This window comes from Kitasatospora sp. NPDC034533 (genome assembly GCF_055575155.1).
Genome location: NZ_JBVITE010000051.1, coordinates 1 through 53,586, shown reverse-complemented (window position 1 = coordinate 53,586; position 53,586 = coordinate 1). Strand labels below are relative to the sequence as shown.

47 protein-coding genes, 6 tRNA genes and 1 pseudogene are annotated in these 53,586 nt (G+C 74.0%); 36 read left to right on the top strand and 18 right to left on the bottom strand.

Annotation, left to right across the window (positions count from 1 at the left end):
* Positions 1 to 245: 245 nt before the first annotated feature.
* The 3 genes from ACZ55U_RS28745 to ACZ55U_RS28735 all read right to left on the bottom strand — a co-directional run bounded on the left by ACZ55U_RS28745 (position 246) and on the right by ACZ55U_RS28735 (position 3,098).
* On the bottom strand, positions 246 to 1,160 hold the full coding sequence (locus tag ACZ55U_RS28745) for a lytic polysaccharide monooxygenase auxiliary activity family 9 protein (protein WP_465530518.1): 915 nt from the start codon (positions 1,158 to 1,160) through the stop codon (positions 246 to 248).
* A 241-nt stretch (positions 1,161 to 1,401) separates the two neighbouring features.
* Complete coding sequence (locus ACZ55U_RS28740) at positions 1,402 to 1,812, bottom strand: hypothetical protein (protein WP_465530516.1); 411 nt, start codon at positions 1,810 to 1,812, stop codon at positions 1,402 to 1,404.
* Between the two features lie 62 nt (positions 1,813 to 1,874).
* Entirely contained in the window at positions 1,875 to 3,098 is a 1,224-nt protein-coding gene (locus ACZ55U_RS28735; protein ID WP_465530514.1) for an amino acid deaminase/aldolase, read from the bottom strand.
* Between the two features lie 144 nt (positions 3,099 to 3,242).
* Between ACZ55U_RS28735 and ACZ55U_RS28730 the strand changes: the two genes are divergently transcribed.
* Positions 3,243 to 4,016, top strand: coding sequence for an SseB family protein (locus ACZ55U_RS28730; RefSeq protein WP_465530512.1), 774 nt, complete (start codon positions 3,243 to 3,245; stop codon positions 4,014 to 4,016).
* A gap of 47 nt (positions 4,017 to 4,063) precedes the next feature.
* Here the strand turns inward: ACZ55U_RS28730 and ACZ55U_RS28725 are convergent, their stop codons facing one another.
* Positions 4,064 to 4,441: a DUF1844 domain-containing protein gene (locus ACZ55U_RS28725; RefSeq protein WP_360264565.1), complete on the bottom strand. Its 378-nt coding sequence runs from the start codon at positions 4,439 to 4,441 to the stop codon at positions 4,064 to 4,066.
* Positions 4,442 to 4,919: 478 nt separating this feature from the next.
* Here ACZ55U_RS28725 and infC point away from each other — a divergent pair, with 478 nt between their 5' ends.
* The 9 genes from infC (at position 4,920) to ACZ55U_RS28680 (ending at position 14,001) form a co-directional block, all read left to right on the top strand.
* Positions 4,920 to 5,630, top strand: coding sequence for a translation initiation factor IF-3 (gene infC / locus ACZ55U_RS28720; protein WP_465530546.1), 711 nt, complete (start codon positions 4,920 to 4,922; stop codon positions 5,628 to 5,630).
* 142 nt (positions 5,631 to 5,772) lie between these two features.
* The gene (gene rpmI, locus ACZ55U_RS28715) at positions 5,773 to 5,967 is read left to right on the top strand and encodes a 50S ribosomal protein L35 (RefSeq protein WP_030055648.1); all 195 of its coding nucleotides are present in this window, start codon (positions 5,773 to 5,775) and stop codon (positions 5,965 to 5,967) included.
* A gap of 109 nt (positions 5,968 to 6,076) precedes the next feature.
* Positions 6,077 to 6,472, top strand: coding sequence for a 50S ribosomal protein L20 (gene rplT, locus ACZ55U_RS28710; protein WP_030055649.1), 396 nt, complete (start codon positions 6,077 to 6,079; stop codon positions 6,470 to 6,472).
* A 118-nt stretch (positions 6,473 to 6,590) separates the two neighbouring features.
* Entirely contained in the window at positions 6,591 to 7,457 is an 867-nt protein-coding gene (locus ACZ55U_RS28705; RefSeq protein WP_465530510.1) for a TrmH family RNA methyltransferase, read from the top strand.
* A 118-nt stretch (positions 7,458 to 7,575) separates the two neighbouring features.
* Positions 7,576 to 8,679 carry a sensor histidine kinase gene (locus tag ACZ55U_RS28700; protein ID WP_465530508.1) on the top strand — a complete coding sequence of 368 codons (1,104 nt, stop codon included), beginning with the start codon at positions 7,576 to 7,578 and terminating at the stop codon, positions 8,677 to 8,679.
* A gap of 230 nt (positions 8,680 to 8,909) precedes the next feature.
* The gene (gene pheS / locus ACZ55U_RS28695) at positions 8,910 to 10,031 is read left to right on the top strand and encodes a phenylalanine--tRNA ligase subunit alpha (protein WP_316520288.1); all 1,122 of its coding nucleotides are present in this window, start codon (positions 8,910 to 8,912) and stop codon (positions 10,029 to 10,031) included.
* Positions 10,031 to 12,532 (top strand): phenylalanine--tRNA ligase subunit beta, encoded by a 2,502-nt coding sequence (gene pheT, locus ACZ55U_RS28690; protein ID WP_465530506.1) that lies wholly within the window; start codon positions 10,031 to 10,033, stop codon positions 12,530 to 12,532. Before pheS ends, pheT begins: the two co-directional genes overlap by 1 nt.
* A 62-nt stretch (positions 12,533 to 12,594) precedes the next feature.
* Positions 12,595 to 13,038: a hypothetical protein gene (locus tag ACZ55U_RS28685; RefSeq protein WP_465530504.1), complete on the top strand. Its 444-nt coding sequence runs from the start codon at positions 12,595 to 12,597 to the stop codon at positions 13,036 to 13,038.
* A 120-nt stretch (positions 13,039 to 13,158) separates the two neighbouring features.
* Entirely contained in the window at positions 13,159 to 14,001 is an 843-nt protein-coding gene (locus ACZ55U_RS28680; protein WP_465530502.1) for a chitosanase, read from the top strand.
* Positions 14,002 to 14,076: 75 nt separating this feature from the next.
* Here the strand turns inward: ACZ55U_RS28680 and ACZ55U_RS28675 are convergent, their stop codons facing one another.
* Positions 14,077 to 14,946, bottom strand: coding sequence for a 3-hydroxybutyryl-CoA dehydrogenase (locus tag ACZ55U_RS28675; protein WP_465530500.1), 870 nt, complete (start codon positions 14,944 to 14,946; stop codon positions 14,077 to 14,079).
* Between the two features lie 300 nt (positions 14,947 to 15,246).
* Between ACZ55U_RS28675 and ACZ55U_RS28670 the strand changes: the two genes are divergently transcribed.
* Entirely contained in the window at positions 15,247 to 16,065 is an 819-nt protein-coding gene (locus tag ACZ55U_RS28670; RefSeq protein WP_465530498.1) for an SDR family NAD(P)-dependent oxidoreductase, read from the top strand.
* Between the two features lie 43 nt (positions 16,066 to 16,108).
* Here the strand turns inward: ACZ55U_RS28670 and ACZ55U_RS28665 are convergent, their stop codons facing one another.
* Entirely contained in the window at positions 16,109 to 17,011 is a 903-nt protein-coding gene (locus ACZ55U_RS28665; RefSeq protein ID WP_465530496.1) for a polysaccharide deacetylase family protein, read from the bottom strand.
* Positions 17,012 to 17,224: 213 nt separating this feature from the next.
* On the opposite strand from ACZ55U_RS28665, the gene ACZ55U_RS28660 reads away from it, so the two are divergent.
* The 3 genes from ACZ55U_RS28660 to ACZ55U_RS28650 all read left to right on the top strand — a co-directional run bounded on the left by ACZ55U_RS28660 (position 17,225) and on the right by ACZ55U_RS28650 (position 19,489).
* Entirely contained in the window at positions 17,225 to 18,109 is an 885-nt protein-coding gene (locus ACZ55U_RS28660) for an SAM-dependent methyltransferase (protein ID WP_465530494.1), read from the top strand.
* Between the two features lie 164 nt (positions 18,110 to 18,273).
* Positions 18,274 to 18,819: an HD domain-containing protein gene (locus tag ACZ55U_RS28655; RefSeq protein WP_465530492.1), complete on the top strand. Its 546-nt coding sequence runs from the start codon at positions 18,274 to 18,276 to the stop codon at positions 18,817 to 18,819.
* Between the two features lie 163 nt (positions 18,820 to 18,982).
* Entirely contained in the window at positions 18,983 to 19,489 is a 507-nt protein-coding gene (locus ACZ55U_RS28650) for an FBP domain-containing protein (RefSeq protein WP_465530490.1), read from the top strand.
* Between the two features lie 6 nt (positions 19,490 to 19,495).
* On the opposite strand, the gene ACZ55U_RS28645 is transcribed toward ACZ55U_RS28650, so the two are convergent.
* Both ACZ55U_RS28645 and ACZ55U_RS28640 read right to left on the bottom strand, forming a co-directional pair.
* On the bottom strand, positions 19,496 to 19,873 hold the full coding sequence (locus ACZ55U_RS28645; protein ID WP_465530488.1) for an RNA-binding S4 domain-containing protein: 378 nt from the start codon (positions 19,871 to 19,873) through the stop codon (positions 19,496 to 19,498).
* Positions 19,866 to 20,291 carry a VOC family protein gene (locus ACZ55U_RS28640; RefSeq protein ID WP_465530486.1) on the bottom strand — a complete coding sequence of 142 codons (426 nt, stop codon included), beginning with the start codon at positions 20,289 to 20,291 and terminating at the stop codon, positions 19,866 to 19,868. The genes ACZ55U_RS28645 and ACZ55U_RS28640 overlap by 8 nt, the downstream gene beginning before the upstream one ends.
* Before the next feature lie 81 nt (positions 20,292 to 20,372).
* On the opposite strand from ACZ55U_RS28640, the gene ACZ55U_RS28635 reads away from it, so the two are divergent.
* From ACZ55U_RS28635 to cobA, 16 genes are all read left to right on the top strand, one after another.
* A complete protein-coding gene (locus tag ACZ55U_RS28635) occupies positions 20,373 to 21,584 on the top strand; it encodes a methyltransferase (RefSeq protein ID WP_465530484.1) in 1,212 nt (403 codons plus the stop codon).
* Between the two features lie 131 nt (positions 21,585 to 21,715).
* Positions 21,716 to 22,744, top strand: a complete 1,029-nt coding sequence (gene argC, locus ACZ55U_RS28630) for an N-acetyl-gamma-glutamyl-phosphate reductase (protein ID WP_465530482.1) — start codon at positions 21,716 to 21,718, stop codon at positions 22,742 to 22,744.
* Positions 22,741 to 23,913, top strand: a complete 1,173-nt coding sequence (argJ, locus tag ACZ55U_RS28625; RefSeq protein WP_465530480.1) for a bifunctional glutamate N-acetyltransferase/amino-acid acetyltransferase ArgJ — start codon at positions 22,741 to 22,743, stop codon at positions 23,911 to 23,913. The genes argC and argJ overlap by 4 nt, the downstream gene beginning before the upstream one ends.
* An 85-nt stretch (positions 23,914 to 23,998) precedes the next feature.
* Complete coding sequence (gene argB / locus ACZ55U_RS28620; RefSeq protein WP_465530544.1) at positions 23,999 to 24,874, top strand: acetylglutamate kinase; 876 nt, start codon at positions 23,999 to 24,001, stop codon at positions 24,872 to 24,874.
* A complete protein-coding gene (locus ACZ55U_RS28615; RefSeq protein WP_465530478.1) occupies positions 24,871 to 26,076 on the top strand; it encodes an acetylornithine transaminase in 1,206 nt (401 codons plus the stop codon). Before argB ends, ACZ55U_RS28615 begins: the two co-directional genes overlap by 4 nt.
* Before the next feature lie 23 nt (positions 26,077 to 26,099).
* The gene (locus tag ACZ55U_RS28610; RefSeq protein ID WP_465530477.1) at positions 26,100 to 26,648 is read left to right on the top strand and encodes an arginine repressor; all 549 of its coding nucleotides are present in this window, start codon (positions 26,100 to 26,102) and stop codon (positions 26,646 to 26,648) included.
* Between the two features lie 109 nt (positions 26,649 to 26,757).
* Positions 26,758 to 28,182, top strand: coding sequence for an argininosuccinate lyase (gene argH, locus ACZ55U_RS28605; RefSeq protein WP_465530475.1), 1,425 nt, complete (start codon positions 26,758 to 26,760; stop codon positions 28,180 to 28,182).
* Between the two features lie 127 nt (positions 28,183 to 28,309).
* Positions 28,310 to 28,567, top strand: a complete 258-nt coding sequence (locus tag ACZ55U_RS28600) for an RNA polymerase sigma factor (protein ID WP_465530473.1) — start codon at positions 28,310 to 28,312, stop codon at positions 28,565 to 28,567.
* Between the two features lie 205 nt (positions 28,568 to 28,772).
* Positions 28,773 to 29,273, top strand: a complete 501-nt coding sequence (locus ACZ55U_RS28595; protein ID WP_465530471.1) for a GNAT family N-acetyltransferase — start codon at positions 28,773 to 28,775, stop codon at positions 29,271 to 29,273.
* Between the two features lie 527 nt (positions 29,274 to 29,800).
* Positions 29,801 to 30,841 (top strand): methionine ABC transporter ATP-binding protein, encoded by a 1,041-nt coding sequence (locus ACZ55U_RS28590; protein ID WP_465530469.1) that lies wholly within the window; start codon positions 29,801 to 29,803, stop codon positions 30,839 to 30,841.
* On the top strand, positions 30,838 to 31,584 hold the full coding sequence (locus ACZ55U_RS28585; protein ID WP_465530467.1) for a methionine ABC transporter permease: 747 nt from the start codon (positions 30,838 to 30,840) through the stop codon (positions 31,582 to 31,584). The genes ACZ55U_RS28590 and ACZ55U_RS28585 overlap by 4 nt, the downstream gene beginning before the upstream one ends.
* Positions 31,585 to 31,641: 57 nt before the next feature.
* Positions 31,642 to 32,466 carry a MetQ/NlpA family ABC transporter substrate-binding protein gene (locus ACZ55U_RS28580; RefSeq protein ID WP_465530465.1) on the top strand — a complete coding sequence of 275 codons (825 nt, stop codon included), beginning with the start codon at positions 31,642 to 31,644 and terminating at the stop codon, positions 32,464 to 32,466.
* A 219-nt stretch (positions 32,467 to 32,685) separates the two neighbouring features.
* Positions 32,686 to 33,351, top strand: a complete 666-nt coding sequence (locus ACZ55U_RS28575; protein ID WP_465530463.1) for a GNAT family N-acetyltransferase — start codon at positions 32,686 to 32,688, stop codon at positions 33,349 to 33,351.
* Between the two features lie 184 nt (positions 33,352 to 33,535).
* The gene (gene cbiE, locus ACZ55U_RS28570) at positions 33,536 to 34,789 is read left to right on the top strand and encodes a precorrin-6y C5,15-methyltransferase (decarboxylating) subunit CbiE (RefSeq protein WP_465530461.1); all 1,254 of its coding nucleotides are present in this window, start codon (positions 33,536 to 33,538) and stop codon (positions 34,787 to 34,789) included.
* 515 nt (positions 34,790 to 35,304) lie between these two features.
* Positions 35,305 to 39,267, top strand: a complete 3,963-nt coding sequence (gene cobT / locus ACZ55U_RS28565; RefSeq protein WP_465530459.1) for a nicotinate-nucleotide--dimethylbenzimidazole phosphoribosyltransferase — start codon at positions 35,305 to 35,307, stop codon at positions 39,265 to 39,267.
* Between the two features lie 107 nt (positions 39,268 to 39,374).
* Positions 39,375 to 40,622 carry a uroporphyrinogen-III C-methyltransferase gene (gene cobA / locus ACZ55U_RS28560; protein WP_465530457.1) on the top strand — a complete coding sequence of 416 codons (1,248 nt, stop codon included), beginning with the start codon at positions 39,375 to 39,377 and terminating at the stop codon, positions 40,620 to 40,622.
* Positions 40,623 to 40,681: 59 nt separating this feature from the next.
* On the opposite strand, the gene ACZ55U_RS28555 is transcribed toward cobA, so the two are convergent.
* Positions 40,682 to 43,423 (bottom strand): SpoIIE family protein phosphatase, encoded by a 2,742-nt coding sequence (locus ACZ55U_RS28555; RefSeq protein WP_465530455.1) that lies wholly within the window; start codon positions 43,421 to 43,423, stop codon positions 40,682 to 40,684.
* An 89-nt stretch (positions 43,424 to 43,512) separates the two neighbouring features.
* Between ACZ55U_RS28555 and ACZ55U_RS28550 the strand changes: the two genes are divergently transcribed.
* Positions 43,513 to 44,325, top strand: a complete 813-nt coding sequence (locus tag ACZ55U_RS28550; protein WP_465530453.1) for a TrmH family RNA methyltransferase — start codon at positions 43,513 to 43,515, stop codon at positions 44,323 to 44,325.
* A gap of 1,265 nt (positions 44,326 to 45,590) precedes the next feature.
* On the opposite strand, the pseudogene ACZ55U_RS28545 reads toward ACZ55U_RS28550, so the two are convergent.
* Positions 45,591 to 46,922: pseudogene (locus ACZ55U_RS28545) on the bottom strand (serine/threonine-protein kinase); the annotation flags it as partial.
* A 406-nt stretch (positions 46,923 to 47,328) separates the two neighbouring features.
* Between ACZ55U_RS28545 and ACZ55U_RS28540 the strand changes: the two are divergent.
* The gene (locus ACZ55U_RS28540) at positions 47,329 to 47,529 is read left to right on the top strand and encodes a hypothetical protein (RefSeq protein WP_465530451.1); all 201 of its coding nucleotides are present in this window, start codon (positions 47,329 to 47,331) and stop codon (positions 47,527 to 47,529) included.
* A gap of 300 nt (positions 47,530 to 47,829) precedes the next feature.
* Here ACZ55U_RS28540 and ACZ55U_RS28535 read toward each other — a convergent pair.
* The 6 genes from ACZ55U_RS28535 to ACZ55U_RS28510 all read right to left on the bottom strand — a co-directional run bounded on the left by ACZ55U_RS28535 (position 47,830) and on the right by ACZ55U_RS28510 (position 48,461).
* A tRNA-Val gene (locus tag ACZ55U_RS28535) sits at positions 47,830 to 47,901 on the bottom strand.
* Between the two features lie 41 nt (positions 47,902 to 47,942).
* Positions 47,943 to 48,014: transfer RNA gene (locus ACZ55U_RS28530), tRNA-Val, on the bottom strand.
* A gap of 44 nt (positions 48,015 to 48,058) precedes the next feature.
* A tRNA-Val gene (locus tag ACZ55U_RS28525) sits at positions 48,059 to 48,130 on the bottom strand.
* A gap of 41 nt (positions 48,131 to 48,171) precedes the next feature.
* Positions 48,172 to 48,243 (bottom strand) — tRNA-Val (locus ACZ55U_RS28520).
* A gap of 31 nt (positions 48,244 to 48,274) precedes the next feature.
* A tRNA-Cys gene (locus ACZ55U_RS28515) sits at positions 48,275 to 48,348 on the bottom strand.
* 40 nt (positions 48,349 to 48,388) lie between these two features.
* Positions 48,389 to 48,461 (bottom strand) — tRNA-Gly (locus tag ACZ55U_RS28510).
* Between the two features lie 319 nt (positions 48,462 to 48,780).
* On the opposite strand from ACZ55U_RS28510, the gene ACZ55U_RS28505 reads away from it, so the two are divergent.
* Genes ACZ55U_RS28505 through ACZ55U_RS28495 form a run of 3 tightly spaced genes read left to right on the top strand, consistent with a single transcriptional unit; the run spans position 48,781 to position 51,610 of the window.
* Positions 48,781 to 49,854 carry a chorismate-binding protein gene (locus ACZ55U_RS28505; protein WP_465530449.1) on the top strand — a complete coding sequence of 358 codons (1,074 nt, stop codon included), beginning with the start codon at positions 48,781 to 48,783 and terminating at the stop codon, positions 49,852 to 49,854.
* A 27-nt stretch (positions 49,855 to 49,881) separates the two neighbouring features.
* Entirely contained in the window at positions 49,882 to 50,712 is an 831-nt protein-coding gene (locus ACZ55U_RS28500) for an aminotransferase class IV (protein WP_465530447.1), read from the top strand.
* Between the two features lie 49 nt (positions 50,713 to 50,761).
* Positions 50,762 to 51,610, top strand: a complete 849-nt coding sequence (locus ACZ55U_RS28495) for a GNAT family N-acetyltransferase (protein ID WP_465530445.1) — start codon at positions 50,762 to 50,764, stop codon at positions 51,608 to 51,610.
* Between the two features lie 12 nt (positions 51,611 to 51,622).
* On the opposite strand, the gene ACZ55U_RS28490 is transcribed toward ACZ55U_RS28495, so the two are convergent.
* Positions 51,623 to 52,123 (bottom strand): DsbA family protein, encoded by a 501-nt coding sequence (locus tag ACZ55U_RS28490; protein WP_465530443.1) that lies wholly within the window; start codon positions 52,121 to 52,123, stop codon positions 51,623 to 51,625.
* A gap of 110 nt (positions 52,124 to 52,233) precedes the next feature.
* Here ACZ55U_RS28490 and ACZ55U_RS28485 point away from each other — a divergent pair, with 110 nt between their 5' ends.
* Entirely contained in the window at positions 52,234 to 52,695 is a 462-nt protein-coding gene (locus ACZ55U_RS28485) for a hypothetical protein (RefSeq protein WP_465530441.1), read from the top strand.
* 49 nt (positions 52,696 to 52,744) lie between these two features.
* Here ACZ55U_RS28485 and ACZ55U_RS28480 read toward each other — a convergent pair whose 3' ends face one another.
* Positions 52,745 to 53,314 carry a CGNR zinc finger domain-containing protein gene (locus ACZ55U_RS28480; RefSeq protein ID WP_465530439.1) on the bottom strand — a complete coding sequence of 190 codons (570 nt, stop codon included), beginning with the start codon at positions 53,312 to 53,314 and terminating at the stop codon, positions 52,745 to 52,747.
* Positions 53,315 to 53,586 lie beyond the last annotated feature (272 nt).

The window sequence follows — 53,586 nt, the reverse complement described above, 5'->3', positions numbered from 1 at the left end:
TCCCTTCCCCCCCCCCCCCCTCCCCTCATCCACACCACCCCCCCCCCCCCCCCCCCCCCCCCCCCCCCCCCCCCCCCCCCCCCCCCCCATCCCCCCCACCCCCCCCCCCCCCCCCCCCCCCCCCCCCCCCCCCCGCCGTTCTCGTCGCCGCACGCGTCACGGGAGCCGTACGTGTCACGGAAGCCGTACGCGTCACGGGAGCCGGGCCGGACGGGGGAGTGGCCGGCCCGGCCCCGTGCCCGGCGTCAGGAGTCGCGTCGAACAGCCTCGACGCGACGGCGCCGGAGCACCATGCCGGCCCAGCCGACGCCGATCGCGGCGGCACCGGCGAGCAGCAGCGGGCCGGTGGACGAGGTGCCGCCCACGGCCGCCGAGGCGGTCGGGATCACCTGTCCGGCCGGGGAGTCCGGGTCCCCGCCGTGGCCGTGGTGGGCGACGGTGGACTTGGAGGCGTCGGCCGCGATCTGGGCGTCGCTGGGCGCGGCCGGGGCCTGGGCGGCGAGCGCCGACACGGCGGCGGTCTTGCCGCCGAAGTCGACGTCGGAGCAGGCGTAGAAGGCCTCCGGGCTGTCGCTGCGCTGCCACACCGTGTACAGGACCTGGCGGCCGGTGCGCTGCGGCAGGGTGCCGGAGTAGCTGTAGGAGCCGTTGACGGCGTTGCGGTCGACCTGCACCTGGGCCACCGGGGTCGGGTCGAGGTCCGACCACTTCAGCGGCTTGGTGGGGTCGTAGCTCGCCTTGGTGATGTAGACGGTCTGGGTGCCGACGTGCGGCGCGGTGGTGCGGAACTGGAAGGTGAAGGCACCGGGCTTCACCGCGGTGGCCGGCCAGTCGGTGCGCGGCCAGTCCAGCGCCGCGTACTTGTCGCGGTTGGCCGAGCAGAGCTTGCCGTCCGGGATCATCGCCTGGCTGTTGCCGGCGGCGTTGGCGATGTTGACCTCGTTCCAGTCGTAGAGCGGCTGGGTGCCGCTCGCGGCGACGAGGTCCTTGCAGACCTGGGACACCGGGTGCTCGGGGCCCTCGGCGTAGCAGGCGGCGACCCGGCTCACGGGGTTGGTCATCGTGCCGTGGGCGCTGGCGGTGCCGGCGGTGGCACCGGCCACCGCGAGGACGGCGGCGCCGATCACGCCGACGGACAGGGCACTTCGCTTGATGGACATGGGGTGGGGCTCCTTGACCGTCGTTCCGGGCGGGTGTGGGGGAACGGGCACGCCTGCCCGTTCGGGGGCCGCCGGCCCGGCGCACGGCCCCCGGGCCAGAGCGTAGGATTGGTCTGGACCATAAGGCAATAGCCGGGCGAGCTGCGCTTGTTGACGGACTGTAGGCCCACGAGCAGCGCAAAGGCCCGACGGAGCGGCGGCGTTAGCCGTTCCATCGGGCCCCGTTAAGGCTCCGGAAAGGTCAGATGTTCAGGCTGCCGTTGATCGTGTGGGCCTGGACGACCTTGCCGTGGATCTTGGCGTTCCCGCTGATCTCGTTGTGTACCGCGCTGACCGCCCGTTCGGGCTGCTCCGGTGCGAACTCCGCCAGGATCGCCTGGAGTTCGGCCACGAGGGCGGGGTCGTTGGTCAACAGTCGGCGCAGCTTCGGCTCCCACTCTCCCTGGGCGCTCAGGGCGGCGGACTCGCGGGCGTTCTCCGGTGCCGCGACCAGCTCGGCCTGGGTGTCGTCCAGTTCCTCCGAGACCGAGTCGGCGCGACGGCCGAACATCGCGGCAATGCGCGGCTTGACCCGTTCCCAGGCCGAGGTGACCATGAGTCCGGCCAAGGCGGTCGCGCCCCTCGTTGCGATCTCCGTGATCTCGGCGTCCATCGCCGCTCCCCTCGTCACTGCCGCGGTGTCGGCACCACGGTAGGGCAGAGGCGGACGAAGCGTCAGAGGAACGTCCTGCCCTCGCCCCGGTAGGTGGGCACGGTCCGTACGATCCGGTCGCCCTCGATCAGGTGCAGCTCGGCGAAGCGTTCGCACAGCTCGCCCGCCTTGGCGTGCCGGAACCAGACCCGGTCGCCGATCAGCAGGTCGTCCGCGGCCGAGCCGAGCAGCGGGGTCTGCACCTCCCCGGCGCCCTCCATCGGGTCGTAGCGCAGCCCGGCCGGCAGGTACGGCACCGGCGAGCGGTCCGCTCCGGCCGCGCCGGAGGCCGGGTAGCCGCCGCCGAGCACGGTCACCACGCCGAGGCCGGGGCGGCGCACCACCGGCTGGCCGAAGAGCGCGGCCGGGCGGCCCCGGAACGAGCGGTAGTTGTCGAACAGCCGCGGCATGAACAGCCCGGACCCGGCGGCGACCTCGGTGACGGCGCGCTCGGCCACGGTGGACTCCACGCTGCCGGTGCCGCCGCCGTTGACGAACTCCAGGTCGGCCACCTGCCGCAGCCGCCGGACCACCGCCGCGCGCCGCTCGGCCAGCTCGGTACGGGCCTTGGCCTGTATCAGCCGGATCAGCCGCGAGCGCACCGGCCGCCCGGGCACCCGGTCGCCCACCCCGGCGACGTGCCCCTCGTACGCCATCAGGCCGACCACCCGGAAGCCCCGGCGGCGCTGGACGAGTTCGGCGAAGGCGCCGAGCTCCTCTGGGGTGCGCAGCGGCGAGCGCCGGGCGCCGACCCGGACCCGGCCGCCGAGCAGGTGCAGCGAGGTGTCCAGCTCCAGGCAGACCCGCATCTCGGCGTCGCCGGCCCGGGCGGCGTCGATCAGGTCCAGCTGGGCCGGGTCGTCCAGGACGACGGTGATCTCGCGGGCGGCCTCCGGGTCGGCGGTCAGCTCGGCGAAGCCGGCCCGGTCGGCGGACGGGTAGGCGAGCAGGACGTCCCGGATGCCGGTGCGGGCCAGCCAGAGCGACTCGCCGAGGGTGAAGCTCATCACCCCGAGGAAGCCGTCCACGGCCAGCGCCCGCTCCAGCAGTGCCCGGCAGCGGACCGACTTGCTGGCCAGCCGGATCGGCTTACCGCCCGCCCGGCGCACCAGGTCGGCGGCGTTCGCGTCGAACGCGGCGAGGTCCACCACGGCCACCGGACCGTCCAGGTGGGCGGTGGCGCGGTCGTACCGGAGGCGGTCGGAGACCGGGGTGGGCGCGGTCGCGGGCGCGTCGAGGATCACCATGGGCGCAGGGTGCCACACCGTGATACCCGTGGGTAGGCCCCGCGTGGGGCGGAACAGGAGGTCCTAGGAACGTTCCTAGGACCTCGCCTCCCCCGCGTGCAGGGAAATGGGGCCGCTCGGGCGCGGTGGCATAGGGTCGGGCGGGTGGACCGCAAAGACTTCTCCAACCCGGCGTTCGTCGGCAAGAGCATCCCGAATCCCGGCTTCTCCGACGACGACGGCACCGCCGACCAGGCGCTCACCGAGGCCCTCGCCCGCTGGTCGCGGGACCGCGCGGCGGAGCCGGAGGTGCTGGCGGCGCTGACCCCGACCCGGCTGATGGTCCCGATCGTCGCGATCCTCGGAGAGGTCGAGGTGGACGTGAACGGGCACCGGCACGAGAAGACCAGCGACATGGCCGTCCCGGTGCTGGAGGCCCCGGACGGACGCCGCGCGCTGCCGGCCTTCACGTCGCTGGAGTCGCTCGCCCGCTGGCGCGCCGACGCCCGCCCGGCGCCGACGGCGGCCCCGCAGGCCGCGATGGTCGCCTTCTCGGAGCGGGCCGACACCCTGCTGGTCGACCCGGCCGGGCCGGTGCCGTTCCAGCTGAGCGGTGCCCGGCTGCGGGCGCTCGCGGAGAACCGCCCGTTCCTGCCGCCGGTCCGGGACCCGGAGGTGCGCGAGGCGGTGCGCGGGCTGCTGGCGGCCGAGCCGCAGGTGGTCACCGGGCTGCTGGAGGCCTCGGAGGGCTCGGACGGGGTGCTCGCGGTGGTGTTCGACCCGGCGCTGGACCAGGCGGGGCTCCAGGCGGCCGCGCAGCGGGTCGGGCAGGCGGTGGCGGCGGATCCGGTGCTGCGGGTGCGGCTGGACCGGGGGCTGGACCTCGCGGTGCTGCCGGCCGGCGCGGAGCTGCCGGGGGAGCCGCTCTACAAGCGCTGAGAAAGCGAGGGACCCGACCCACGTGGGCCGGGTCCCTCGCGAGGGGCTCAGGAGTAGACCGGCCCGGTGAACTTCTCGCCCGGGCCCGCACCCGGGGCGTCCGGGACGACGGAGGCCTCGCGGAAGGCGAGCTGGAGCGAGCGCAGCCCGTCGCGCAGCGGCGCGGCGTGGAAGTTGCTGATCTCCGGGGCGCCGGCGGTGACCAGCCCGGCCAGCGCGGTGATGAGCTTGCGGGCCTCGTCCAGGTCCTTGTCCTTCTCGCCGCCCTCGGCGAGACCGCACTTGACGGCGGCGGCGCTCATCAGGTGCACCGCGACGGTGGTGATCACCTCGACGGCCGGGACCTCGGCGATGTCGCGGGTGAGGTCGTCGAAGCCGATCGCGTCGTCGTCCGCGCCGGGGGTCTGGGTGGGCTCGCTGCTCAAGGGGGGCTCGTTCCATCGTGTCGTGTGGGTACAGGTGGAGCGTACAAGGGCCCCGGAGGGCGCGGACGAGACAGTGCGACGAGGCCGTACGCCGGGGCGGAATAGCGTTCGACCCCCCGACGCTGTAAGCTTCGAGACTGACCGGCCGGGATCCCGCATGGGCGCTCGGCCAGCAAGTGGAGGCTCCACTGAGGAGGCCCGAGAGGGCAACCGCGAAAGTCTCCCACCCGATCGGCCTCGCGGTCGACGGGTCCCGGTCCGCGACGGGTGCCCCCGGCACCGAGTCGCCGCAGCGCCCCTCACCGGGCGCAGCCCCCGGTTGTGTGGAGCCCCGCTTGTACCGAGCGGGGCTTTTTTCGTGTGGCGGTGTACCGACCGGACAGCGCAGCACGAATGAAGCCCCGCCCAGTGGTCGAGTCCACTACGTGCGACCGCCGTCCGACGGCCGCATCGCAGAAGGTGCAACCGAGGAGGCCCCATCAGCACCGAGCCCCGCATCAACGACCGGATTCGCGTCCCCGAGGTGCGACTCGTCGGTCCCAGCGGCGAGCAGGTCGGCATCGTGCCGCTTGCCAAGGCGCTGGAGCTCGCGCAGGAGTACGACCTCGACCTGGTCGAGGTCGCGGCGACCGCCCGGCCGCCGGTGTGCAAGCTCATGGACTACGGCAAGTTCAAGTACGAGTCGGCCATGAAGGCCCGTGAGGCGCGCAAGAACCAGGCGCACACGGTCATCAAGGAGATGAAGCTCCGGCCGAAGATCGACCCGCACGACTATGACACCAAGAAGGGTCACGTCGTCCGGTTCCTCAAGCAGGGCGACAAGGTCAAGATCACGATCATGTTCCGCGGTCGTGAGCAGTCCCGCCCCGAGCTGGGCTTCCGTCTGCTCCAGCGGCTCGCCGACGACGTCCAGGAGCTGGGCTTCGTCGAGTCCTCGCCCAAGCAGGACGGCCGCAACATGATCATGGTCCTTGGCCCGCACAAGAAGAAGACCGAGGCGATGGCCGAGGCCCGCGCCCTCGCGGACGCCCGCAAGGCCGAGCGTCAGGGCCGCACCGCCGGCTCCGACGCCCCTGCGGAGGCCGCGGCCGAGGACGCCGTGACCGAGGCACCGGACGCCCCGGCCGAGGCGCCGGCCGTCGAGGCCGACGCTCCGGTCGAGCAGCCGGCCGCCTCCCAGGGCGCCTGAGCCTTCACCGGCCAGGAGGTCCGGGAGACCGGCCCACAGGGTGACGGGGCGACCCGCCCGGTCACCGCAGATCCATCCAGTTCGCGCCCGCGTGGCAGCCGCCGCGCGGGCGTGGACGGGACCGACGAGGAGATACGGCGAAATGCCGAAGCAGAAGACGCACAGTGGCGCCAGCAAGCGCTTCAAGATCAGTGGCTCTGGCAAGGTGCTGCGCGAGCGCGCCGGCCGCCGCCACCTCCTGGAGCACAAGCCCTCGACGCTGACCCGCAAGCTGGCCGGGACCGTCGAGCTGGCCCCCGCTGACGCCAAGAAGATCAAGAAGCTTCTCGGCAAGTGATCGCCCTCCCGCCCGGCGCGAGCCGCGTGCGGGGCAGCTGATCCTTCCCGACCCATTCGAATGACGGACCGCGTGAAGTAGTCCGTGGTCCAACCCAAGGAGTAATCAAGTGGCACGCGTCAAGCGGGCAGTCAACGCCCACAAGAAGCGCCGGGTCATCCTGGAGCGCGCCAGCGGCTACCGTGGCCAGCGTTCGCGCCTGTACCGCAAGGCCAAGGAGCAGGTCACCCACTCGCTGGTCTACAACTTCAACGACCGCAAGAAGCGCAAGGGCGACTTCCGTCAGCTGTGGATCCAGCGCATCAACGCTGCGGCCCGTGCCAACGGCATCACCTACAACCGCTTCGTGCAGGGCCTGAAGGCCGCCAGCGTCGAGATCGACCGCAAGATGCTGGCCGACCTGGCCGTCAACGACCCGGGTGCGTTCGCCTCCCTGGTCGAGGTCGCCCAGAAGGCGCTGCCGGCCGACGTGAACGCCCCGAAGGCCGCCGCGGACGCCGCCTGATCTTCCGAGATCGGTTGAGCTCTGACCGGACCCGCAGGCTCTCCTGCGGGTCCGGTCCTGCTTTTCGCCCCTCCTCCAGCGCCTCCAGCCTCCTCCAGCGCCTCCAGAGATCGAGACCATGCCGAGCACCGAGACCCCCCTGCTGACCTCCCTGCGCTCGCCGCGCGTCGTCGCCGCCCGCCGGCTGGCCAAGCGCAACCAGCGCACCAAGGAGCGCCGCTTCCTGGCCGAGGGCCCGCAGGCCGTCCGGGAGGCCGTCGCCTTCGGCAGGCTCCCGGGAACCGGTGAGCACGCCGTGGTCGAGGTGTACGCGACGCCGGAGGCCGCCGAGCGGCACGCCGGGATCGTCGAGGCGGCCCGGGCCGAGGGGCTGTCCGTGCTGACCGCCACCGACGAGGTGATCGCGGACATCTGCGACACCGTGACCCCGCAGGGGATCGTGGCGCTCTGCCGCTTCATCGACACCCCGTTCGCCGAGGTGCTCAGGGCCCGCCCCAAGCTGGTCGCGGTCCTCGCCCACGTGCGCGACCCCGGGAACGCCGGGACGGTGCTGCGCACCGCCGACGCGGCCGGCGCGGACGCCGTGGTGCTCACCGACGCCTCGGTGGACCTCTACAACCCGAAGGCCGTCCGGGCCTCCGTGGGCAGCCTGTTCCACCTGCCGGTGGCGGTCGGCGTGCCGGTCGAGGAGGCCGTCGGCAAGCTGCGCGAGGCCGGGGTCCGGGTGCTCGCCGCGGACGGCGCCGGCGAGCGCGACCTGGACCAGGAGCTGGACGAGGGCACCCTGGGCGCGCCCGGCGCCTGGGTGTTCGGCAACGAGGCCTGGGGCCTCCCGGAGGAGACCCGCGCGCTGACCGACGAGATCGTGCGCGTGCCGATCCACGGCCACGCCGAGAGCCTCAACCTGGCCACCGCGGCCGCCGTCTGCCTGTACGCCTCGGCCCGCGCCCAGCGCTCGCCCGGCGGCTGCCGCTCGAACGCCTGACCCCTCCCCGGGGGCGCACCGGGATCACCCGTTGCAAGCCCTACTGCGGGCGCCTGGGAGGCGCTAGGGTCTGCCTCGGTGGGGGGAACGGCACGGTGGGTAATCGGGGAGGCAACCCATGGTCGGCAGCGGACCCGAGCTCGACCCGGACGACCTACCGGACGGGCTGGTGGTCGCCGACGCGCTGGGCCGGGTGGTCTGCTTCAACCGGGCCGCGGCCCGGCTCACCGGCGTGCTCCCGCAGGCCGCGCTCGGCAGCCCGGTGGAGGACGTCCTCCCGCTGGAGGACCTGGACGGCCGCCGCTGGTGGCAGCTGACCGACCCGTACGGCGGCCTGGCCATCCGCACCCGCCAGCCGGAGCGCAACCTGCTGCTGCCCGGCGGGCGCGAGGTGCTGGTCTCCGCGACGTACGTGCGCGCCGTGCCGGGCGGGCCGCTGGAGCGCCTGGTGATCGCCCTGCGCGGCACCGAGGCCCGGCGCCGCACCGAGCGCAGCCACGCCGAGCTGATCGCCACCGTGGCGCACGAGCTGCGCTCCCCGCTGACCAGCGTCAAGGGGTTCACGGCGACGCTGCTGGCCAAGTGGGAGCGGTTCACCGACGGGCAGAAGCGGCTGATGCTGGAGACGGTGGACGCCGACGCCGACCGGGTCACCCGGCTGATCGCCGAGCTGCTGGACATCTCCCGGATCGACGCCGGTCGGCTGGAGCTGCGCAAGCAGGTGGTGGACCTGGCGGCGGCGGTGCGCCGGCACGTCGAGCGCAAGGTCGCCACCGGCATCCCCGAGGAGCGCTTCGACGTCCGGATCGGCGAACCGCTGACCGTGCTGTGGGCCGACCCGGACAAGGTCGACCAGGTGCTCGCCAACCTGCTGGAAAACGCGGTGCGGCACGGGGAGGGAACTGTCACCATCGAGGTGGCACCGGCCAAGGAGGTCGTCGAGGCGCCCGTCTGGGAGCGCTCCGGCACCCCGCCCCGCATCGTGGAAGGCACAGCGGTCACGGTGAGCGACGAAGGCAGCGGCATCCCCGAGGACTCCATGCCGCGCGTCTTCACCCGCTTCTGGCGCGGCTCCAAGCGCGGGGGCACCGGCCTGGGCCTGTACATCGTCAAGGGCATCGTGGAGGCCCACGGCGGCTCGATCCGCGTCGACCGCGCGCCCGGCGGCGGCGCCCGGTTCCGATTCATCCTGCCCGCCGGGGTGCCCGACTTCATGCTCTGAAAGAGGCATGAAGGGTCAAGCACAGCATGCTCTGAAAGACGCATGAGCGATCAGCACAGCATGCTCTGAGAGGGGCATGGAGGATCGGCACAGCACGCCGGAGGGCTCCGCGCGGGGCGGGCCGCGGGGAAGCGGCGCCGAGCGGCGCTACGCGCTGCGACTACACTCGACCTTCGGCGATGGCCCAAAGACCTTGAGCACGGACGAGCAGGAGCACGGGAAAGATAGAGATGTCGGCACCCAACAAGTCGTACGACCCGGTCGAGGTCGAGGCCCTCAAGCCCGAGGTGGTGGAGCAGGCGCGGGACGAGGCGATCGCCGCGTTCGCCGCCGCCGGCTCCCTGGACGAGCTGAAGCAGGCCAAGGTCGCCCACACCGGCGACCGCTCCGCGCTCTCGCTCGCCAACCGCGAGATCGGCGCCCTGCCCCCGCACGCCAAGGCGGCCGCCGGAAAGCTGATCGGCCAGGCCCGCGGGGCCGTCAACCAGGCCCTCGCCAAGCGGCAGGCCGAGCTGGAGGCCGAGCGTGACGCCCGCGTGCTGGTCGAGGAGGCCGTGGACGTCACCCTGCCGTACGACCGCGCTCCGCGCGGCGCCCGGCACCCGCTGACCACCATGGCCGAGCGCATCGAGGACACCTTCGTCGCGATGGGCTACCAGGTCGCCGAGGGCCCCGAGGTCGAGGCCGAGTGGCTCAACTTCGACGCCCTCAACCTGGGCCCGGACCACCCGGCCCGGTCGATGCAGGACACCTTCTTCGTCCAGGCCCCGGACGGCTCCGCCGACTCCGGCGTGGTGCTGCGCACCCAGACCTCCCCGGTCCAGGCCCGCACCATGCTCGACCGCGAGCCCCCCATCTACGTGGTCTGCCCCGGCCGGGTCTACCGGACCGACGAGCTGGACGCCACCCACACCCCCGTCTTCCGCCAGGTCGAGGGCCTCGCGGTGGACGAGGGCATCACCTTCGCCGACCTCAAGGGCACCATCGAGGTGCTGGTCGAGAAGCTGATCGGCGGCGGCCTGGAGCTGCGCTGGCGCCCGTCGTACTTCCCCTTCACCGAGCCGAGCGCGGAGATCGACCTCCAGTGCTTCGTGTGCCGCGGTGAGAGCGTCGGCAACCCGGACCGGCCCTGCCGCACCTGCTCCTCCGAGGGCTGGATCGAGCTCGGCGGCTGCGGCGTCGTCAACCCGCGGGTGCTGGTCGCCTGCGGCGTCGACCCCAACCGCTACAGCGGGTTCGCCTTCGGCCTGGGCCTGGAGCGGATCCTGATGAATCGTCACAACGTCGCTGACATGCGCGACATGGTCGAGGGTGACGTCCGCTTCACCCTCCCGTTCGGGATGGAGATCTGATGCGCGTCCCGCTTTCCTGGCTGCGCGAGTACGTCGACCTGCCGGCCGGCGAGACCGGTCGCGACGTCGCGGAGCGCCTGGTCCGGGCCGGCCTGGAGGTCGAGACCGTCGAGCGGCTCGGCGCGGACCTCAAGGGCCCGCTGGTGGTCGGCGAGGTGCTCTCCATCGAGGAGCTGACCGGCTTCAAGAAGCCGATCCGGCACTGCTTCGTCAACGTCGGCGACGCCAACGGCACCGGTGAGCCGCAGGAGATCGTCTGCGGCGCGACCAACTTCGCCGTCGGCGACAAGGTCGTCGTCGTGCTCCCGGGCGCCGTGCTGCCCGGGCCGTTCCCGATCGCCGCCCGCAAGACCTACGGCCACACCTCGGCCGGCATGATCTGCTCCGCCCGCGAGCTGGGCATGGGCGACGACCACAACGGCATCATCGTGCTCCCGCCGGAGTACGAGGCCGGCACCGACGCCATCGAGCTGCTCCAGCTCGTCGACGAGGTGCTCGACATCGCCGTCACCCCGGACCGCGGCTACTGCCTGTCCATGCGCGGCGTGGCCCGCGAGGCCGCCGCCGCGTACGGGCTGCCGCTGGCCGACCCGGCGCTGCTCGACGTGCCGCCGGCGAACTCCTTCGGCTACCTGGTGAAGGTCAACGACCCGACCGGCTGCGACCGCTTCGTCGCCCGCACGGTCGTCGGCGTCGACCCGACCGCCAAGTCGCCGATCTGGCTCCAGCGCCGGCTCCAGAAGTCGGGCATCCGCCCGATCTCGCTGACCGTCGACATCACCAACTACGTGATGCTGGAGGTCGGCCAGCCGCTGCACGCCTACGACAAGCAGCGCGTGGACGGCCCCATCGTGGTGCGCCGGGCGGAGGAGGGCGAGACCCTCACCACCCTGGACGGCGTCAAGCGCGAGCTGTCCGCCGAGGACCTGCTGATCTGCGACAACAGCGGCCCGATCGGCCTGGCCGGCGTCATGGGCGGCGCCTCCACCGAGATCCTCGACCCGGCCGCCGGCCCGGGCACCACCGAGGTGATCATCGAGGCCGCGCACTTCGACACGGTCGCCATCGCCCGCACCGCCAAGCGGCACAAGCTCCCCTCCGAGGCCTCCAAGCGCTTCGAGCGCGGCGTCGACCCGGAGGCCGCCCGCGCCGCCGCGCAGCGCGCCGTCGACCTGCTGGTCCTGATCGCCGGCGGCACCGCCGAGGCCGGGGTCACCGACATCGCCGCGCCGCACCCGCTGCGCACCATCACCATCGCCGCCGACCTGCCCGACCGGGTGGCCGGCACGGTGTACGGCCGCGAGACCGTCACCCGGCGCCTCCAGGAGATCGGCTGCTCGGTCTCCGGCGCCGACGTCCTGGAGGTCACCCCGCCGACCTGGCGCCCCGACCTCACCGACCCGTACGACCTCGCGGAGGAGGTCATCCGGCTGGAGGGCTACGACAACGTCCCCGCCCGGATGCCCAACGTGCCGCCGGGCAAGGGCCTGACCGAGGCCCAGCGGGTGAACCGCCGGATCGGCGTCGCGCTGGCCGGGGCCGGCTACGTCGAGGTCAACAACTACCCGTTCCTCGGCGAGGCCGCCTTCGAGGCGCTCGGCCTGGAGGCGGACGACCGGCGCCGCCGCACGGTGAAGCTGGTCAACCCGCTGAACGACGAGGAGCCGGCGCTGCGCACCACGCTGCTGCCGGGCCTGCTCGGCGCGCTGCGCCGCAACGTCGGCCGGGGCAACACCGACCTGGCGGTCTTCGAGGCCGGCACCGTCTTCCTGCCCAAGGACGAGCTGAGCGTGGCTCCGCGTCCGGCCGTCGACCACCGGCCCAGCGACGAGGAGCTGGCCGCGCTGGACGCCGCGCTGCCGGACCAGCCGCGCCGGATCGCCGTCGCCCTCGCGGGCGAGCGGCTGCCGTCGGGCTGGTGGGGCAAGGGCGCCCAGGCCTCCTGGGCGGACGCCGTCGAGGCGGCCCGTACGGTGGCCCGCGCGGCCGGCATCGAGCTGACCGTCCGCCAGGGCCGGCTGGCGCCCTGGCACCCGGGCCGCTGCGCCGAGCTGCTGGTGGCCGGCACCGACCGGGTGGTCGGCCACGCCGGTGAGCTGCACCCCCGGGTGGTCAAGGCGCTCGGGCTGCCGGCCCGTACCGCCGCGATGGAGATCGACATCGACCTGCTCACCGCCGACGGCGCCGAGCGGGTCAGCGGCCCGACCGTCTCCGGCTTCCCGGTGGCGACCCAGGACGTCGCCCTGATCGTCGACTCCGCCGTCCCGGCCGCCGAGGTCGAGGCCGCGCTGCGCTCCGGCGCGGGCGAACTGCTGGAGGCCATCCGGCTGTTCGACGTGTTCACCGGCGAGCAGGTGGGCGAGGGCAAGAAGTCGCTGGCGTACGCGCTGCGCTTCCGCGCGGTCGACCGCACGCTGACCGCCGACGAGGCCACCGCCGCCCGCGAGGCGGCCGTCGCCGAGGCCGTCGCCCGCACCGGCGCGGTGCTGCGCGGCGCCTGACCGGCAGCGCCCGAGGAGGGCCCCGCCCCGGACTCCGGTCCGGGCGGGGCCCTTTGCGTTTGGTGGCCCGCTCGTTGCTCGCCTTCGCCGTGGCCGTCCTCGCGGGCGCGGTGCTGCGCCGCACCGTCGTCGCGATCGGCATCGCCCTGGCGGTGTCGGTGGCGGTGCCGTTCGTGGCGGAGGCGGTGCGGTTCGACTACCTGCCGCCGATGGAGCGGGCCGTCCATTCGCTCAACGCGGTCACCACGGAGCAGAGTTGGGTCTCCTCCGTCTGGTTCTCGGACGTGGCGGGCAACCGGTACACCTCGGACGAGTTCTATCGCAGGGGGGACACCTACGCGCAGAGCCGGGCGCTGGTGCGCGACGGCGCGTTCACCGCGCACGAGGTCTACCAACCGGCCGGCCGCTACTGGCCGTTCCAGTTCATCGAGGCCGGCTGGATGTTCCTGCTGGCCCTCCTCCTGGCCGCGGCGGCCCTGTGGTGGGTGCGCCGGCGGGCGGCCTGACCTGGGGCTTCGAAGATCGCTTGAAGACGTTCCGTCAAAACCCTTGCGGGAGCGCCACCGAGGGCGTTTCCTTCTTCTTGTTAGGAAAGTTTCCTAACCCATCGAGGAATCGGAGCTCCCATGCGCCCTCAGCCCCGTCGTGCCCTCCGCATCGCCCTCGCCGCCGCCCTGGTGGCCGCGCCCCTGACCGTCGCGGCCACCTCGGCGGCCCAGGCCGCCCCGTCGCCGGCCGGTGCCGTCCGGCTCCAGGGCGTCGGGCTGGACGACCCGCACAAGAAGGACATCGCGATGCAGCTGGTGTCCAGCGCGGAGAACTCGTCGCTGGACTGGAAGGCCCAGTACAAGTACATCGAGGACATCAAGGACGGCCGGGGCTACACCGCCGGCATCATCGGCTTCTGTTCCGGCACCGGTGACATGCTGGAGCTGGTCCAGCACTACACCGACCTCAAGCCCGGCAACATCCTGGCCAAGTACCTGCCGGCCCTGAAGAAGGTCAACGGCACCGACTCGCACGCCGGCCTCGGCTCCGCGTTCGAGAAGGACTGGGTCACCGCCGCCAAGGACGCCGTCTTCCAGCAGGCCCAGAACGACGAGCGCGACCGGGTGTACTTCAACCCCGCCGTCAACCAGGCCAAGAGCGACGGCCTGCGCGCGCTCGGCCAGTTCGCCTACTACGACGCCATCGTCATGCACGGCCCGGGCAACAGCTCGGACAGCTTCGGCGGCATCCGCGCCGCCGCCATGAAGAAGGCCAAGACCCCCGCCCAGGGCGGCGACGAGGCCACCTACCTCAAGGCCTTCCTGGACGCCCGCAAGGTGGTCATGAAGAAGGAGGAGGCGCACTCCGACACCAGCCGGGTCGACACCGAGCAGCTGGTCTTCCTCAACGCCAAGAACTTCGACCTCAACCCGCCGCTGAAGTGGAAGGTCTACGGCGACAGCTACAGCATCGACAGCTGACGTGCCGTCAAGCAGCGGGGCCCGGCGGCTGGTTCACAGCCACCGGGCCCCGCCGTTCCGACTCCGCCGAGGGTGTCAGGCGCTCGCGGTGTAGTCGTAGAAGCCGCGGCCGGACTTGCGGCCCAGCAGGCCGGCGTCGACCATCCGGGAGAGCAGCGGGGGAGCGGCGTACAGCGGCTCCTTGTACTCGTCGTACATCGACTCGGCGATCGAGACGATGGTGTCCAGGCCGATCAGGTCGCACAGCCGCAGCGGGCCCATCGGGTGGGCGCAGCCGGCCTCCATGCCCTTGTCGATGTCGGAGGCGGTGGCCACGCCCGACTCGAACATCCGCACCGCGGAGAGCAGGTACGGCACCAGGAGCGCGTTCACCACGAAGCCGGCCCGGTCACGGGCGCGGATCGGCTCCTTGGCGAGCACCTGGGAGGCGAAGGCCTCGACCCGCTCGGTGGTGGTCGCCGAGGTGGTCAGGGTCGGGATGACCTCGACCAGCTTCTGCACCGGCGCCGGGTTGAAGAAGTGCAGGCCGATCACCTGCTCCGGGCGGCTGGTGGCGGCGGCCAGCTTCACGATCGGGATCGACGAGGTGTTGGAGGCCAGGATCGCGTCGCGGCGCTCGACCACCCGGTCCAGGGTCTCGAAGATCCTGACCTTGATGTCCTCGCGCTCGGCGACGGCCTCGACCACCAGGTCCCGGTCGGCGAAGTCCGACAGCTCCACGGTGAAGGACAGCCGGGCCAGTGCCTCGTCCCGCTGCTCGGGGGTCAGCTTGCCCCGCTTGACCGCCGTCTCCAGGGAGTTGGTCAGCCGGGTGCGGCCGAACTCCAGCGCCTCACCGCTGGCCTCCGACACCAGGACGTCCAGCCCGGCCCGGGCGAAGACCTCGGCGATGCCCGACCCCATCAGGCCGCAGCCGATCACTCCGACGCGCGCGATGTCACTCACTCAGTTGCCCTTCGGTGGTGCTGGGGGTCGCCCAGCTACTGGTGGCCCAGCGAGCTGCTGGTCAACGGGCCGGTGTGCCGGAATGGGTGCACCGGACACCGTCCCGACGACGTTACTACTCCGTACCGGCCAGTAGGTCACCCCCTCCCCGGCGGGGTGCCAGTGCTCGGCCTCACCCGAACGAGTGAGCCGGAGTCCTCGACCCGTGTGCCCGGGCCCGGTGCCGACCGGCGGCGGACAGAATGCCGCAGACGGCCGGGGCGGACCGCGGACCGGACCGGGGGCGCGAAGGGAGCACAGGTGTCGACGGGATCGCTCGCGGGACAGGCCGCCCTGATCACCGGCGCCGGCCGGGGCATCGGCCGGGAGATCGCCATCGGCCTGGCCGCCGAGGGGATGGCCGTCGGACTGGTCGGCCGCACCCACGAGACGCTGACCGACACCCTCAAGGAGTGCGCCAGGCACGGCGCCCGGGGCGTCGCCGTCACCGCCGACGTCACCCGCCCCGGCTCGGTGCGCGAGGCGGTCCGGGTGGTCGAGCGCGACCTCGGGCCGATCGACCTGCTGGTCAACAACGCCGGCCTGGTCGACCGCGCCGAGGTGCCGCTCTGGGAGACCGACGCCAACCAGTGGTGGCAGGTGATCGAGACCAACCTGCGCGGCCCCTACAACCTGCTGCGCTGCGTGCTGCCCGGCATGGTCGCCCGCAAGCGCGGCCGGGTGGTCAACCTCAACTCCGGCTTCGCGCTGCGCCCGGACGGCAACTACACCGCGTACGCCACGTCCAAGGGCGCGCTGCTCCAGCTCTCCGACAACATGGCGGACTCGCTGGCCCGCAACGGCATCGTCGTGCTCGACATCAGCCCGGGCGCGGTGGCCACCGACATGACCGCCGGGATGCCGATGTTCCGGGACACCAAGACCTGGGGGTCCATCCCGTACATGGTCGCGGTCACCGTGGACGCCGCCCGCGGCCGGTTCGACGGGCTGCACGGGCGGTTCATCCACGCCGGCCGGGACGACCTGGAGGAGCTGGTCAACCGGGCCGACGCGATCCGCGCGGCGGACGCCCGGACGCTGCGGCTGCGCCCGTACAAGGACGACGACCCGATGGCGTGACCACCCGGTCGGGCGCGGCGTGGCGACCGGCCCCGGGCTCGTTCTAGGCGCAGAGCTGGCTGGCGGTGACCGGCTTGAGCCCCGCCTTGGCCAGGCCGTCCAGGATGGCGGGCAGCGCGTCCACCGTGCACTGGTGGCCCATGTGCAGCGCCACCACCGAGCCGCCGCGCACCGAGTTCAGCACCCGGCGCTGCAACTCGGCGGCCGGGGGGTCGTTGTAGTCGCGCGGGTCGACGTCGAAGGACAGCACGTGCTCGTACCCGACCGCCCTGGCCTGCTCGCGCACCATCGGGGTGGCGTACTGGGCGGCGGAGGGCCGGAACCAGCGACCGATCGAGCCGGTGAGCCTCTGGAGGCGCTCCGCGCACTGGGCGATCTCCGCGCGTGCCTGGTCCGGCGTCATGGCGGAGATGTCGAGGTGGTTCTGGGTGTGGTTGCCCAGCTCGTGGCCGCCGTCGAGGATCCGCCGGGCCATCTGCGGCTGCTGGTCGAGCCAGCTGCCGACGACCATCACGGTCAGCTTGGCGCCGCGCTGCTCGGCGGCCTCCAGCAGGGCGGTGGCCAGCCTCGGGTCCCCGCTGCCGTGGACGGTGAGCGCCACGTTCCTGCCGGTGCGCGGCCCGTACGCGACCTCGACCGGGGTGCCGGGCGCGAGCGGCGGCAGCGGGGGCGGGGTGGGCGGCGCGGTGGGCTGGGCGACGGCCGGTTCCCCGCCCGGCTGGGGCTCCGCCGGGGTGGCGGGCGCCGCGGAGGCCGGGCCCTCGCCGCCGCTCCAGGCGGGGTCGGTGGTGTGCTGCGGGTCCACGGTGCCGGGGTGCGCGGCGAATGCCCCCGGGTCGGCCCGGCGGGGCGTGCCGGTGCCGCACGCGGCGAGCAGACCGCCGGTGGCGGCGAGGGCGGCGAGTCGGGCGGTGGCGCGCAGCACGGTGCGGCGGTCGGCAGTCATCGGCAGCCAGCATAGAGAGGACGGTCCCGGCGGGCGATCCGGGCCGGTCGTCCGCGCTCGCCTTTGACGTGCACACACTCCGTCACCGGAGTGTTGCGTAAACCTGAACTTCCGCTGTTTCGCCGATGTGTCCTTGGATACGATCGCGGCGCACCGAGAGTTGACAGGCGATCGCCGTACTCTTCCGGCATTTGTGCACAGGGGGCGGACAGGATGTACGAGGACAGCGCGGCCGGCGGCCGCACCGCGGACGTGGACTGGGACTGGGCCGGCGCCGGCGACTGGCAGCCGCCGGGCGAACTGGACACCGGTGTCCCGCACACCGCCCGGATGTACGACTACTACCTCGGCGGCAAGGACAACTTCGAGGCCGACCGCAGGGCCGCCCAGGCCGCGATAGCCGCCTACCCCGCGCTGCCGCTGCTGGCTCGCACCAACCGGCAGTTCCTCGGCCGCGCCGTCGAGTTCGTGGCGAGCCGGGGCGTGCGGCAGTTCCTCGACATCGGCACCGGCATCCCGGCCGTCGGCTCCACCAACGAGGTCGCCCAGCGGGTCGCCCCGGACGCCCGGGTGGTGTACGTGGACAACGACCCGATCGTGGCCACCCACGCTCGCGCCCTGCTGGGGAGCCACCCGGCCGGGCACACCTCGGTGATCGAGGCCGACCTGCGCGACCCGGCCGCGATCCTCTCCCACCCCGCGCTGGCCGGAGCCGTCGACCTCGCCGAGCCGGTCGCGCTGATGCTGGTCGCCGTCCTCCACTTCATCCGGGACGAGGACGGCGCCCAGCGGATCGTCCGCACCCTGCGCGACGCGCTGGCCCCGGGCAGCGCACTGATCCTCTCCCACGGCAGCCCCGACTTCGCCTCCCGCCAGAGCGCCGCCGAGGGCACCCGCATCTACCGCAGCGCCAGCGCCCCGCTCGTGCTGCGCTCCCGGGCCGGCGTCGAACCCTTCTTCGGCGACTGGGAGTTCGCCGGCCCCGGGCTCGTCCAGCTCCCGCTCTGGCGCCCGACCGCGGGCCACGTCCGGACCGCCGAGCTCCCCGAGGGCTGGCAGGACGTCTCGGCGTACGCCGGGGTCGCCTTCAAGGGCTGACGGCCGGTTCGCGGGGCTGGGGCCCGGTGCACAGGGCTGAAGCCCGGTTCGGGAGTTGGGCCCGGCCGGTCCCGGCGTCCCCCTCCGGCGCCGGGACCGGGACCGGACTTCAGAGCCTACGGAACCCCACTGACAATCCCTCATCGCGGCGGCTACCCTGCGGCGTGACCACCGCCCTGCCGCCGCTGCCCCCCGAGGTCGCCCAGCTGCTGGGGGCCCTCGACGCCCCGCCCCGACTCGTCGCCCACCTCGCGCTGGTCCACGAGGTGGCCGAGCTGATCGCGGAGTTCTGCGCCGTCGAGGGCCTGGCATTCGACCGCGAGGCCGTCCGGTACGGCGCCGCGACCCATGACATCGGCAAGACCGTCCACCCCGAGGAACTGTCCGGGCCCGGCTCCCGGCACGAGGCGGCGGGCCACGCCCTGTTGCTCTCCCGCGGCGTCCCGGAGCACCTCGCCCGCTTCGCGCGCAGCCACGCGAGCTGGGACGAGCCCGGCATCACCGTCGAGGAACTGCTGGTCAGCCTCGCCGACAAGGCCTGGAAGAACAAGCGGGTGCGCGGCCTGGAGGACCGGGTGGTCGACCGCCTGGCCGCCGCCACCGGACGGGAGCGCTGGGAGGCGTTCCTCGCCCTGGACGACCTGCTCACCGCCGTCGGCGAGGACGCCCCGCGGCGGCTCGCGGTCCAGGCCGCCCATCCGCTCCGGTAGCGGCCGCCCGCCTGGTCCGGTAGCGGCCGCCCGCCTGGTCCGGTTGCGGGCGCCCACCGGCCGGACCGGGCGGCCCGCCAGCGCCGGACCGGGCGGCCCATCCGGTCCGTACCGGGCGAAAAAGGGCGCGACACGGGGGCCGGGCCGGTGTTAGCTTCCGCGCATGGAACCCCTGAGTGAGAACGAGATCCGCGCGTCCTTCGTCAACTGCTCCAAGGGCGAGGCCCGCCGGCTCAACCTGCCCCGGGGGCTGGCCGAACTTCCCTGGGAGAACCTGGACTTCCTCGGCTGGCGGGACCAGGGCGCCCCCGACCGGGCGTATCTGGTGGCGCCGTACGAGGGCGAGCTGGTCGGCGTGACGCTGCGCTCGCCGATGGTCCGGCGCAGCCTCACCAAGACCAACGTGTGCTCGCTGTGCATCACCGCGCACGCCGGGTCGGGCGTCGCGCTGCTGGCCGCCCGCCGGGCCGGGGCGGCCGGGCGCGAGGGCAACACGGTCGGGGCGTACATCTGCGCCGACCTCTCCTGCTCGCTCTACGTGCGCGGGCTGAAGAAGTCCACCCTGGTCACCCGGCCGAACGAGTCGCTGCCGGTGGAGGTGCAGATCGAGCGGACGGTGGACAACCTCGGCGAGTTCCTCGCCAAGGTGCTCACCGACACGCTCGGCTGACGACGCTCAGTGCTGCCCGCGCAGCTGGTCCAGCTCGCGGCGGTCCCGCTTGGTCGGCCGCCCGGTCCCGCGGTCCCGCAGCCCGGCCGCCGCGACGAACTCGCGCGGCGGCCGCGGCGGGCTGTTGTCGACCAGGCACTCCGCGGCCGCCGCGGCGCCGACCCGCTTGCGGATCAGCTGCCGCACCACCACGACCCGCTCGTACCCCTCCTCGCGGACCCGGACCTCGTCCCCGGGCCTCAGCGCCTGCGCGGGCTTGGCCCGCTCGCCGTTCACCCGGACGTGCCCGGCGCGGCAGGCGGCCGCCGCCAGCGCCCGCGTCTTGACCAGCCGGACCGACCAGATCCAGCTGTCCACCCGCACGCTTCCCTCGTGTTCAGCCATTCCCGGAGCCTACCGAAACGGTGGACGGCGCCTCCTGCACCGCCCAGCCGTTGCCGTCCGGGTCGTTGAAGAACACGAAGTTGTTCCACGCCTCGCCGTGCCCGTCCACCCGGCCCCCGGCCACGAAGTGCTGGACGGGGCTGACCTCCACGCCCCGTGCGGTCAGTTCGGCGTGCGCCTTCTCGATGTCCGGCACCACCAGCTGGAGCCCCTTGACCGACCCGGGCGGGGCGTCGATCACGTCCTTGCCGACCACGATCGAGCACGGCGAGCCGGGCGGAGTCAGCTGGACGACGCGGATCCCGTCCCGCACCCGGGTGTCGTGGTCGACGGTGAACCCGGCCTGCTCCTCGTAGAAGAGCTTCGCGCGGTCCACGTCCGACACCGGGACCACCACGACTTCGAGTTTCCACTCCATCGCCCTCACCCCTCTCGGTCGGGCCCTTCCAGTATCCGTCCGTAATCGCCGCCGGGAGCCGTCCGATAGCCTGAGAACACGATGAATCCCCAGACCACGCGCGCCGGGACCCCGGCGGACACCTCCTTCGCCACCCCGTGGGGCACCTTCGAGCTCACCCGCTTCCCCGCGGACCCGCGCGAGCGGCTGCGGGCCTGGGACGCCGCCGACGAGTACCTGCTGCGCCACCTCGCGGGGGAGACGGACAGCGCGGCCGGCGCCGCGACGGAGCTGGCGGGCCGTACGGTGGCCGTCCTCGGCGACCGCTGGGGCGCGCTGACCACCGCGCTCGCCGGGCACCGGCCGATCCAGATCACCGACTCCCACCTCGGCCGGCAGGCGACCCTGGCCAACCTGGCCCGGGCCGGCGCCGAGGTCGACGAGGAGCGGCTGCGCACCACCCGGGACGCCCCGCCGGAGCGGATCGACGTGCTGCTGGTGCGCGTCCCCAAGAGCCTGGCGCTGCTGGAGGACCAGCTGCACCGGCTCGCCCCGGCCCTCCACGCCGGCACCGTGGTGGTCGGCACCGGCATGGTGACCGAGATCCACACCTCGACCCTCCGGCTGTTCGAGCGGATCCTCGGCCCGACCCGTACCTCGCTGGCCGTCCGCAAGGCCCGGCTGGTCTTCTGCACCCCCGACCCGGCGCTCACCGCCGGCCCCAACCCGTGGCCGCACCGCTACGCGCTGCCGGCGGACGTCGGCGCCGTCTCCGGCCGCACGGTGGTCAACCACGCGGGCACCTTCTGCGCGGACCGGCTCGACATCGGCACCCGCTTCTTCCTGGCCCACCTGCCCACCCCCGCTCCCGGCGCCCGGGTGGTGGACCTCGGCTGCGGCAACGGCGTGGTCGGTACGGCCGCCGCGCTGGCCGGGCCCGGCGCGGAGCTGGTGTTCGTGGACGAGTCGTACCAGGCGGTGGCCTCCGCGGAGGAGACCTTCCGCGCCAACCTGGGCCCGGACGCCCCGGCCGAGTTCCTGACCGCCGACGCCCTGGCGGCGGACGTGGTCGCCCCCGGTTCGGTGGACCTGGTGCTCAACAACCCGCCGTTCCACTCCCACCAGGCGACCACCGACGCGACCGCCTGGCGGATGTTCACCGGCGCCAAGCGGGCGCTGCGGCCCGGCGGGGAGCTCTGGGTGGTCGGCAACCGCCACCTCGGCTATCACGTCAAGCTGCGCCGGCTCTTCGGCAACTGCCGGCTGGTCGCCGGGAACCCGAAGTTCGTGGTGCTGCGGGCCGTCAAGCGCTGACCGGGCACGCCCCGCTCCCGGCCGGGACGCCCCGCCACCCGCCATCCCGCCCCCGCCGGGAGCCGACCGCGAACTCCTTGCATGAATTTTCTACCGCGCGTATATTCATGCCAAGACTAAGGAGGAACGCCATGGCATTGCGAGTCGCCGTCGCCGGCGCGAGCGGATACGCGGGCGGCGAGGTGCTGCGCCTGCTGCTCGGCCACCCGGAGGTGGAGATCGGGGCGCTGACCGGCGGCTCGAACGCGGGCACCAGGCTGGGCGCGCTCCAGCCGCACCTCCTCCCGCTCGCCGACCGCGTCCTGGAGCCCACCACCGCCGAGGTGCTGGCCGACCACGACGTGGTGTTCCTGGCGCTGCCGCACGGCCAGTCCGCCGCCGTCGCCGAGGAACTCGGCCCGAACGTCCTGGTGATCGACTGCGGCGCCGACTTCCGGCTCAAGGCCGCCACCGACTGGGAGCAGTTCTACGGCTCCGCGCACGCCGGCACCTGGCCCTACGGCCTGCCCGAACTCCCCGGCCACCGCGACGCGTTGAAGGGCAGCAACCGGATCGCCGTGCCGGGCTGCTACCCGACGGCCGTCTCCCTGGCGCTGTTCCCCGCGTACGCCGCGCAGCTCGCCGAGCCGGAGGCCGTGGTGGTCGCCGCCTCCGGCACCTCCGGCGCCGGCAAGGCCGCCAAGCCCCACCTGCTGGGCAGCGAGGTGATGGGCAGCGTCAGCCCGTACGGCGTCGGCGGCGTCCACCGGCACACCCCGGAGATGGTGCAGAACCTCACCCCGCTCGCGGGCGAGGCCGTCACCGTCTCCTTCACCCCCACCCTCGTCCCGATGCCGCGCGGCATCCTCGCCACCTGCTCGGCCAAGGCCAAGCCCGGGGTGACGGCCCAGAGCCTGCGCGCCGCCTACACCGAGGCGTTCGCGGACGAGCCCTTCGTCCACCTGCTGCCCGAGGGGCAGTGGCCGCAGACCAGCAGCGTCTACGGCGCCAACACCGCCCTGGTCCAGGTCGCCCTGGACACCACCGCCGGGCGGATCATCGCGATCAGCGCGATCGACAACCTGGTCAAGGGCACCGCCGGCGGAGCGGTGCAGAGCATGAACCTCGCCCTGGGCCTGCCCGAGGAGCTCGGCCTGCCCGTGAACGGAGTCGCACCGTGAGCCGGACCGACAACGTCGGCGTGACCGCCGCCAAGGGCTTCCGCGCCGCCGGGGTGACGGCCGGCCTCAAGGCCTCCGGCAACCCCGACCTGGCCCTGGTGGTCAACGACGGCCCCTCGCTCGCCGCGGCCGGCGTGTTCACCGCCAACCGGGTCAAGGCCGCGCCGGTGCTCTGGTCCGAGCAGGTGCTCAAGGGCGGGCGGGTCTCCGCCGTCGTCCTCAACTCCGGTGGGGCCAACGCCTGCACCGGCCCGCTCGGCTTCCAGGACACCCACGCCACCGCCGAGAAGGCCGCCGCGGAACTGGGCCTCAACGCGGGCGAGGTCGCCGTCGCCTCCACCGGCCTGATCGGCGTCCGGCTGCCGATGGACCTGCTGCTGCCCGGGATCGAGCTGGCCGCGGGCGAGCTCAGCGGGGCCGGCGGCGAGGCCGCCGCGATCGCCATCAAGACCACCGACACCGTGCACAAGACCGCCCAGTACACCAGCCCGGCCGGCTGGACGGTCGGCGGCATGGCCAAGGGCGCGGGCATGCTCGCCCCCAGCCTCGCCACCATGCTGGTCGTCCTCACCACCGACGCCGACGTGGACGCCGCCGCCCTGGACGCCGCGCTGCGCGGCGCCACCCGCACCACCTTCGACCGGATCGACTCCGACGGCTGCATGTCGACCAACGACACCGTCCTGCTGCTCGCCTCCGCCGCCTCCGGCGTCACCCCGGAACGGGCCGAGTTCGCCGAGGCCGTCCGCACGGTCAGCGGCGACCTGGCCCGTCAGCTGATCGGCGACGCCGAGGGCGCGAGCAAGGAGATCCGGATCGACGTCACCGGCGCCGCCACCGAGGACGAGGCGGTCGAGGTCGCCCGCACGATCAGCCGCAACAACCTGCTGAAGTGCGCCATCCACGGCGAGGACCCCAACTGGGGCCGGGTGCTGGCCGCGATCGGCACCACCTCCGCCGCCTTCGACCCGAACGAGCTGGACGTCGCCATCAACGGCGTCTGGGTCTGCAAGGCCGGCGGCGTCGGCGAGGACCGCGACCTGGTGGACATGAAGGGCCGCGAGGTGGTCATCACCGCGAACCTCAACGCCGGTATGGCGGGGGCCACGCTGTGGACCAACGACCTGACGGCCGACTACGTGCACGAGAACAGCGCCTACTCCACCTGATCCGACTGATCCGACAAGGACACGGAACGTGCAGATCGCACCCAAGGGCGAACAGGCCCGCAACAACACCGCGTTGCCCAAGGCCATGACGCTGATCGAGGCGCTGCCGTGGCTGGAGCGCTTCCACGGCAAGACCGTCGTGATCAAGTTCGGCGGCAACGCCATGGTGGACGACGAGCTCAAGTCCGCCTTCGCCCAGGACGTCGTCTTCCTGCGCTACGCCGGTCTGCACCCCGTCGTGGTGCACGGCGGCGGCCCCCAGATCAGCGCCCAGCTCGACAAGCTGGGCCTGGAGTCCAGCTTCACCAACGGCCTGCGGGTGACCACCCCGGAGACCATGGACGTGGTCCGGATGGTGCTGGCCGGCCAGGTCCAGCGCGAGCTGGTCGGCCTGCTCAACGAGCACGGGCCGTTCGCGGTCGGCATGACCGGCGAGGACGCCCACACCATGACGGCCGTCAAGCGCTACGCGGTGGTGGACGGCGAGCAGGTCGACATCGGCCTGGTCGGCGACATCGTCAACATCGAGGCCGGCGCGGTGAAGGCGCTGATCGCCGACGGCCGCATCCCGGTCATCTCCTCGATCGCCCGCGGCGCCGACGGCCACGTCTACAACATCAACGCCGACACCGCCGCCGCCGCCCTGGCGGTCGCCCTCGGCGCCGAGATGCTCGTCGTCCTCACCGACGTCGAGGGCCTCTACAAGGACTGGCCGAACTCCGACGACGTGATCAGCCAGCTCACCGCGAGCGAGCTGGAGAAGCTGCTGCCCGGCCTGGCCAGCGGCATGCTGCCCAAGATGGAGGGCTGCCTGCGCGCCGTCCGCTCCGGCGTGGGCACCGCCCGGGTGCTGGACGGCCGGGTCCCGCACAGCCTGTTGCTGGAGATCTTCACCGACGAGGGCATCGGCACGATGGTCGTGCCGGGCGACGAACCGACCGTGACCGGGGGACTGGCATGACCCGCAACGAGCAGCTCACCGAGCGCTGGCAGCACTCCTTCACCGACAACTACGGCACCCCCCGCCTCCCGCTGGTGCGCGGCGAGGGCTGCAAGCTCTGGGACGCCGACGGCAAGGAGTACACCGACCTGGTCGGCGGCATCGCCGTCAACGCCCTGGGCACCGCCCACCCGGCGATCGTCGAGGCGGTCGGCAGGCAGATCGCCACCCTCGGCCACGTCTCCAACCTCTTCATGGCCGAGCCCACCATCGCCCTCGCCGAGCGGCTGCTGGAGCTGGACGGCCGCGAGGGCGGCCGGGTGTTCTTCTGCAACTCCGGCGCCGAGGCCAACGAGACCGCCTTCAAGATCGCCCGGCGCACCGGCCGCACCCACGTGGTGGCCCTCCAGGGCGGCTTCCACGGCCGGACCATGGGCGCCCTGGCGCTCACCGGCCAGCCCGGCAAGCGCAACCCGTTCCTGCCGCTGCCCGGCGACGTCACCCACGTCCCGTTCGGCGACATCGAGGCGCTGCGCGCGGCCGTCACCACCGAGACCGCCGCCGTCTTCCTGGAGCCCGTCCAGGGCGAGAACGGCGCGATCCCGCTGCCCGACGGCTACCTGGAGGAGGCCCGCGAGATCACCCGGGCCACCGGCACCCTGCTGGTCCTGGACGAGGTCCAGACCGGCGTCGGCCGCACCGGCCACTGGTTCGCCCACCAGGCCCACGAGGGCGTCGAGCCGGACGTCGTCACCCTCGCCAAGGCGCTCGGCGGCGGCCTGCCGATGGGCGCCGTACTGGCCTTCGGCGAGGCCGCCGACCTGCTCACCCCGGGCCAGCACGGCACCACCTTCGGCGGCAACCCGGTGGCCGCCGCGGCCGGCCTCGCGGTGCTGGACACCATCGCCTCCGAGGGCCTGCTGGACCACGTCCGCAAGATCGGCGACCGGCTGCGCACCGGCATCGAGGCGATCGGCGACCCGCTGGTCTCGCACGTGCGCGGCGCCGGCCTGCTGCTCGGCATCGTGCTCACCGAGCCGGTCTCGGACAAGATCCAGGCCGCCGCCCAGGAGGCCGGCTTCCTGGTCAACGCCGCCGTCCCGGACGCCGTGCGGCTGGTCCCGCCGCTGGTGATCACCGAGCAGGAGGCGGACGCCTTCCTGGCCGCCCTGCCCGGCATCCTCCGGACGGTGCGCGAGGGCGCCCCGGCCGATGCGAGCTGACCGCCGTCCGGGAGAATGACCACATGACCGAATCCAACCCCGGCGCATCCGCCACCGGCGCGACGCCGCAGGTCCCCCAGACCCGCACCGCGCGCCACCGGCGGATCGTGGACCTGCTCACCCGCCAGCCCGTGCGTTCGCAGAGCCAGCTCGCCAAGCTGCTCGCCGACGACGGACTCGTGGTGACCCAGGCCACGCTCTCCCGGGACCTGGACGAGCTGGGTGCGGTCAAGATCCGCAACCGGGACGGCGCGCTGATCTACGCCGTCCCGGCGGAGGGGGGCGACCGGACGCCCCGGGCGCCGATGGGGGAGTCGGCCAGCGAGGGCCGGATGGCCCGGCTGGCCGGCGAGCTCATGGTCTCCGCGACGGCCTCCGGCAACCTGGTGGTGCTGCGCACCCCGCCGGGCGCCGCCCAGTTCCTGGCCTCGGCGATCGACCAGGCCGAGGTGTTCGAGATCATCGGCACCATCGCCGGCGACGACACCGTCCTGTTGATCAGCCGCGACCCGGCCGGCGGCCAGGCGCTCGCCGACCACCTCATGCAGCTGGCCCAGGCCAAGGCGCAGTAGTCCTCCCCTCGAACCCCGGCCGACGGTGACCCGTCGGCCGGGGTTTTGTGTTCCATACGGTGTCGTGCATACTTATGCCATCTACCGCACATGTGTGAAGGAGCCAGCGATGACCGCCCAGCAGTCCGCCGACGTCCGCCTCTGGGGCGCTCGCTTCGCCGACGGCCCCTCCGAGGCGCTGGCCAGGCTCTCGGCCTCGGTCCACTTCGACTGGCGCCTCGCCCCGTACGACATCGCCGGCTCCAAGGCCCACGCCCGGGTGCTGCACAAGGCCGGCCTGCTCTCCGACGAGGAGCTGGCCGGCATGCTGGACGGCCTCGACCGGCTGCTCGCCGACGTCGAGGCGGGCACCTTCACCGGCACCGTCGCCGACGAGGACGTGCACACCGCCCTGGAGCGCGGGCTGCTGGAGCGCCTCGGCCCCGACCTCGGCGGCAAGCTGCGCGCCGGACGCTCGCGCAACGACCAGATCGCCACCCTGTTCCGGATGTACCTGCGGGACCACGCGAAGATCATCGGCGGCCTGCTGCTCGACCTCCAGGAGGCCCTGGTCGGCCTCGCCGAGGCGCACCCGGACACCGCGATGCCGGGCCGCACCCACCTCCAGCACGCCCAGCCGGTGCTCTTCGCCCACCACGTCCTCGCGCACGTGCAGGCCCTCGGCCGGGACGCCGAGCGGCTGCGGCAGTGGGACGCCCGCACCGCCGTCTCGCCGTACGGCTCCGGGGCGCTGGCCGGCTCCTCGCTCGGCCTCGACCCCCAGGCCGTCGCCGCCGACCTGGGCTTCGAGGGCGGCTCGGCCGGCAACTCCATCGACGGCACCGCCTCGCGGGACTTCGTCGCCGAGTTCGCCTTCGTGACCGCGATGATCGGCATCAACCTCTCCCGGATCGCGGAGGAGGTGATCATCTGGAACACCAAGGAGTTCGGCTTCATCACGCTGCACGACGCCTTCTCCACGGGCTCCTCGATCATGCCGCAGAAGAAGAACCCGGACATCGCCGAGCTCGCCCGCGGCAAGTCCGGCCGGCTGATCGGCAACCTGACCGGCCTGCTGGCCACCCTCAAGGCGCTGCCGCTCGCGTACAACCGGGACCTCCAGGAGGACAAGGAGCCGGTCTTCGACTCCTGCGACACGCTGGAGGTGCTGCTGCCCGCGTTCACCGGGATGATGGCCACCCTCACCGTGCACCGGGAGCGGCTGGAGGAGCTGGCCCCGGCCGGGTTCTCGCTCGCCACCGACATCGCCGAGTGGCTGGTCAAGCAGGGCGTCCCGTTCCGGGTCGCGCACGAGGTGGCCGGCGCCTGCGTCAAGGTCTGCGAGGCCGAGGGCATCGAGCTGTCCGACCTGACGGACGAGCAGTTCGCCGCGATCTCCGGGCACCTGACCCCCGAGGTGCGCTCGGTGCTCAGCGTCCACGGCGCCATCGCCTCGCGCAACGGGCGCGGCGGCACCGCCCCCTCGGCGGTCGCGGTCCAGCTCGCCGAGGTGAAGGCGGACCTGGCGCGGCAGCAGGAGTGGGCCGAGCGCTGAACCACCCCGTCAGGGCCGACCCCTGGCACGGCGCGCGAGGGGCGCGGCGGTCCGACCGCCGCGCCCCTGCGGCGTCCGCGCCCCGGCCCGGGCGTAACCGGCCCCGCGCCGGTCCGTCATGCACGGTGTGTGCACCGCCCTCCCACCCGTCCCGTCCGCCGAGGACGTCTACCTCGCCGACCGGCGCCGCCGCGTGGTCCGCGAGACCGTCGCCGCCCTGCCCGGCCGCTGCCCGCAGCTGGTCGCCGCCCTCGCCGAGGACCCTCCGCCCACCTACCGTGAGCTCTCCGAGCGGCTCGGCATGCCCCGTGGCTCGATCGGCCCCACCCGTTCCCGCTGTCTGGCCTGCCTGCGGGTGCTGCTCCACTCGGAGCGCTACCCCTGAGCGCAGCCCCGGCGGCCAGGGCGGATCCCGTGCGGCGCAAGGGGTGACCCTCCTCACGTCTGCTCCCGCGAAGGTTGATCGGAGCTGACACCCGGGTAGAGCGCTGGCGAACGCAGCTCTTGACGGTGGCGCGATCGCTCGGATACTGAGCGTGAGCGCGCCACCCTCTGCGCGCCGGGCACGACGACTGGGGAGGCCCCTCCACATGGGCATGAGCGTGATCATCTCGGCTGCCGAGGCCGAGGACGCGGAGCAGATCCTCAAGCTCCAGTACCTCGGTTACCAACCCGAGGCCGAGCTGTACGGCGACTGGGCGATCGAGCCCCTGACGCAGAGCCTGGAGAGCCTGCGCGCCGAACTGTCCGAGCAGCACGTCCTGGTCGCCCGGCTGGGCGACGAGGTGGTCGGCACCGTCCGCGGCCACATCGGTGCCGACGGCGTCGGCCGGATAGGGCGCCTGGTCGTCCATCCGCGGATGCAGCGCCACGGCCTCGGCGGCCGGCTGCTGGACGCCCTGGAGCGGCGTCTCGCCCAGGACGGCCCGGTGAGCGCCTACCGGCTGTTCACCGGCCACCGCAGCCTCGGCAACCTGCGCCTCTACGCCCGGCAGGGGTACCGCCAGACCCGGATCGAGCAGGTCAGCAGCCGGCTGAGCGTCGTCCACCTGGAGAAGGACGCCACGCCGCCGCTCGCCGCGACGGCCTGAGCCCGCCGCCCCGCATGCTCCTCGGCGCCGCCATCCGGATCAGCGGTGGCGGCGCCGAAACGTATCCGCACTGGTCACAGCCCCGGATGTCCGCATTGCGGACAGCAACGCCAAAAGAATTGGGCGGAATTCGGCCCATCTGTTTTACTGGTTCACATGACTGCGACGACGAACTGGACCCCCACCGGCACGCTGCCGGCAGGTGAGTGTGCCATGTGCCGTCGAATGTGTCACCGCTGAGGGCCATCGCCCCCGGCACCCCGTCGAGGGTGCCCCCTCCTCGCGCCCCGAAGCGAGACTCCGGCGCCGCTCCCGCCCGTGCGAGCGCGCCCCACCTCCCGTACCCGTCCCCCCCCGGCGTCCCCGCCCACCCGCGGGCGCCGTGACCCGCCAGGGCCACGCCGTCGCGCTCCCGGGGTGACAGGTCCGGACCCCCCTGGCGCAGCGCCGTGACGCCGCCGCCGACCACGGTTCGCCGGTCGGCCGGCCGAATCGCCCCGCGCGCCCCCGACCCACGGAAAGCCGCTGTGATCACCACCACGGACCTGACGAAGGTCTACCGTTCCCGAGGCCGCGAGGTGACCGCCCTCGCCGGCGTCGACCTGCACGTCCGCCCGGGCGAGGTCTACGGCGTCGTCGGCACCAGCGGTGCCGGCAAGTCCACCCTCATCCGCTGCGTGAACATGCTGGAGCGACCCACCTCCGGCACGGTCACCGTGGACGGGGTCGAACTGACCGCGCTGCCCGGTGGCGAGAACCGGGCCGGCAAGGAACTGCGCGAGGCCCGCCGCCGGATCGGCATGGTCTTCCAGCACTTCAACCTGCTCTCCTCGCGGACCGTCCAGGAGAACGTCGAACTCCCGCTGGAGATCATCGGACTGGACCGCACCGAGCGCCGCCGCAAGGCCGCCGAACTGCTCGACCTGGTCGGCCTCGGCGACAAGGCCCGCAGCTACCCCCAGCAGCTCTCCGGCGGCCAGAAGCAGCGCGTCGGCATCGCCCGGGCACTCGCCGGCGACCCCAAGGTGCTGCTCTCCGACGAGGCCACCTCGGCGCTCGACCCGGAGACCACCCGCTCGATCCTCAAGCTGCTGCGCGAGCTCAACCAGCAGCTGGGCCTCACCGTCCTGCTGATCACCCACGAGATGGACGTCATCAAGTCCGTCTGCGACTCCGCCGCCCTGATGCGCGGCGGCCGGGTGGTCGAGTCCGGCGAACTGACCGACCTGCTGGCCGAGCCCGGCTCGGAACTGGCCCGCGAGCTGTTCCCGCTCAGCGAGTTCGGCACCGGCCGGGCCGGGTCCACCGTGCTGGAGATCACCTTCCAGGGCGACAGCTCGGCCCAGCCGTTCGTCTCCCAGCTCGCCCGCACCTACCAGATCGACATCAACATCCTCGGCGCCGCGGTGGAGACCATCGCCGGCCGGATGGTCGGCCGGATGCGGGTGGAGCTGCCCGGCGGCCACCAGGACAACGTGGTGCCGATCGGCTACCTGCGCGAGCAGGGCCTCCAGGTGGACGTCCTGGACTCGAACGGCATCGGCACGGCGAACGGAGTGGTGGCATGACCTGGGACCAGATGCAGGAGCTGATGTGGCCCGCCACCCAGGAGACCCTCCAGATGGTCGGCGTGTCGACCCTCTGCACCGTCCTCCTCGGGCTGCCCCTCGGCGTGCTGCTGGTGCTCACCTCCAAGGGCGGCGTGCTCCAGAACCAGCCGGTCAACAAGGTGCTCGGCGCGGTCGTGAACCTCACGCGCTCGATGCCGTTCATCATCCTGATGATCGCGCTGATCTCCTTCACCCGCTGGGTGACCGGCAACTCCCTCGGCTGGCAGGCGGCCACCGTGCCGCTGACCGTGGGCGCCATCCCGTTCTTCGCGCGGCTGGTCGAGACCTCCGTCCGCGAGGTCGACCGCGGGCTGGTCGAGGCCGTCCACGCGATGGGCGGCGGCACCTGGACGCTGGTCCGCAAGGTGCTGGTCCCCGAGGCGCTGCCCGGCATCGTGGCCTCCGTCACCACCACGGTCATCGCGCTGATCGGCTACTCGGCGATGGCCGGCACCGTCGGCGGCGGCGGCCTCGGCGACCTCGCGTACCGGTACGGCTACCTGCGGTTCGAGACCTCCTTCATGTGGATCATCGTGGCGGAGATCGCGGTCATCGTCACCGTGATCCAGCTGGCCGGCGACTACGCCGTGCGCCGGCTGGCCGGCCGGGGCCGCGGCGGCGGACGCACCCGCCTGCTGCCCCGCCAGCGCGCCGCCGCCCCCGCCCCCGCCCCCGCCGACAAGGACCTCGTCGCCCCCTAGACCTCCCTCGTCCGACCCCGGACGCGGCTCCCCGTTCCACGCAGAAAGGCACTTTTCGTGCGCAACGCCCTGAAGTTCACCAGCATCCTCGCCACCGCCGGCGTCGCCCTCTCGCTCGCCGCCTGCGGCAGCTCCGGGTCCTCCTCCTCGGACCCGAACGCACCGCTCAAGATCGCGGCGACCCCCACCCCGCACGGCCAGATCCTGAAGTTCGTCAAGGACAACCTCGCGGAGAAGGCGGGCCTCAAGCTCGACATCAAGGAGGTCACCGACTACGTGACCCCCAACACGGCGGTGCAGGACGGTTCGGCCGACGCCAACTACTTCCAGCACGTGCCGTACCTGGAGGACTTCAACAAGAAGAACGGGACCGACATCGTCTCGGTCGAGACCGTCCACCTGGAGCCGCTGGGCGCCTACTCCAAGAAGGTCAAGTCGCTCGCCGACCTGCCGGACGGCGCCACCGTGGGCCTGCCCAACGACGCCACCAACGAGGGCCGCGCGCTCAAGCTGCTCGCCGACAACAAGCTGATCACCCTCAAGGACGGCGCCGGAACCGCCGCCACCCCGGCCGACGTCACGGGCAACCCGAAGAACCTCAAGTGGAAGGAGCTGGAGGCCGCCCAGCTGCCCCGCTCCGTCTCCGACCTGGACGCCGCCGTCATCAACGGCAACTACGCGATCGAGGCCGGTCTGAAGCCGACCAGCGACGCCCTGGTGCTGGAGAAGGCCGAGAACAACCCGTACGCCAACATCCTGGCCGTGAAGAAGGGCAAGGAGAACGACCCGCGGGTGAAGAAGCTGGCCGAGCTGCTGCACTCCGCCGAGGTCAAGAAGTACATCGACGACACCTTCCAGGGCGCCGTCATCCCGGCCTTCTGAGCCGCGCTCCGCACCACGTCCTGACCCCGACCGGGCCCCGCCGCACCTCGGCGCGGGCCCGGTCGGGCAGTATGCACCGGGGACGCTCCGGCCGGGCCGCCACCTGACACGCCGTCGTTCGATCTGACGTACCGTCGTGCGGGCGGGCGCACCGCGTGGCACCCGGGGCACGACCGAGGCGTACGGTGTTGTGTTCACGACCCGGCGAGGAGAGACGGCATGGCAGCGAGCTTCCCCGAGACCGCCATCAGCACCGATCGGCTGCTGCTGCGACCCCTTGTGGAGGACGACGCCCCCGGCCTGGCCACGATGATGGCCGACGACCTCGTGCTCGCCTGGACGGACCTCCCGCAGCCCTTCACCGAGGAGTACGCGACCGAGCTCGTCCGCACCCTCGCCCCCGCCCACCGGGCCGCCGGGCGCGGCATCGTCTTCGCCGTCACCGAGCACCTGACCCAGCGCCTGGTCGGCCTGGTCGAGCTGCGCAACACCGACTGGCGGCTGCGCAGCACCGAGATCTCCTACGTCACCGCCGTCTGGGCGCGCGGCGAGGGCTACGCCCCGGAGGCCGTCCTCGGCGTCGCCCAGTGGCTGTTCGAGGACCGCGGATTCCTGCGCCTGGAGCTGCGCACCGCCGCCGGGAACACCGCCGCCCAGCAGGTCGCCCAGAAGGTCGGTGGCATCAGCGAGGGCGTGCTGCGCAGCGCCTGGATAGTCAGGGAGGGGTCCGGCGAGGCGGCCGCGGGGGAGCCGGCGGGCCGCCGCGCCGGGGCGGAGAGCCGCAGTGACCTGATCCTGTGGAGCCTGCTCCCGGAGGACCTGGAGACGCCGGAGCCGCAACACGCGGGCTGGCACGGCGAGGACCGCTACGTGCTGCGCGACTGAGCCCGCCCGGCTCCCTCCGGTCCGTCCGCCCGGCTGTCCGCGCCCGTGACGACCGGTCTGTTCACCCGGCGCGGACATGTGTGCGAGATGTCGGGTTCCCGGGGATCGCACCCGGTAGCCTCGGCACCGGCACCGCAGGACGGCGGATCGAGTGCCGCACCGAGTCGAGGGAGAACGGCCGCAGATGGCTGACCGGATCACGGTCATCGGGTGGGACGGCACACCGCTGACCGAGGCCGCCGGCGCGGCGCTCGCCGCGGCGACCCTGGTGGCCGGCGCCCCCTACCAACTCAGCGCCCTCCCGGTGCCGGAGTCCGCCGAGCGGATCGCCCTCGGCAACATCCGGCAGGTCGCACGCCGGATCGCCGAGCACCGCGGCGCGGCCGTCGTGGTCGCCGAGGGCGACCCCGGCTTCTTCGGCGTGGTGCGCACCCTGCGCCGCCCCGAGTACGGCCTCGAACTGGAAGTGCTGCCCGCCGTCTCCTCGGTGGCCGCCGCCTTCGCCCGGGCCGGCATGCCCTGGGAGGACGCCCAGGTGGTCAGCGCGCACGGCGGACGGCTGCGCCGCGCGGCCAACATCTGCCGGGCCCACCCCAAGGTCGCGGTGCTCACCGCGCCGGGCGCCGGGCCCATCGAACTCGCCCTGATGCTGCGCGGGGTGCACCGGACCTTCGTGGTCTGCGAGGCCCTCGGCACCCCGGACGAGGCCGTCACCGTCCTCACCTCCGACCGGATCGCCGACCATGTGTGGCGCGACCCCAACGTGGTTCTGGTGATCGGCGGCGCCGCCCAGTCCGCGGTGGACGAGGCGGCCGGCTGGCTCGCCGGGCGCCCGGTGGGCTACCCCGGCGCGGAACGCGGCTGGGCGCTCCCCGGTGATGCCTACGCGGCCGCCGGGCGCACGGAGGGCGAGACGGGCGCGCCGGAGGCACTGCCCGCTCACGTACGCGCCCTGGTCCTGGCCCGGCTGGGGCCCCGCCCCGGGGACCTGGTCTGGTCGGTCGGCGCCGGTAGCGGCGCCCTCGCGGTGGAGGCGGCGCGGTTCGGCGCGGCCGTCGTCGCCGTCGAGGGCTCCCGCTCGGCCTGCGCCCGGCTGACCGTCAACGCCCGCCGCTACGGCGTCGAGGTGGAGGCCGTGTACGGCAGCGGCCCCGAGGTGCTGGGCGGCCTGCCGGAGCCGGACGCGGCGGTGGTGGAGTGCGGCGGCCTCGACGTGGTGCGGGCGGTGCTGGCCCGCCGCCCCGAGCGCTTCGTCGCGCTGCCCCGGACCCTCGGCGAGGCCCAGGAGGTCCACCGGGCCATCGTCGGCGCCGGTTACCGAGCGGACGGCACACTGCTCCAGGCGACCGCGTTGCGGCCGGTGGGGGAGGACGACGGGCTGGCCCTGGGGGCCGCCGGGAGCGGCACGCTGGTGCTCTGGGGTGAGCAGATCGGGTGAAGGCCTCGCGCGCGCCCGGCGCACACCCGGGGCCCGCCCGGGGCGCGTCCCGCGGCCGCCCGGTGGCACCGACGGTGATCCAGGTCGCATCCGGACACCGATTCGAGAGGTGACCGGGCCGGGCCGGTAGTGTGACGTCCTGGTGGCCGCAGCGGTCGGCGCCCCACCCGATTCAGTCGGTTTGTCACCTTTTTGACGTGGTGCAACCCGGCCCTGTTCGGAGTGTGGGCGATTCGACGGGCCTCGTGCCGGACCTGGAGAATGCCGTAGGGTCCGGTGCGGTCGTGCCGGTTGCCCCGGGTTGTCGTTGTTTCAGACGATGTGCCGCCCCGGGTGGGCGGTGCGCCGGGCAGGGGTGCCGCAGCGCACCGGATGGACTTGGGCCGCAGCGCCACGGCGCGGCGGCCGCACGTGGTTAGGGGCGGGTCGGTGCAGGTTCGGCCCGCGCGGATGGGCGTTGCGATCGGTGATCGCGCCGCCGAGGGCGCGGCAGCGGCCTGGAAGGAGCTTTGACAATGACCGATGGCGGCCACGTCCCGGGCGAGGGACTGCCGGAGCACCTGAACGCCGGGCCGGACGTGCTCGGCGGACCGGAGGGCGTCGCGGGCGTTGCACCCCTCCAGGGCGTCGCGACGGACGGCGGCGTGATCCCGAACCCGGCGGCCCCGATCGGGGGCGTCCCCGGCGCGGTGCCCCCGGGCGCCGGCGTCATCCCGCCGCAGGGCCAGCACGGCTACGGCGTTCCCGGCGAGGGCTGGGCCGTCGACCAGGGCGCACCGCGCCCGGCCTTCCACTTCCTCGACCAGCCCGACACGCCGGACGGCCTGGACGACGATGACGACGTGCTGCTGATGCCCGGCCCGCAGGGCTCCTGGGGCGAGCCGGTGGCGCCCGCCCCGCAGCCGGACGGCACCCCGGTCGAGCCGTCCTGGCCGCCGGTGGACCCGCCGGTGTTCGGCACCGAGCACGCCGTCCAGCCGCAGCCCGTCCCGGCGCAGGCGCAGGTCCAGCAGCCGGTGACGCAGGCTCAGCAGCCGCGCCGCCCGCTGCACGCCGGCCCGCCGATCCCGGACCCGTCGCTGATGACCGGCCAGGTGCCGGTCCGCTCGCTCGCCGACCGCGGCCCCTCGCAGGGCGGCACGCCCGCGCACGGCATCCCGGTGGTCGGCCGTCCGCCGGTGGCCGAGGGCGTGGCCCCGGCGCAGCCCGCCGTGCCGCAGGCCGCCGTCCCGGTCGCTCCGGGGGTTCCCGGGGCTCCGGTGGCGGACGGGCAGCAGGTGCCGCAGGCTCAGGACTTCCCGCAGGCTCAGGACTTCCCGCAGGCGGAGCAGGTCCCGCAGGCCGAGCAGGTTCAGCAGGTCCACCAGGTCGAGCAGGCCCACCAGAGCTACCAGACCCAGCAGGTCCAGCAGGTGGCGCAGGCCTCGCCGCCGGTCGAGGCCCTGCCGGCCGTCGAGACGGTCGGGGCGATCGAGGTCATCGAGGTGGTCGAGACGCCGGAGACGGCCCAGGTCGCCCAGGCCGCCCATGCCGTGACGGCTCCTGAGGCCGCCACGGAGGCTGCCGTGGCCCAGCCGGCCCCGGTCGAGGGCGCCGCCCAGCCGGTGGCCGAGGCGGCTGCCGCGCCCGTCGCCGAGGGTGTCGCCGTCGAGCCCGTCGCGGGCGAGGGCGTCGCTGCCGAGGGTGTCGCCGCTGTTCCGGCCGAGCAGCCCGAGGCCGCGGCCCCGGCCGGTCAGCCCCGCCGGATCTCCGCGTTCCTCGCCGCTCCCACCTCCCACGGCCTGCCCAAGGTCGCGGCGGCGGAGCAGGCCCCGGCCGTCGCGGAGACGGCCCAGCAGCAGGTCGCGCCGATAGCGGCCGTCGAGGAGCCGCAGGTCGTCGAGCCCGGCCAGGTCGTCGAGGCCGTGGTGGGTGCCGAGCCGGCTCCGGCCGCTCCGGCCGCCGAGCAGGTCCCCCTGGCCGAGACCGCGCCGGAGGCCGCAGCCGAGCAGGTCGCGGAGCCGGTCACCGAGCCGGTGGCCGAGACCGCGGTGGTCACCGGCGAGATGCCGTCGGGCCAGGCGGTCGCCGAGGCCGCGGCCGAGGGCGAGCAGCCGCAGGCCGAGGTCCCGGCCGAGGCGCCCGCCGAGCCGGTCGAGCAGACCGAGCAGGCCGAGCAGGCCGAGCCGCTCGCGGAGCAGACCGCAGGGGCGCCCGAGGCCGCCGCTGCCGTGGCCGAGCCGGTCGAGCCGGTGGCCGAGGCAGCCGTCGGGGCCGTCGCGGAGCCCGTCGCCGCCGAGCCCGTCGCGGAGGAGCCCTCACCCGCCGAGGGCGCCGGCGCGCAGCCCGCCGCCGAAGCGCAGCCCACCGAGGAGCAGGCCGCCGAAGCGCAGCCCGCCGCCACCCCGGAGGCCGAGGCCCCCGCCGAGCAGGCCCCGGCCGCGCCCGTCGCCGCCGAAGCGGAGTCCGCCCCCGTCGCGGAGCCCCCCGTCGCGGAGCCCGGCGCCGTCGAGCCCGTCCAGGAGCCCGCCGCCGAGGCGCCGGCCGAGGCCGCCCAGCCGGCTGCCGAGGAGGCGGCACCCACCGAGGGCGCCGACGCGCAGGCCACCGTCGGCGCGCAGCCCACCGAGGAGCAGGCCACCGACGAACAGCCCGCCGCCGCGGAGGCTCCCGAGGCGCAGGAACCGCAGGCCGAGCAGCCGGAGCAGTCGGAGCAGCAGCCCGAGGAGCCCGCCGAGCCGCGCGGCCCGGCCGCCCCCGGCTACGACGAGGCCGGCCGCGACGCCGTCCACCAGGTGATCCGCGAGCGCCGCGACATCCGCAACGGCTTCCGTCCGGACCCGATCCCGCACGAGGTGCTGATCCGCGTCCTGGAAGCCGCCCACACCGCGCCCAGCGTCGGCTACTCCCAGCCCTGGGACTTCGTGGTGATCCGCTCGGCCAAGACCCGCAAGCGGATGCACGCCCTGGCCGAGCGCCAGCGCGAGGCGTACGCGGACTCGCTGCCCAAGGGCAGGGCCAAGCAGTTCAAGGAAATCAAGATCGAGGCCATCCTCGAAACCCCGGTCAACATCGTGGTGACCGCCGACCGCACCCGCGGCGGCCGGCACACCCTGGGCCGCCACACCCAGCCGCAGATGGCCCCGTACTCGGCCGCCCTGGCCGTCGAGAACCTCTGGCTGGCCGCCCGCGCCGAGGGCCTGGGCGTCGGCTGGGTGAGCTTCTTCGACGACGAGGAACTGGTCCGCGAGCTCGGCCTGCCCGAGCACCTGGAGGTCGTCGCCTACCTGTGCGTCGGCTTCGTCGACGAGTTCCCGGACGAGCCCGAGCTGGAGCAGCAGGGCTGGGCGAAGAAGCGCCCGCTGTCCTGGGTCGTCCACGAGGAGCAGTACGGCAACCGCGCGCTGCCCGGCGAGGAGCCGCAGAGCCTGCTCGCCGACACCCTGCGCGGCATCCGGCCGCTGGACGCCAAGGCGCTCGGCGAGGCCTGGGACCGGCAGAAGCGGATGACCAAGCCGGCCGGCTCGCTCGGCATGCTGGAGATCATCTCCGCCCAGCTGTGCGGCCTGTCCCGCAAGTGCCCGCCGCCGATCCCGGAGCCCGCCTGCGTGGCCGTCTTCGCCGGGGACCACGGCGTGCACGCCCAGGGCGTCAGCCCCTGGCCGCAGGAGGTCACCGCCCAGATGGTCGGGAACTTCCTGGCCGGGGGAGCGGTGATCAACTCCTTCGCCAAGCAGATCGGCACCGAGGTCTGCGTGGTCGACGTCGGCGTCGCCGCCGAGCTGCCGGACGCCGTCCAGCAGGGCCGTGCCACCGGCCTGCTGCCGCGCAAGGTCCGTCCCGGCACCGCCGACATGACCCAGGGCCCGGCGATGAGCCGCGAGGAGGCCCTCAAGGCCATCGAGGTCGGCATCGAGACCGCCCGCGACCTGGTCGCCGCGGGCAACAAGGCGCTGGTCACCGGCGACATGGGCATCGCCAACACCACCGCCTCGGCCGCCCTGATCTCGGTGTTCACCGGCCTCGACCCGGCCGAGGTCACCGGCCGGGGCACCGGCATCGACGACGAGACCCACGCCCGCAAGATCGAGGTCGTCCGCGCCGCGCTGGCCCTGCACCAGCCCGACCCGAGCGACCCGGTCGGCGTCCTCGCCGCCGTCGGCGGCCTGGAGCACGCCGCCCTGGCCGGCTTCCTGCTGGGCGCCGCCTCGCTGCGCACCCCGGTGATCCTCGACGGCGTCATCGCCGGCTCGGCCGCGCTGGCCGCCAAGGCCATCGCCCCCGAGGTGCTGGCCGCCTGCATCGCGGGCCACCGCTCCGCCGAGCCCGGCCACCAGGCCGCGCTGGCGAAGCTCGGTCTGCGGCCGCTGATCGACCTGGACCTGCGGCTCGGCGAGGGCACCGGTGCCCTGCTGGCCCTGCCGCTGGTGCAGAGCGCGGCCCGGGCGATGCACGATGTAGCCACCTTCGACTCCGCCGGAGTCACCGAGAAGGCCTGACGCATCCCGTCACCGCTCCGCGGTCCGGCCCGAGGGCGCGCCGGACCGCGGAGCGGTGTCGTGCCGTACCGTTCCCCCGCCCTCACCCCCGATCAGGAGCACCGCCGATGACCGCGCCCACCCCGCACCCCAGCACCGAGGGCCGCACCCCGTACCCGGTCGGCCTGCTGCTGGCCGGCCGCCGTGTCGTCGTGGTCGGCGGCGGCCAGGTCGCCCAGCGACGGCTGCCCGCCCTGATCGCCTCCGGCGCCGACCTGCACCTGATCTCGCCGGCCACCACCCCGGCCGTGCAGGCCATGGCCGACGCCGGCGAGCTCACCTGGCACGCCCGCCCGTACCGGGACGGCGACCTGGCCGGCACCTGGTACGCCCTGGTCGCCACCGACGACCCGGCCGTCAACGAGGCCGTCAGCGCCGAGGCCGAGCGCGAGCGGGTGTTCTGCTCCCGCAGCGACGACGCCGCCGCGGCCACCGCCTGGACCCCGGCCTCCGGCCGCGACGCGGGCGCCACCGTCGCCGTCCTCACCGGCGACCCGCGCCACTCCGCCGCCCTGCGCGACGCCATCGTGGACGGCCTGCGGGACGGCTCGCTCGCCGCCCGCCAGTACCGCTCGCACGGCGCCGGCGTCGCCCTGGTCGGCGGCGGCCCCGGCGACCCGGACCTGATCACCGTGCGCGGCCGCCGCCTGCTCGCCGACGCCGACGTCGTGGTCACCGACCGCCTCGCCCCGCGCGAACTGCTCGCCGAACTGCCCGAGCACGTCGAGGTGATCGACGCCTCCAAGATCCCGTACGGCCGGTTCATGGCCCAGGAGGCGATCAACCGCACCCTGATCGAGCACGCCAAGGCCGGCAAGTTCGTGGTCCGGCTCAAGGGCGGCGACCCGTACGTCTTCGGACGCGGCGGCGAGGAACTGCTCGCCTGCGCCGAGGCCGGCCTCCCGGTCACCGTCGTGCCCGGCATCTCCAGCTCGATCAGCGTGCCCGCCGCGGCCGGCGTCCCGGTCACCCACCGCGGCATGACGCACGAGTTCACCGTGATCTCCGGACACGTCGGCCCGGACGACGAGCGCTCGCTCACCAACTGGGAGGCCGCCGCGAAGATGAGCGGCACCCTGGTGCTGCTGATGGCCGTGGACAAGATCGGCGCGATAGCCGCCCGGCTGGTCGAGCACGGCCGGCCCGAGGACACCCCGGTGGCGATCGTCCAGGAGGGCACCACCGCCGCCCAGCGCCGGGTGGACGCCACCCTCGGCACCGTCGCCGCGGTGGTCGAGGCCGAGGGCGTCAAGCCCCCGGCGGTCATCGTCGTCGGGGACGTGGTCAACGTGCTGGCCGCCGCGTTCCGGCACTGACCGCGCGGCCGTACGGAGTGGGCGGCCGTACGGAGTGGGAAGTCGGCCCGTCCGACTTCCTACTCCAGCGGCTGCTCCGTCCAGATGACCTTGCCGGTCGCCGTGTACCGCGTCCCCCAGCGGTCCGCGAACTGCGCGACCAGGAACAGCCCGCGCCCGCCCTCGTCCTCGGTCGCCGCGTACCGCAGGTGCGGCGAGGTGCTGCTGCCGTCCGACACCTCGCAGATCAGCGACCTGTCCCGCAGCAGCCGCACCCGGATCGGCGCGGAGCCGTACCGGATCGCGTTGGTCACCAGCTCGCTCAGGATCAGCTCGGTGACGAACGCGGTCTCCTCCAGCCCCCAGGCCGTCAGCCGCTCCGCCACGGCGGCCCGGACCTCGCCCACCGCCGCCGGGTCGGAGGGCACCTCCCACTGCGCCACCCGGTCCGGCGCCAGCACCTTCGTCCGCGCCACCAGCAGGGCGATGTCGTCCTTCGGGTGCGCCGGCAGCAGCGCCCCGAGCACGTCCGCACAGGTCTGCTCGGGCGTGCGCGACGGCCTGGCCAGCGCCGCCCGCAGCAGCTCCAGCCCCTCGTCGATGTCCCGCTCGCGGTCCGTCACCAGCCCGTCCGTGTACAGCACCAGCCGACTGTCCTCGGCCAGTTCCAGCTCGACGGTCTCGAACGGCAGCACCGCCAGCCCCAGCGGCGGCCCGGTCGGCACCTCCGGGAACACCACCCGGCCCTCCGGGTCCACCACGGCCGGCGGCGGGTGCCCGGCGGTGGCCATGGTGCAGCGCCGCGACACCGGGTCGTAGATCGCGTACAGGCAGGTAGCCCCGGCCGGCCCCGTGCGCTCGCCGCCCGCCGCCTCCTCCTGGTCGATCCGGTTCACCAGCTCGTCCAGGTGCCCCAGCAACTCGTCCGGCGGCAGGTCCAGGGTCGAGAAGTTGTGGATCGCCGTGCGCAGCCGGCCCATCGTCGCCGCCGCGTGCAGCCCCTGCCCCACCACGTCCCCGACCACCAGCGCCACCCGCGCGCCCGGCAGCGGGATCACGTCGAACCAGTCCCCGCCCACCCCCGCTTGGGCCGGCAGGTAGCGGTGCGCCACCTCCAGCGCGCTCTGGTCCGGCAGGCTGCGCGGCAGCAGGCTGTGCTGGAGCGTCACCGCCATGGTGTGCTCCCGGGTGTAGCGGCGGGCGTTGTCGATGCACACCGCCGCGTGCGCCACCAGCTCCTCGGCCAGCGCCAGGTCCTCCGCCTCGAACGGCTCCGCCCGCTGCGCCCGCCAGAACCGGGCCACCCCCAGCAGCACCCCGCGTGCCCGCAGCGGCACCCGCACCAGCGAGTGCACCCCGTACGCCAGCACCAGCGCCGACCGCTCCGGGTCCTGCCGGCGCCATTCGGTGGCCTCCGCCAGCCGAGGCTCGATGTCCGGCTCGCCGCCGCGCAGCGCCCCGGCCAGCGGCGTCGCGGGCACCACGTCCAGCACCGTGCCCACCGGGTGGAACGGCGCGTCCTCCCGGACGCCCGTCACGGCGACGCGGCGCATCCGCCCCATCGACGGGCCCGGCGGGGGCTCCTCGCCGGTCAGCACCTGGTCCGCCAGGTCCACCGTGACGAAGTCCGCGAACCGCGGCACCGCGACCTGCGTCAGCTCCTCCGCCGTCCGCGTCACGTCCAGAGTGGTGCCCACCGTCACCCCGGCGTCGTACAGCAGCCGCAGCCGCCGCTGCGCCCGCTCGGCCCGGCCGGACAGCGCCGCCAGCTCGGTGGAGTCGCGCAGCGTGGCGACGCAGCCGGGCGGGCCGAGCCCCTGGTCGATCAGCCGCACGTTCACCGCCAGCAGCCGCTCCCCGGACAGCACCACCTCGTCGGTCACCGGGCGGCCCGCGGTCAGCAGCTCCAGCGGCGCCCGCTCCAGGCCCAGCTCGGCCACCGGCCGGCCCTCTGCGTCCGGCGGCAGGTCCAGCAGCCGGCGCGCCTCGTCGTTGCACAGCAGCAGCCGCTCGTCCCCGCCGACGATCATCACGCCCTCGCGCACCGCGTGCAGCACCGCCGCGTGGTGTTCGTACATCCTGGTCATCTCGACCGGGCCCAGCCCGTGCGTCTGGCGCCGCAGCCGCCGGCTGATCAGCGCCGTCCCCAGCGTGGCCAGCCCGACCGCGGCCGCCGCCGTGCCCAGCACCACCGGCAGCTGGCGCTCGCTCGCGCTGCTCACGTTCCGCAGCGTGACGCCCGCCGAGACCAGCCCGGCCACCGAGCCGTCCGGCGCGTACACCGGGACCACCGCCTGCACCAGCGGACCGAGCGTTCCCGTCAGCTCCTCCGTCACCACCTGCCCGCGCAGCGCGGGGGCGTACGTGCCGACGAACTTCTCGCCGATCCGCGCCGGGTTCGGATGGGTGTAGCGGACGCCCTGGTCGTTCAGCACGACGATGAAGTCGACGCCCGAGCCGACCCGCGCGGCCTGCGCCCTCGGCTGGAGGACGGCCGTCGGATCGGGGGAGCGCAGCGCGTCGACGATGCCCGGGGAGTTGGCGAAGGCCTGCGCCACCGCCACCGACCGGTTGTGCGCCTCGTGCTCGGAGTCGTTGCGCGACTGCACCACCAGCGCCACCGCCGCCGCCACCACCAGCAGCAGGACGACCAGGACCTGGAGCGCGAACACCTGCCCGGCCAACGACCGGTGCCACACCGACCACCGCCGCTTGGCGCGTGGCAGCTGTGGCCGACCGTGGGGGCGCCCACCGGAGGAGCCGGTGGAGCCAGAGGCGCCAGAGGCCGACGGAGCCCGGGATCGGCCCGGAAATCGGGCCATACGGTCATGTTTGCACCACCGCCAGCCGTGGACCACCCAGCTCGCTCGGCCGTTTGGCCTTCCCTGCCCCGGCTTGGCAAGATCGCAGGGTGTCCGAACCCCGCACCATCACCGACCCGGCCGATCCGCGCCTCGCCGACTACACCGGCCTCACCGACGTCGAGCTGCGCCGCCGCCGCGAACCGGCCGAAGGCCTCTTCATCGCCGAGGGGGAGAAGGTCATCCGCCGCGCCCTCGCCGCCGGCTACCGGATGCGGTCGATGCTGCTCACCCCCAAGTGGCTGGAGGTGATGGGCGACGTCATCGCCGGGGCCGACGCTCCCGTCCACGTGGTCGAGCCCGCGCTCGCCGAAGCCGTCACCGGCTACCACGTGCACCGCGGCGCCCTCGCCTCGATGGAGCGCAAGCCCCTCCCGGACGCCGCCGAGGTGCTGGCCGGTGCCCGCCGGGTCGCCGTCCTGGAGGGCCTGGTCGACCACACCAACCTCGGCGCCATCTTCCGCAGCGCCGCCGCCCTCGGCATGGACGCCGTCCTGCTCTCGCCCGACTGCGCCGACCCGCTCTACCGGCGCGCCGTCAAGGTCTCCATGGGCGCCGTCTTCGCCGTCCCGTACGCCCGGCTGGATCCCTGGCCCACCGCCCTGGACACCGTCCGTGACGCGGGCTTCACCCTCCTCGCCCTCACCCCGGCCGACACTGCCGTCGACCTCCACACCCTCACCCCGCACCGCCTCCCCAAGGCCGCCCTCATGCTCGGCGCCGAGGGCGACGGCCTCACCCCCCGCGCCATCGCGGCCGCCCACCACCCCGTCCGCATCCCCATGGCCCACGGTATCGACTCCCTCAACGTCGGCGCCGCCGCCGCCGTGGCCTTCTACGCCGTCACCACCCCCGCCCCCTAGCTTCCAGGCCGGCCGCACCCATCGCCGCTGACCCTCCCGCCCCGCTCAGGCGCCGGTTCCCGTGTGGTCGGTCGGCCCGACTCCGCGCATGGCTTCGGCGCCGGGGCTGTTTCGGCTGGTCGGTCGCCGACAGCCCGGCACGAGAAGTCGGCCCGCCCGACTTCTCACGCTGCTCAGGCGCCGGTTTCCCTCGCCCCGGTCGTGTTGCCCGTTCGCGTGTGGTCGGTCGGCCCGACTCCCCGCATGGTTTCGATGCCGGGGCCGTCTCGGCTGGTCGGTCGCCGACAGCCCGGCACGAGGAGTCGGCCCGCCCGACTTCTCACGTCGCTCAGACGCCGGTTCCCCTCGCCCGTTCCCGCGTGGTCGGTTGGCCTGGCTTCTCCGTGCGGGTTTTGGTGCCGGGGCTTGGCTGCTGGCCGGGCCTGCCGGATGCCGGCACCCCGGTGTGAGAAGTCGGCCCGCCCGACTTGTCACGCTCCGCTCCGTTGATGCCGGCCTCCGCAGAGACGCCCCCTGGCCCCCACCCGCGCGCCGCTGCGCACGAGAAGTCGGCGGGCCCGACTTCTCGTGCGCAGCGGATCTCTTCGCCCAGCCCTGGCCGGCGGTGCTCAGCCCGCCGGGGCCGTGGGCGGGGCGGGCGCGGCGGCGGGGGGCTGGGTGCCGGCGCCGGGCCAGGACTCGTCGAGGGTGCCGTCGGCGCGGACGGCGTAGCGGGTGGAGGTGACCGCGCCGGTGGCGGCCGCGCGCTCCTCGCGGACGACCGTGCTGCCGTCCAGCCGCCAGCCGGCCGCCGCCTGCGGGTCCGCCACTGAGGTGCGGGAGGCGGTGACCACGGGGGAGTCCCCGTTGAAGGTGTAGAGCTGGACGAGGTCGACCGGAGCCGAGCCCTCCGCCCGGCGCAGGACGACCACCGCGGCCGGCAGGCCCTTGTAGCGGGCCGGCAGCACCGCGCTCAGCGTGACCTGCGGCCCGCCGCCGACCGAGTGCCCGTTCTGCAGCACGATGGCCTGACCGCCGGACCCGTCGGGGTAGCTGCGGTTCGGCCAGTCCACCGCCGGAACCGGCACCTGCGGGGGCGTCAGCCCGGCGTCCGCACCGCCGCGTGCGGCCGCAGGGAGCGGCGCGGCCGAGGACTGCGGCGCGACGTCGACCGACGTCCCCGGCACCGCCTGCCGGCCGCCGCCCGTACCGGTGGCCGCGCCGCCGCCCGTACCGGCGGTGGTCACCACCCCGGCCGGTGGGCGCACGCTCTGGTTGCCCCGGTTCTCGCACCCCTGCGCCGCCGCGATGGCCAGCGCCACCCCGATCGTCACCGTGACGAAGACCACCAGCCGCTGCCGCAGCAGCCGCTGCCGCGCGGTGCCGGGCCGTCCGCCGGGGGCGGGGGTGTGCTGCCGGTCCCGGGGGCGCGCCCGCTCCTGGGGGCGCCCCCGGTCGTGGGGGCCGGGGCGGTTCGGGGGCGGAGTCTGAGGACGGTCCGGACGCTGCCTCAGCGGACGGGTGACCGGCGTCGTCTCGGGCCGGGGGAGGGGCGCGCCCGGCCCCTGCGGGCGCCGTCCGGCGGCCCCGGCCGCCTGCGCACCGGGGCGGCCCGCCGCCGCCCGGGCCCGTGCCGCGGCGGGCGGCTCGGGCGAGCGCCCGGGGGCCGGGACGCCCTGCCGTCCGCCCTCGGGCCGACCCGGTGCCGGGGCCGGCGCGGGCGCCGGGGCGGGGGCCGGAGCCGCCGCGCCGCGCCCGTGCCGTGCCGCGCGGGCACCGCCGGAGGACCCCGCGGCCGCGCCGCGCGCCGCCAGCTCGCTGAGCCGCTCGTGCAGGGCCGCCGCCCCGGGGCGCTCGGCGGGCTCCTTGGCCAGGCAGGCGCGGATCAGCGGCGCCAGCTGCGGCGGCACCGCCGAGAGGTCGGGCTCCTCGTGGACGACCCGGTAGAGCATCACTTCGGAGGAGGCGCCGGACCCGAACGGGGTGTCCCCGGTGAGCGCGTACGCGAGCGTGGCCCCGAAGGCGAAGACGTCCGTGGCGGGGGTGACGGCGGCCCCGCGCACCTGCTCGGGCGCGAGGAAGCCGGGGGAGCCGACCGCGGTGCCGACGTGGGTGAGGGTGCTGGCACCGCGCGACCAGGCGATGCCGAAGTCGATGATCCGCGGGCCCCGGGGCGAGAGCAGGATGTTGGAGGGCTTGAGGTCCCGGTGGACCACTCCCGCCTCGTGCACCTTGACCAGGCCGTCGGCCAGCGCGGCCCCGATCCGGGCCGCCTCGGGCCAGTTCAGCGGCCCCTCGTCGCCGACCCGCTTGTAGAGCGAGGGCCCCGGCACGTACGCGGTGGCGAGCCAGGGCCGGTCGGCCTCGATGTCCGAGCCGACCACGCGCGCGGTGCAGCCGCCCCGGATCCGGGAGGCGGCGGCGATCTCGCGGGCGAACCGGGTGCGGAACTCCTGGTCCTCGGCGAGTTCGGCGCGGATCAGCTTGAGGGCGACGCGCTGCCCCCGGCGGTCGGACCCGAGGTACACCACGCCCATCCCGCCGGCGCCCAGTCGCCGGTGCAGGCGGTACGGCCCGACGATGCGGGGGTCCTCACGCCTCAGCCGCATCATCGCCATGTTTCGTTCCCCGTCAGCCGGTGGGTGAGGCCCCGTCGGTTGGGCCATCGTCAGTTCCTGTCTGGCACAGCTTACGGACTGCCCGCTGCGGTGTGCTGATACGCAACACCTCAAGCCGCCGTGCGATTGTCCGATCTTGCACTGGATCGCAGGTCACAGACCCGCCGAAGGGCTTCTCGGGGTTGCCCCTCAGGGTTCCCCCGGGGGCCGGATGAGACTTCCGTCCCCCTGCGGTAGTAGGCCTCGGGTCCCATCGTCATCCTCCGGAACGTCCGAGGAACAGTACGACGGCATGACGCCCGGACAACCCCCCGGCCAATAGCGTTGTGTTCAGCGGTGGACGGGGAGCTCGTCCCCCGAGGTAAGCCGTCCACCGCGCCAACTCGACCGGATCAGGAGCAAGGACATGCCACCGCAGCTCACGGGAAACCCCAGCCGCCGCCGGCAGCCCTTCGTCCAGTCCCGGTCAACCGAGCAGCCCACGCGCCACCCGGCCGTGGCACTGGCGATGGCCCTGCCGTGCGCCGTGCTCCTGGTGCTGCTCTTCGGCGGATGGGAGCAGATGGCGAGCCAGGCCCAGGCCGTCGCCGATCTGATCACCCGCTGAGCGGGAGGTGGGACACCGGCCCCCACGGGCCGGCCGAGGACGGGCACCGATCCCCTGGGGACGGGGAGCGGTGCCGCCGGGGAGGGCCGCGGCCGCGATGACACGCGGACGGGCGAGAGCGGCGCGCAGAGCGCCCCGGCAGGCGGAGGTGCCGCGTACGGACGTCGGTGAGGGCGTCCGTACGCGGCTCTTCCCGTTTCCCCGCAGTCCGAAGACGCCCGAGGGCCCCGGAGACGCCGGGACGGAACGACCAAAGGCCGGGGCCGCGACCCTCACGGATCGCGGCCCCGGCCGTTACTGTGCGCGATACTGGGATTGAACCAGTGACCCCTACCGTGTCAAGGTAGTGCTCTCCCGCTGAGCTAATCGCGCCTGATGGGGCGGTCCTGCAGCAGATCCCGGAGGATCCGACGTGCGCGATACTGGGATTGAACCAGTGACCCCTACCGTGTCAAGGTAGTGCTCTCCCGCTGAGCTAATCGCGCCTGGTGAGGCGGTGTTGCAGCAGGCCCCGGAGGGCCCGTTACTGTGCGCGATACTGGGATTGAACCAGTGACCCCTACCGTGTCAAGGTAGTGCTCTCCCGCTGAGCTAATCGCGCCTGATGGGGCGGTCCTGCAGCAGATCCCGGAGGATCCGACGTGCGCGATACTGGGATTGAACCAGTGACCCCTACCGTGTCAAGGTAGTGCTCTCCCGCTGAGCTAATCGCGCGGGGAGGCCCCCGGAGAACCGGGGGACCTCTTGGAGGTGGAGACGGGATTTGAACCCGTGTACACGGCTTTGCAGGCCGTTGCCTCGCCTCTCGGCCACTCCACCAGGCAACGCATGAAGAAGGATCTTACACCGTTCTCCATCGAGCGGACGACGAGATTCGAACTCGCGACCCTCACCTTGGCAAGGTGATGCTCTACCAACTGAGCCACGTCCGCCTGTCTCCCGGGATCTTCACCGCTTTTCCTCGGCTGCGCTCCCCGGCGACGTGTTGAACTCTAGCGGATTCCCGGGCCAGCTAAAAATCCGTTCCCGCAGCATGCCGAGGGGATGGCCGGTGAGTGCCGTGCCGTCAGCCCGCCCGGTCGGACGGGCGCCGCCACCTGCGGCGCTCCCGGACGATCACCCGCAGGTCACCCGGCGCACACCCGCGCGACGCGCACGCCTGCTCGTACGCGGGGGCGCGAGCCCGACCCGGCCCACGCCCCCCGACCTACACTTCAGGCACCGCCCCCAGCACCACCGCGCAGGAGAACCGTGTCCGGCCACCCCGACCCCCGCACCCCGCTCGCCCGCTTCGCCGGCCGCCTGGCCACCGGACTGCGCGACGTCACCTCGGACCCGGCCGCCCTCGACTCCGCCGGCCACTGGGCCGTCGCCCACGACTTCGAGGGCCGCCTCACCTGCGCCCGCTTCGACGACGTCCGCCCCGCTCCCGCCCCACCCTCCGGTGCCCGCTGGCGCGGACCGGCCGCCGGCAGCTGGCACAGCTCCCTCGACCGCGCCGCCTACACCGCCGGGGTCCGCCGCATCCGCGAGCACATAGCCGCCGGCGAGGTCTACCAGGCCAACCTCTGCCGCGTCCTGTCCGCACCGCTGCCCGACCCGGACCACAGCGACGTCGACGCCCTCACCGGCCTGCTCGCCCGCGGCAACCCCGCCCCGTACGCCGGCACCATCCGACTGCCCGGACACGGCGTCGAGATCGCCACCGCCTCACCCGAGCTCTACCTGCGCCGCACCGGCCGCACCGTCTCCTCCGGCCCGATCAAGGGCACCGGCCGCACCGAGGCCGACCTGCTCGACAAGGACCACGCCGAGAACGTGATGATCGTCGACCTGGTCCGCAACGACCTCGGCCGGGTCTGCGAGACCGGCAGCGTCACCGTCCCCGACCTCTGCGCCGTCGAGAAGCACCCCGGCCTGGTCCACCTGGTCTCCACCGTCGAGGGCACCCTGCGCGAGGACGCCGGCTGGCCCGAACTCCTCGACGCCACCTTCCCTCCCGGCTCCGTCACCGGCGCCCCCAAGTCCAGCGCCCTGCGGATCATCGAAGCCCTGGAGACCGCCCCGCGCGGCCCGTACTGCGGCGCGGTCGGCTGGGTCGACGCCGACCGTGGCGAGGCCGAACTCGCCGTCGGCATCCGCACCTTCTGGATCGACCGGCAGGACCCGGGCGCACCGGTCCTGCGCTTCGGCACCGGCGCCGGCATCACCTGGGGCTCCGACCCGGAGCGCGAATGGGCCGAGACCGAGCTGAAGGCCGCCCGCCTGGTCGCGATAGCGTCGGGCAGCGAATCCGGCAGCGAGCCCGACCCGACCGGGGCCTGAGCCCCCACCGCCTAGGAGCAGCACCCGATGCACAACCGCACCACGAGCTGGGTCAACGGCGCACTCGTCGACTCCACCGACGCGACCGTCTCGGTCCTCGACCACGGCCTCACCACCGGCGACGGCGTCTTCGAGACCCTGAAGACGGTCGACGGCCGGGCCTTCGCGGTCACCCGCCACCTCGACCGGCTGACCCGCTCCGCCCGCGGCCTCGGCCTGCCCGACCCCGACCACGACCTGGTCCGCGAGGCCTGCGCCCAGGTCCTCGCCGCCAACCCCGCACCGCTCGGCCGCCTGCGCGTCACCTACACCGGCGGCAACGGCCCGCTCAGCTCCGAGCGCGGCACCACCGGCCCCACCCTGGTCGTCGCCCTCAACGCGATCGGCCGCCGCCCCGACCTGACCGCCGTCGCCGTCGTCCCCTGGCGCCGCAACGAGCACAGCGCCGTCGCCGGCCTCAAGACCACCTCGTACGCCGAGAACGTCGTCGCCCTGGCCGCCGCCCACCGCGCCGGCGCCTCCGAGGCCCTGTTCGCCAACACCGCCGGGCGGCTCTGCGAGGGCACCGGCTCCAACGTCTTCGTGGTCCTCGGCGGCCGCCTGCTCACCCCCACCCTCGCCTCCGGCTGCCTGGCCGGCATCACCCGGCAGCTCGTCATCGACTGGTGCGGCGCCGAGGAGGCCGACCTCCCGCTCAGCGCCCTCCAGGACGCCGAGGAGGTCTTCCTGACGTCCACCACCCGCGACGTCCAGGCCGTCACCCGCGTCGACGACCGCGACCTGTCCGGCCCCGGCCCCGTCACCGCCAAGGCCATGGCCGTCTTCGCCGAGCGCAGCGCCGACGACCTCGACCCGTGAGCTCCCGGGGGGATGGATAACCCCCTGACCCAGGGGAAGGGAGGTCCACATGACCACCACGCTGCGCCCCGAGGGCCCGGAGACACCCACCGCGGCCGGCGGCCGCACCAGACGCTGGCTGATCCTCGCCAACGGCCACCCGGTCGGCGCGCTGCGCACCACGGCCGAGCCGCAGGGCAGCCAACTCTGGGGCGGAATATCCGAGTTGGAGATCACCGAGGGCCGCGGCCGGGGCCGGGGCACCTTCGGCGGGCTGGCCGCCGAGGAGGTGCTGCGCGGCTGGGGCTGCGTCCGGGTGGACGTCCGCATCCCCGAGGGCGCCGAGACGGCCCGCGGCCTCGCCACCACCCTGGGCTACGTCGATCGGGCCCTGAGCATGTCCAAGCGGCTGGTCACTGCCCCGGCCCTGCCCGCCGGGGTGAGCGCCCGCCCGTTCGACCCGGCCGACCTCGACGACTGGCTCGCCCGGTCCGCGGAGCGCTACCGGCGGTCGCTCGTCGAGTCCGGCCTCACCGAGGAACAGGCCCGCGCCAGGACCGGCGGGGACGACCCGCCGAACCCGGTCCCGCAGGGCGTCGAGACCCCCGGCGTCGTCCTGCGCAGGCTGTACGGCGCCGGCGGCGGCGAGGGCCCGTACGGCTCGATCTGGGTCCAGCTGCGCCTGCGTGACCTGCCGGACGGCGAGCCGCTCGCCTGGGTGATGGGCATCGAGGTGGCCCCGGCCCACCGGGGCCGGGGCCACGGGCGCGCCCTGATGCTGCTCGCCGAACGCGAGTGCCTGGCCGCCGGGGTGCGCAACCTCGGCCTCAACGTCTTCACCCGCAACGGGACCGCCGTCCGGCTCTACGAGTCGCTGGGCTACGAGGTCACCGAGCGCTTCTACGGCAAGCAGCTGTGAGCCGGCGTGGCGTCAGGAAGCCTTCGCCGCCTCGATGACGGCGACGATCTCGGCCCGCAGCCCGTCCTGGCTCCGGCCGCCGTCCAGGCGCTTCCCGCCGATCACGTACGTGGGCGTGCCCGTGACGCCGATCGCCTTGCCCTCGGCCTGGTCGGCGTCGACGGTCAGCATGTGCCGGCCGTCGATCAGCGCGGTGTCCACCTCCTCGACGTCGGCCCCGACCTCCCGGGCCACGTCCAGCAGCACCTGCTGCCCGCCCGAGGCCAGCTCCGCGGTGCGGGCCAGCAGCGCCTCCACGAAGGGCCAGCCCAGCCCCTGCGCGAACGCCTCCTCGGCCGCCTCCGCGGCGGCGTAGGCGTGCTTGTGCTTCTCCAGCGGGAAGTGCCGCACCTCGACGCGCAGCGCGTCGCCGTACTGCGCGCGCAGCGCCCGTACGTCGTCCAGCGCGGTGTGGCAGTCCGGGCACTGGAGGTCGCACCAGAACTCGAGGCGGGGGAGGGAACCATCGATCATTCCCCCAGTGTTCCACTACTGGGTGCCCGCTCCGGCCGGAGGTGCGCCCGAGGGCGGAGCGAGAGGAAGGCAGCGATGACGGGGACGACCGGAAACGAAGGGGTGGTCCTGTGCTGAGCGCGGCGATCAGCTTCATCCTCACGGCGGGCGGGGTGGCCTTCGCGGGGCTGCGGGCCTACCGGCGGCGCTTCCTGTCGGCGACCCGCTGGTTCGCGGTGGCCCTGCTGCCCGCCGGGCTCTACCTGACCGGCCTGTTCCCGCTGGCGAGCAGGATCGGTCGGGAGTTCGCCGACTGGGCGACCAAGCTGGTCTTCGACCCGCGGGTGTGGACGGGCATCGGGCTGCTCGGCCTCTCCGTGGTCCTGCTGGTCACCACCCGCTGGCTGGGCCGGCGCGGCGCGGCGCCGGTGGAGGGCGTGCGGGAGCACCCGGCCGCGGCCGGTCCGGCGCCCGAGCGCCCGGCGGTGGCGCCGGCGCCCAAGGCCCCGAAGCGGCCGGCCTCGGGCAAGCCGGACGACGGCCTCGGCGACTTCGCCGACATCGAGGAGATCCTTCGCAGGCGCGGGATCTGAACGTCCCGCGCGGGGCGGGCGGCTCGGCGGGGCAGGCCGCGGGGGCGGGTCAGGCGGAGGGGACGGCCTCCGCCGACCGCTGCCGCGCCCGGTAGGCGGCCACGTGCAGCCGGTTGCCGCAGGTGCGGCTGTCGCAGTAGCGCCGCGAGCGGTTCCGGGAGAGGTCCACGAAGACCCGCGCGCAGTCCGGTGCCTCGCAGCGGCGCAGCCGCTCCCGCTCGCCCGCCATCAGGATGAAGGCCAGCGCCATGCCCAGCTCGGCCGCCAGGTGGTCGCCGAGGGCGGCGTGCGGCGCGAAGTAGTGGATGTGCCAGTCGTGGTCGTCGTGGTTGGTCAGCCGGGGCGTCGTTCCGGCGGCGGCGACGATCGAGTTGACCAGCTCGGCGGCCTCGGCGGTCGACTCCGTCCCGAACACCTCGCGCAGCCGCGTGCGCAGCTGGTGCACCCGGTGCAGGTCGTCCTCGGTCAGCGAGTCGATCTCGCTGATCTCCTGGCGGACCACGAAGGCGTCCAGCGCGGCGACGTCCGGCAGCCGTTCGGCACCGCACACCTCGGGTGCGGTGTTGAGCAGCTCCACGAGGATGCTCAGCGCGCACTCGGTGTCATGGGTGATCAGCACGTTGGGGGCTCCTCGCGCAGGGGACTCCGATACCCCGCGTCCACGGTTACCCCAGACCATACCGGGCCTTGTGCCGGTAGGGCGGTGCCTTCTTTCGAAGATGTGTGCGCACTCCGGCTGGGTGTCCGAAACCTGCCGCCGTCGGGCCGTGGACAGGCGTCGGGGGGAAGGGGAAAAAGGCAGCGGATCAGGGGACGGGGGTGTCGGCTTTGGGCGGGGCTTGAGGGGGTGGTGTGGCGAGCGGAGTGTGGGGGGGACAAGAACAGGAGCGG

Bases quoted from the DNA above. Each gene is read 5' to 3' on its own strand.
- ACZ55U_RS28745 (WP_465530518.1), bottom strand. From the start codon at position 1,160: ATGTCCATCAAGCGAAGTGCCCTGTCCGTCGGCGTGATCGGCGCCGCC.
- ACZ55U_RS28740 (WP_465530516.1), bottom strand. From the start codon at position 1,812: ATGGACGCCGAGATCACGGAGATCGCAACGAGGGGCGCGACCGCCTTG.
- ACZ55U_RS28735 (WP_465530514.1), bottom strand. From the start codon at position 3,098: ATGGTGATCCTCGACGCGCCCGCGACCGCGCCCACCCCGGTCTCCGAC.
- rpmI (WP_030055648.1), top strand. From the start codon at position 5,773: ATGCCGAAGCAGAAGACGCACAGTGGCGCCAGCAAGCGCTTCAAGATC.
- ACZ55U_RS28705 (WP_465530510.1), top strand. From the start codon at position 6,591: ATGCCGAGCACCGAGACCCCCCTGCTGACCTCCCTGCGCTCGCCGCGC.
- ACZ55U_RS28700 (WP_465530508.1), top strand. From the start codon at position 7,576: ATGGTCGGCAGCGGACCCGAGCTCGACCCGGACGACCTACCGGACGGG.
- pheS (WP_316520288.1), top strand. From the start codon at position 8,910: ATGTCGGCACCCAACAAGTCGTACGACCCGGTCGAGGTCGAGGCCCTC.
- pheT (WP_465530506.1), top strand. From the start codon at position 10,031: ATGCGCGTCCCGCTTTCCTGGCTGCGCGAGTACGTCGACCTGCCGGCC.
- ACZ55U_RS28680 (WP_465530502.1), top strand. From the start codon at position 13,159: ATGCGCCCTCAGCCCCGTCGTGCCCTCCGCATCGCCCTCGCCGCCGCC.
- ACZ55U_RS28665 (WP_465530496.1), bottom strand. From the start codon at position 17,011: ATGACTGCCGACCGCCGCACCGTGCTGCGCGCCACCGCCCGACTCGCC.
- ACZ55U_RS28660 (WP_465530494.1), top strand. From the start codon at position 17,225: ATGTACGAGGACAGCGCGGCCGGCGGCCGCACCGCGGACGTGGACTGG.
- ACZ55U_RS28650 (WP_465530490.1), top strand. From the start codon at position 18,983: ATGGAACCCCTGAGTGAGAACGAGATCCGCGCGTCCTTCGTCAACTGC.
- ACZ55U_RS28645 (WP_465530488.1), bottom strand. From the start codon at position 19,873: ATGGCTGAACACGAGGGAAGCGTGCGGGTGGACAGCTGGATCTGGTCG.
- ACZ55U_RS28640 (WP_465530486.1), bottom strand. From the start codon at position 20,291: ATGGAGTGGAAACTCGAAGTCGTGGTGGTCCCGGTGTCGGACGTGGAC.
- ACZ55U_RS28635 (WP_465530484.1), top strand. From the start codon at position 20,373: ATGAATCCCCAGACCACGCGCGCCGGGACCCCGGCGGACACCTCCTTC.
- argC (WP_465530482.1), top strand. From the start codon at position 21,716: ATGGCATTGCGAGTCGCCGTCGCCGGCGCGAGCGGATACGCGGGCGGC.
- argB (WP_465530544.1), top strand. From the start codon at position 23,999: ATGACGCTGATCGAGGCGCTGCCGTGGCTGGAGCGCTTCCACGGCAAG.
- ACZ55U_RS28615 (WP_465530478.1), top strand. From the start codon at position 24,871: ATGACCCGCAACGAGCAGCTCACCGAGCGCTGGCAGCACTCCTTCACC.
- ACZ55U_RS28610 (WP_465530477.1), top strand. From the start codon at position 26,100: ATGACCGAATCCAACCCCGGCGCATCCGCCACCGGCGCGACGCCGCAG.
- argH (WP_465530475.1), top strand. From the start codon at position 26,758: ATGACCGCCCAGCAGTCCGCCGACGTCCGCCTCTGGGGCGCTCGCTTC.
- ACZ55U_RS28595 (WP_465530471.1), top strand. From the start codon at position 28,773: ATGGGCATGAGCGTGATCATCTCGGCTGCCGAGGCCGAGGACGCGGAG.
- ACZ55U_RS28585 (WP_465530467.1), top strand. From the start codon at position 30,838: ATGACCTGGGACCAGATGCAGGAGCTGATGTGGCCCGCCACCCAGGAG.
- ACZ55U_RS28575 (WP_465530463.1), top strand. From the start codon at position 32,686: ATGGCAGCGAGCTTCCCCGAGACCGCCATCAGCACCGATCGGCTGCTG.
- cbiE (WP_465530461.1), top strand. From the start codon at position 33,536: ATGGCTGACCGGATCACGGTCATCGGGTGGGACGGCACACCGCTGACC.
- cobT (WP_465530459.1), top strand. From the start codon at position 35,305: ATGACCGATGGCGGCCACGTCCCGGGCGAGGGACTGCCGGAGCACCTG.
- cobA (WP_465530457.1), top strand. From the start codon at position 39,375: ATGACCGCGCCCACCCCGCACCCCAGCACCGAGGGCCGCACCCCGTAC.
- ACZ55U_RS28555 (WP_465530455.1), bottom strand. From the start codon at position 43,423: ATGGCCCGATTTCCGGGCCGATCCCGGGCTCCGTCGGCCTCTGGCGCC.
- ACZ55U_RS28540 (WP_465530451.1), top strand. From the start codon at position 47,329: ATGCCACCGCAGCTCACGGGAAACCCCAGCCGCCGCCGGCAGCCCTTC.
- ACZ55U_RS28500 (WP_465530447.1), top strand. From the start codon at position 49,882: ATGCACAACCGCACCACGAGCTGGGTCAACGGCGCACTCGTCGACTCC.
- ACZ55U_RS28495 (WP_465530445.1), top strand. From the start codon at position 50,762: ATGACCACCACGCTGCGCCCCGAGGGCCCGGAGACACCCACCGCGGCC.
- ACZ55U_RS28490 (WP_465530443.1), bottom strand. From the start codon at position 52,123: ATGATCGATGGTTCCCTCCCCCGCCTCGAGTTCTGGTGCGACCTCCAG.